This is a genomic window from Mesorhizobium sp., assembly GCF_017306585.1.
Taxonomy (GTDB): Bacteria; Pseudomonadota; Alphaproteobacteria; order Rhizobiales; family Rhizobiaceae; genus Mesorhizobium.
In genome coordinates this window covers 1-56,698 of record NZ_JAFKIC010000120.1, presented here as the reverse complement: position 1 = coordinate 56,698, position 56,698 = coordinate 1, and the positions used below count along the sequence as shown (strand labels likewise).

At 64.0% G+C, this 56,698-nt stretch carries 52 protein-coding genes (1 of these 52 cut by a window edge); 21 read left to right on the top strand and 31 right to left on the bottom strand.

Annotation, left to right across the window (positions count from 1 at the left end):
- On the top strand, positions 1-235 hold the 3' end of the coding sequence (locus J0I79_RS09915) for a helix-turn-helix domain-containing protein (protein WP_292856974.1). It extends 731 nt beyond the left edge of the window; only the last 235 of its 966 coding nucleotides appear in the window; its start codon lies beyond the left edge, outside the window; its stop codon occupies positions 233-235.
- A 20-nt stretch (positions 236-255) separates the two neighbouring features.
- Here the strand turns inward: J0I79_RS09915 and cueR are convergent, their stop codons facing one another.
- Complete coding sequence (gene cueR, locus J0I79_RS09910; protein WP_292856972.1) at positions 256-660, bottom strand: Cu(I)-responsive transcriptional regulator; 405 nt, start codon at positions 658-660, stop codon at positions 256-258.
- 227 nt (positions 661-887) lie between these two features.
- Between cueR and J0I79_RS09905 the strand changes: the two genes are divergently transcribed.
- Positions 888-1,505 (top strand): L,D-transpeptidase, encoded by a 618-nt coding sequence (locus tag J0I79_RS09905; RefSeq protein ID WP_292856970.1) that lies wholly within the window; start codon positions 888-890, stop codon positions 1,503-1,505.
- A 153-nt stretch (positions 1,506-1,658) separates the two neighbouring features.
- Here the strand turns inward: J0I79_RS09905 and J0I79_RS09900 are convergent, their stop codons facing one another.
- The 11 genes from J0I79_RS09900 to J0I79_RS09850 form a co-directional block, all read right to left on the bottom strand.
- A complete protein-coding gene (locus J0I79_RS09900) occupies positions 1,659-2,228 on the bottom strand; it encodes a NifU family protein (protein ID WP_292856968.1) in 570 nt (189 codons plus the stop codon).
- Between the two features lie 145 nt (positions 2,229-2,373).
- A complete protein-coding gene (locus J0I79_RS09895) occupies positions 2,374-2,865 on the bottom strand; it encodes a universal stress protein (protein WP_292856966.1) in 492 nt (163 codons plus the stop codon).
- Between the two features lie 99 nt (positions 2,866-2,964).
- Positions 2,965-4,032, bottom strand: a complete 1,068-nt coding sequence (gene trpS / locus J0I79_RS09890) for a tryptophan--tRNA ligase (RefSeq protein WP_292856964.1) — start codon at positions 4,030-4,032, stop codon at positions 2,965-2,967.
- A gap of 149 nt (positions 4,033-4,181) precedes the next feature.
- On the bottom strand, positions 4,182-5,486 hold the full coding sequence (locus tag J0I79_RS09885) for a glycosyltransferase family A protein (RefSeq protein WP_292856962.1): 1,305 nt from the start codon (positions 5,484-5,486) through the stop codon (positions 4,182-4,184).
- A gap of 2 nt (positions 5,487-5,488) precedes the next feature.
- Positions 5,489-6,019, bottom strand: coding sequence for a dTDP-4-dehydrorhamnose 3,5-epimerase family protein (locus tag J0I79_RS09880; RefSeq protein ID WP_292856960.1), 531 nt, complete (start codon positions 6,017-6,019; stop codon positions 5,489-5,491).
- Between the two features lie 136 nt (positions 6,020-6,155).
- The gene (gene murJ, locus J0I79_RS09875) at positions 6,156-7,784 is read right to left on the bottom strand and encodes a murein biosynthesis integral membrane protein MurJ (protein WP_292856958.1); all 1,629 of its coding nucleotides are present in this window, start codon (positions 7,782-7,784) and stop codon (positions 6,156-6,158) included.
- Between the two features lie 40 nt (positions 7,785-7,824).
- Positions 7,825-10,626: a [protein-PII] uridylyltransferase gene (locus J0I79_RS09870; RefSeq protein WP_292856956.1), complete on the bottom strand. Its 2,802-nt coding sequence runs from the start codon at positions 10,624-10,626 to the stop codon at positions 7,825-7,827.
- A gap of 90 nt (positions 10,627-10,716) precedes the next feature.
- The gene (locus J0I79_RS09865) at positions 10,717-11,616 is read right to left on the bottom strand and encodes a glycosyltransferase family 25 protein (RefSeq protein ID WP_292856954.1); all 900 of its coding nucleotides are present in this window, start codon (positions 11,614-11,616) and stop codon (positions 10,717-10,719) included.
- Positions 11,617-11,955: 339 nt separating this feature from the next.
- The gene (locus tag J0I79_RS09860) at positions 11,956-12,783 is read right to left on the bottom strand and encodes a glycosyltransferase family 25 protein (protein WP_292856952.1); all 828 of its coding nucleotides are present in this window, start codon (positions 12,781-12,783) and stop codon (positions 11,956-11,958) included.
- 52 nt (positions 12,784-12,835) lie between these two features.
- Positions 12,836-13,639, bottom strand: coding sequence for a glycosyltransferase family 25 protein (locus J0I79_RS09855; RefSeq protein WP_292856950.1), 804 nt, complete (start codon positions 13,637-13,639; stop codon positions 12,836-12,838).
- A 349-nt stretch (positions 13,640-13,988) separates the two neighbouring features.
- Complete coding sequence (locus J0I79_RS09850; protein WP_292856948.1) at positions 13,989-14,801, bottom strand: glycosyltransferase family 25 protein; 813 nt, start codon at positions 14,799-14,801, stop codon at positions 13,989-13,991.
- Positions 14,802-15,003: 202 nt separating this feature from the next.
- Here J0I79_RS09850 and J0I79_RS09845 point away from each other — a divergent pair, with 202 nt between their 5' ends.
- The 3 genes from J0I79_RS09845 (at position 15,004) to J0I79_RS09835 (ending at position 18,877) form a co-directional block, all read left to right on the top strand.
- Positions 15,004-17,511: a heavy metal translocating P-type ATPase gene (locus J0I79_RS09845; RefSeq protein WP_292856946.1), complete on the top strand. Its 2,508-nt coding sequence runs from the start codon at positions 15,004-15,006 to the stop codon at positions 17,509-17,511.
- 43 nt (positions 17,512-17,554) lie between these two features.
- The gene (locus J0I79_RS09840) at positions 17,555-17,944 is read left to right on the top strand and encodes a DUF305 domain-containing protein (protein ID WP_292856944.1); all 390 of its coding nucleotides are present in this window, start codon (positions 17,555-17,557) and stop codon (positions 17,942-17,944) included.
- 87 nt (positions 17,945-18,031) lie between these two features.
- Positions 18,032-18,877, top strand: a complete 846-nt coding sequence (locus J0I79_RS09835; protein ID WP_292856942.1) for an aldo/keto reductase — start codon at positions 18,032-18,034, stop codon at positions 18,875-18,877.
- 16 nt (positions 18,878-18,893) lie between these two features.
- On the opposite strand, the gene J0I79_RS09830 is transcribed toward J0I79_RS09835, so the two are convergent.
- The 3 genes from J0I79_RS09830 to mutS all read right to left on the bottom strand — a co-directional run bounded on the left by J0I79_RS09830 (position 18,894) and on the right by mutS (position 22,746).
- Entirely contained in the window at positions 18,894-19,493 is a 600-nt protein-coding gene (locus J0I79_RS09830) for a hypothetical protein (protein ID WP_292856940.1), read from the bottom strand.
- Positions 19,494-19,506: 13 nt separating this feature from the next.
- The gene (locus tag J0I79_RS09825) at positions 19,507-19,809 is read right to left on the bottom strand and encodes a hypothetical protein (RefSeq protein WP_292856938.1); all 303 of its coding nucleotides are present in this window, start codon (positions 19,807-19,809) and stop codon (positions 19,507-19,509) included.
- A gap of 204 nt (positions 19,810-20,013) precedes the next feature.
- Positions 20,014-22,746 (bottom strand): DNA mismatch repair protein MutS, encoded by a 2,733-nt coding sequence (mutS, locus tag J0I79_RS09820; protein ID WP_366014133.1) that lies wholly within the window; start codon positions 22,744-22,746, stop codon positions 20,014-20,016.
- A gap of 254 nt (positions 22,747-23,000) precedes the next feature.
- Between mutS and J0I79_RS09815 the strand changes: the two genes are divergently transcribed.
- Entirely contained in the window at positions 23,001-25,280 is a 2,280-nt protein-coding gene (locus J0I79_RS09815) for an NADP-dependent malic enzyme (RefSeq protein ID WP_292856936.1), read from the top strand.
- 19 nt (positions 25,281-25,299) lie between these two features.
- Here J0I79_RS09815 and J0I79_RS09810 read toward each other — a convergent pair whose 3' ends face one another.
- Positions 25,300-26,205 carry a LysR substrate-binding domain-containing protein gene (locus J0I79_RS09810; RefSeq protein ID WP_292856934.1) on the bottom strand — a complete coding sequence of 302 codons (906 nt, stop codon included), beginning with the start codon at positions 26,203-26,205 and terminating at the stop codon, positions 25,300-25,302.
- Positions 26,206-26,327: 122 nt separating this feature from the next.
- Between J0I79_RS09810 and J0I79_RS09805 the strand changes: the two genes are divergently transcribed.
- Both J0I79_RS09805 and speB read left to right on the top strand, forming a co-directional pair.
- The gene (locus J0I79_RS09805; protein WP_292856931.1) at positions 26,328-27,428 is read left to right on the top strand and encodes an extracellular solute-binding protein; all 1,101 of its coding nucleotides are present in this window, start codon (positions 26,328-26,330) and stop codon (positions 27,426-27,428) included.
- 41 nt (positions 27,429-27,469) lie between these two features.
- Positions 27,470-28,429: an agmatinase gene (gene speB, locus J0I79_RS09800; protein ID WP_292856929.1), complete on the top strand. Its 960-nt coding sequence runs from the start codon at positions 27,470-27,472 to the stop codon at positions 28,427-28,429.
- 18 nt (positions 28,430-28,447) lie between these two features.
- Here the strand turns inward: speB and J0I79_RS09795 are convergent, their stop codons facing one another.
- Both J0I79_RS09795 and J0I79_RS09790 read right to left on the bottom strand, forming a co-directional pair.
- Positions 28,448-29,158 (bottom strand): MbcA/ParS/Xre antitoxin family protein, encoded by a 711-nt coding sequence (locus tag J0I79_RS09795; protein ID WP_292856927.1) that lies wholly within the window; start codon positions 29,156-29,158, stop codon positions 28,448-28,450.
- A gap of 440 nt (positions 29,159-29,598) precedes the next feature.
- Positions 29,599-30,591, bottom strand: coding sequence for an adenosine kinase (locus tag J0I79_RS09790; RefSeq protein ID WP_292856925.1), 993 nt, complete (start codon positions 30,589-30,591; stop codon positions 29,599-29,601).
- Positions 30,592-30,860: 269 nt separating this feature from the next.
- Here J0I79_RS09790 and J0I79_RS09785 point away from each other — a divergent pair, with 269 nt between their 5' ends.
- Together J0I79_RS09785 and J0I79_RS09780 are read left to right on the top strand one after the other, a co-directional pair.
- Positions 30,861-31,763 (top strand): EamA family transporter, encoded by a 903-nt coding sequence (locus J0I79_RS09785; protein ID WP_292856922.1) that lies wholly within the window; start codon positions 30,861-30,863, stop codon positions 31,761-31,763.
- 87 nt (positions 31,764-31,850) lie between these two features.
- Positions 31,851-32,555, top strand: coding sequence for a sulfate transporter family protein (locus J0I79_RS09780; RefSeq protein WP_292856920.1), 705 nt, complete (start codon positions 31,851-31,853; stop codon positions 32,553-32,555).
- On the opposite strand, the gene J0I79_RS09775 is transcribed toward J0I79_RS09780, so the two are convergent.
- The 6 genes from J0I79_RS09775 to J0I79_RS09750 form a co-directional block, all read right to left on the bottom strand.
- Complete coding sequence (locus J0I79_RS09775; protein ID WP_292856918.1) at positions 32,547-33,545, bottom strand: proline racemase family protein; 999 nt, start codon at positions 33,543-33,545, stop codon at positions 32,547-32,549. The genes J0I79_RS09780 and J0I79_RS09775 overlap by 9 nt on opposite strands.
- Positions 33,542-34,336 carry an oxaloacetate decarboxylase gene (locus J0I79_RS09770; protein WP_292856916.1) on the bottom strand — a complete coding sequence of 265 codons (795 nt, stop codon included), beginning with the start codon at positions 34,334-34,336 and terminating at the stop codon, positions 33,542-33,544. Before J0I79_RS09770 ends, J0I79_RS09775 begins: the two co-directional genes overlap by 4 nt.
- Positions 34,337-34,409: 73 nt before the next feature.
- Entirely contained in the window at positions 34,410-35,261 is an 852-nt protein-coding gene (locus tag J0I79_RS09765; protein WP_292856914.1) for a hypothetical protein, read from the bottom strand.
- A gap of 186 nt (positions 35,262-35,447) precedes the next feature.
- The gene (locus J0I79_RS09760) at positions 35,448-36,110 is read right to left on the bottom strand and encodes an HAD family phosphatase (RefSeq protein ID WP_292856912.1); all 663 of its coding nucleotides are present in this window, start codon (positions 36,108-36,110) and stop codon (positions 35,448-35,450) included.
- Positions 36,107-36,592, bottom strand: coding sequence for a dUTP diphosphatase (gene dut / locus J0I79_RS09755; protein WP_292856910.1), 486 nt, complete (start codon positions 36,590-36,592; stop codon positions 36,107-36,109). The genes J0I79_RS09760 and dut overlap by 4 nt, the downstream gene beginning before the upstream one ends.
- A gap of 105 nt (positions 36,593-36,697) precedes the next feature.
- Entirely contained in the window at positions 36,698-37,168 is a 471-nt protein-coding gene (locus J0I79_RS09750) for an Lrp/AsnC family transcriptional regulator (protein ID WP_292856908.1), read from the bottom strand.
- 113 nt (positions 37,169-37,281) lie between these two features.
- Between J0I79_RS09750 and J0I79_RS09745 the strand changes: the two genes are divergently transcribed.
- The 3 genes from J0I79_RS09745 (at position 37,282) to J0I79_RS09735 (ending at position 40,047) form a co-directional block, all read left to right on the top strand.
- Complete coding sequence (locus J0I79_RS09745) at positions 37,282-37,530, top strand: DUF6356 family protein (protein WP_292856906.1); 249 nt, start codon at positions 37,282-37,284, stop codon at positions 37,528-37,530.
- Positions 37,531-37,545: 15 nt separating this feature from the next.
- A complete protein-coding gene (locus tag J0I79_RS09740) occupies positions 37,546-38,346 on the top strand; it encodes a class II glutamine amidotransferase (protein ID WP_292856904.1) in 801 nt (266 codons plus the stop codon).
- A gap of 327 nt (positions 38,347-38,673) precedes the next feature.
- Positions 38,674-40,047: an amidase gene (locus tag J0I79_RS09735; protein ID WP_292856902.1), complete on the top strand. Its 1,374-nt coding sequence runs from the start codon at positions 38,674-38,676 to the stop codon at positions 40,045-40,047.
- On the opposite strand, the gene J0I79_RS09730 is transcribed toward J0I79_RS09735, so the two are convergent.
- The gene (locus tag J0I79_RS09730) at positions 40,041-41,114 is read right to left on the bottom strand and encodes an FAD-binding oxidoreductase (protein ID WP_292856900.1); all 1,074 of its coding nucleotides are present in this window, start codon (positions 41,112-41,114) and stop codon (positions 40,041-40,043) included. The genes J0I79_RS09735 and J0I79_RS09730 overlap by 7 nt on opposite strands.
- Positions 41,115-41,243: 129 nt before the next feature.
- Between J0I79_RS09730 and J0I79_RS09725 the strand changes: the two genes are divergently transcribed.
- The 3 genes from J0I79_RS09725 (at position 41,244) to J0I79_RS09715 (ending at position 44,446) form a co-directional block, all read left to right on the top strand.
- Complete coding sequence (locus J0I79_RS09725) at positions 41,244-41,840, top strand: TetR/AcrR family transcriptional regulator (protein ID WP_292856898.1); 597 nt, start codon at positions 41,244-41,246, stop codon at positions 41,838-41,840.
- Complete coding sequence (locus J0I79_RS09720) at positions 41,837-42,754, top strand: haloalkane dehalogenase (protein ID WP_292856896.1); 918 nt, start codon at positions 41,837-41,839, stop codon at positions 42,752-42,754. Before J0I79_RS09725 ends, J0I79_RS09720 begins: the two co-directional genes overlap by 4 nt.
- Before the next feature lie 99 nt (positions 42,755-42,853).
- A complete protein-coding gene (locus tag J0I79_RS09715) occupies positions 42,854-44,446 on the top strand; it encodes a peptide chain release factor 3 (RefSeq protein WP_292856894.1) in 1,593 nt (530 codons plus the stop codon).
- 79 nt (positions 44,447-44,525) lie between these two features.
- Here the strand turns inward: J0I79_RS09715 and J0I79_RS09710 are convergent, their stop codons facing one another.
- From J0I79_RS09710 to J0I79_RS09700, 3 genes are all read right to left on the bottom strand, one after another.
- Positions 44,526-44,996 (bottom strand): VOC family protein, encoded by a 471-nt coding sequence (locus tag J0I79_RS09710; protein WP_292856892.1) that lies wholly within the window; start codon positions 44,994-44,996, stop codon positions 44,526-44,528.
- A 30-nt stretch (positions 44,997-45,026) separates the two neighbouring features.
- Positions 45,027-45,554 (bottom strand): SRPBCC family protein, encoded by a 528-nt coding sequence (locus J0I79_RS09705; RefSeq protein WP_292856890.1) that lies wholly within the window; start codon positions 45,552-45,554, stop codon positions 45,027-45,029.
- 114 nt (positions 45,555-45,668) lie between these two features.
- Positions 45,669-46,013 (bottom strand): metalloregulator ArsR/SmtB family transcription factor, encoded by a 345-nt coding sequence (locus J0I79_RS09700; protein ID WP_292856888.1) that lies wholly within the window; start codon positions 46,011-46,013, stop codon positions 45,669-45,671.
- A 196-nt stretch (positions 46,014-46,209) separates the two neighbouring features.
- On the opposite strand from J0I79_RS09700, the gene ilvD reads away from it, so the two are divergent.
- Complete coding sequence (gene ilvD / locus J0I79_RS09695; protein WP_292856886.1) at positions 46,210-48,054, top strand: dihydroxy-acid dehydratase; 1,845 nt, start codon at positions 46,210-46,212, stop codon at positions 48,052-48,054.
- 95 nt (positions 48,055-48,149) lie between these two features.
- Here ilvD and J0I79_RS09690 read toward each other — a convergent pair whose 3' ends face one another.
- Positions 48,150-49,904, bottom strand: a complete 1,755-nt coding sequence (locus J0I79_RS09690; RefSeq protein ID WP_292856988.1) for an ABC transporter ATP-binding protein — start codon at positions 49,902-49,904, stop codon at positions 48,150-48,152.
- Between the two features lie 205 nt (positions 49,905-50,109).
- Here J0I79_RS09690 and J0I79_RS09685 point away from each other — a divergent pair, with 205 nt between their 5' ends.
- The 3 genes from J0I79_RS09685 (at position 50,110) to J0I79_RS09675 (ending at position 52,805) form a co-directional block, all read left to right on the top strand.
- Positions 50,110-51,402, top strand: coding sequence for an amidohydrolase family protein (locus tag J0I79_RS09685; RefSeq protein ID WP_292856884.1), 1,293 nt, complete (start codon positions 50,110-50,112; stop codon positions 51,400-51,402).
- An 88-nt stretch (positions 51,403-51,490) separates the two neighbouring features.
- Positions 51,491-51,751, top strand: coding sequence for a hypothetical protein (locus J0I79_RS09680; RefSeq protein WP_292856882.1), 261 nt, complete (start codon positions 51,491-51,493; stop codon positions 51,749-51,751).
- A 130-nt stretch (positions 51,752-51,881) separates the two neighbouring features.
- Positions 51,882-52,805 (top strand): DMT family transporter, encoded by a 924-nt coding sequence (locus J0I79_RS09675; protein ID WP_292856880.1) that lies wholly within the window; start codon positions 51,882-51,884, stop codon positions 52,803-52,805.
- Between the two features lie 12 nt (positions 52,806-52,817).
- Here J0I79_RS09675 and J0I79_RS09670 read toward each other — a convergent pair whose 3' ends face one another.
- Positions 52,818-53,720, bottom strand: a complete 903-nt coding sequence (locus J0I79_RS09670) for a phosphotransferase family protein (RefSeq protein ID WP_292856878.1) — start codon at positions 53,718-53,720, stop codon at positions 52,818-52,820.
- A gap of 99 nt (positions 53,721-53,819) precedes the next feature.
- Between J0I79_RS09670 and J0I79_RS09665 the strand changes: the two genes are divergently transcribed.
- Positions 53,820-54,452: a class I SAM-dependent methyltransferase gene (locus tag J0I79_RS09665; protein WP_292856876.1), complete on the top strand. Its 633-nt coding sequence runs from the start codon at positions 53,820-53,822 to the stop codon at positions 54,450-54,452.
- A gap of 1 nt (position 54,453) precedes the next feature.
- On the opposite strand, the gene J0I79_RS09660 is transcribed toward J0I79_RS09665, so the two are convergent.
- On the bottom strand, positions 54,454-56,698 hold a 2,245-nt coding region (locus J0I79_RS09660), incomplete at its 5' end, for an FAD-dependent oxidoreductase (RefSeq protein WP_292856874.1).

The following is a 56,698-nucleotide window of genomic DNA, read 5'->3' as shown; positions in this document are numbered from 1 at the left end:
TGGCTTGTCGCGCCGCTACCTGAACACGCTTCTTCTCGAAAGCGGCCGCACCTTTGCCGAGCGCGTCCTGGAACTCCGGCTGCTCAAGGCATGCGCCATGCTGTCGGACATCCGCAACGATGCGACGAAGATAAGCGACATCGCGCTGGCCGCGGGGTTCAACGACGTGTCCTATTTCAATCGCCGTTTCCGGGCGCGTTTCGGCGAATCGCCCACGCAACATCGCGGCGGATAGTATCGGATGCCGGCCCAGTCTCAGGCGGATGCCTGGTCCGCGGTTCCCGCCATATCATCCAGAATCGGGCAGTCCGGTCGTTCGTCGCCGTGACACGCATGGATCAGCTTCTGCAGCGTCGCACGCATCGATTGCAGTTCGCGCACCTTCTCCTCGATCGCCGTGACATGCGAGGCGGCGATGGCGCGCACGTCGTGGCTGGCGCGGCCGCGATCCCTGTAGAGCGCCATCAGCTGGCGGCAATCCTCGATGGAAAAGCCGAGGTTGCGCGCACGGCGCAGAAAGGCCAGCCGGTGGATGTCGTCGCCGGAGTAATCGCGGTAGCCGTTGGCGGCGCGCGCGGGCGCGATCAGGCCGATCTCTTCGTAGTAACGGATGGTTTTGGCCGGCAGGCCGGACCGATTGGCTGCATCACCAACATTCATGGCTGTTCCTCGATTCCAGGTAACCGTTTGATGTCGCACCCATTGAATTTCCTTCACAATCCGGTGAAGGCTGTTGCCGAAATGCCATAGTGTTACGCTTACCAGCTTCTAAGCCTGCGCATATAGGCATCGTGTGCTTGGCAAGCAAAGCAAATGCCAGCATGAATGATGGCGACAAAGCGGCCGACTCGTGCCGCACTGGTTTTAGGCGGGGCACGGATCACCTCATGCGCATGAAGTCGCTCGCAGTCATTGCCGCACTGGCGCTGTCCACTGCACTCGCCGGTTGCAGCACCATCGGTGGGCAGATCTTCTCCAACGACTATGGCGCGGTGACCGATGCCGGTTACCAACTGCCGCGCATCCCGATCGAAAAGGTGCCGAGGCAGTATCACCGTCAGGAAGTCAATTACGACACCAAGGAAAAGCCGGGCACCATCATCGTCGACACGCAGAACAAGTTCCTCTACTTCGTCGAGGGCGATGGACGCGCCATCCGCTACGGCATCGGCGTCGGCCGCGAGGGCTTCGAGTGGCACGGCACCGCCCATATCGCGCTGAAGCGCGAATGGCCGACCTGGACGCCGCCCCGTGAAATGATCAAGCGCCAGCCCGAACTGGCCAAGTTCGCCAACGGCATGGAGCCGGGCCTGAAGAACCCGCTCGGCGCGCGCGCCATGTACCTGTTCAACAAGGGCGGCGACATGGGCTACCGCCTGCACGGCAGCCCGGAATGGAATTCGATCGGCAAGGCGATGTCGTCGGGCTGTATCCGTCTGATGAACCAGGACATCATCGATCTCTATGATCGCGCCTCGGTCGGCGCCAAGGTCATCGTGATGTAAGGATCATGCCCGTCGCACGGCGACGGGAAGGCAAGTTTCGTACGCGGACCGTCTAGGCAACAACGGACGTCCCAAACAAAAAACCGGGCAATTCGGCCCGGTTTTTTGTTTTTTGCGGATAGGCTCGTCGGCAGCCGGCGAGCGGTGCGAAAATCAGGCGACCTGTTCGACCTGCTGCACCTCGGGCACGAAATGCCGCAGCAGGTTCTGGATGCCGTGCTTCAGCGTCGCCGTCGAGGACGGGCAACCGGCGCAGGCGCCCTTCATATGCAGGAACACGGTGCCGTTCTCGAAGCCGCGGAAGGTGATGTCGCCGCCATCCTGGGCCACCGCCGGACGCACGCGCGTGTCGAGCAGTTCCTTGATGGTGACGACGAGTTCCTCATCGGCCTTGTCGTAGAATTCGCCGGTCTCGCTGGTTTCTGCGGCCGGGCCGGTCCTCGCCATAACAGGCGCGCCCGACATGAAGTGCTCCATGATGGCGCCCAGGATCGCCGGCTTCAGGTGCTGCCAGTCGGGGCCGTCCTTGGTCACGGTGATGAAGTCATAGCCGAAAAAGACGCCGGTGACGCCCGGTATCTCGAACAGCCGGCCGGCCAGCGGCGAGGCGGCCGCGGCGCTTTCGGCATCGCGGAAATCGGCGGTGCCTTCCAGCAGCACTTCCTTGCCGGGCAGGAATTTCAGCGTCGCCGGATTGGGCGTCGATTCGGTCTGGATGAACATGGCCGTCTCCATGCCCTGTTCGGGCAGCTAGTTTGGAATAGTTCTAAATAGGCTCTATCGGCTGGACATTCAAGCGAAACGCGTCGCCCGAACGGCTGGCTGGCGGAATGTTTTTGCTGGCTGGGGAATCAATCCCGGGCGGGCGTCAGGCGAGGCTCTCGATCTCTTCGTCCGACAGATTCTGCGGCACGACGGTGACCGGAATGGGGAAGGCGGCGCCCTTGCCGGCGACCGCGCCGACCAGCGGCCCCGGTCCCTCCTTGCCGGCGCCGGCGGCGAGCACCAGGATGGCGATATCCTGGTCTTCCTCGATCAGCTTGTGGATCTCTTCGGTCGGCTTGCCCTCGCGCACCACCATTTCCGGTTCGATGCCAAGCTTCTGGCGCACCTTGTTGGCGTAACTGTCCAGTGCGGCGCGCGCCGTTGCGGTCGCCTCCTCGCGCATGATCTTCTCGACGCCGAGCCAGTGCTGGAAATCGTCGGGAGTGATGATGTAGAGCAGCACCAGCGTGCCGCTGGTGCTCTGCGCCCGCTTCGAGGCATAGGCAACGGCGCGCTCGCACTCCGGCGTATCGTCGATGATCGTCAGGAATTTGCGGCGATGACCGGCTTCGCGGCTGAGGCGTTTGGAGACCATGTCTATCTACTCGGTGTCATTTCGGCCGCAATCTGCCACCACGGCGGACCGGCGGCAAGCCGCCGGCCCTTGGGCCAACATGGAGAAGTGTTCCGAGGGTCAGCCCTGCAGCAGCCCGATGATGTCGCGCACTGACTTCATCGTGGTTTCGGCAAGCACGCCGGCGCGTTCGCCGCCATCCCTGAGCACGGCGTCGACATAGGCGCGGTCGCCCTCGATGCGGCGCATTTCGCCGGCGATGGGCGCCAGCTTTTCCACAGCAAGGTCGGCCAGCGCCGGCTTGAACACGGAAAACTGCTGGCCGCCGAACTCTTTCAGCACGTCGGCCTTCGACATTTCGGCCAGACCCGCATAGATGCCGACCAGGTTTTCCGCTTCCGGCCGGCTCTCCAGCCCGTCGACCTCGCCCGGCAAGGCTTCCGGATCGGTCTTGGCCTTGCGGATCTTCTTCGAGATGGTGTCGGCATCGTCCGTCAGGTTGATGCGCGACAGGTCGGAGGGGTCGGATTTCGACATCTTCTTCGACCCGTCGCGCAGGCTCATGATGCGCGCCGCCGGGCCGCCGATCACCGGTTCGGTGATCGGGAAAAAGCCGTTCACGGTCTCCTCGCCGACCTGCATCTCGACGCCGACGCCCAGGGCGGCGATACGGTCGGAGAAGTCGTTGTTGAACTTCTGCGCGATGTCGCGGGTCAGCTCCAGATGCTGCTTCTGGTCCTCGCCCACCGGCACGTGGGTGGCGCGGTAGAGCAGGATGTCGGCGGCCATCAGCGAGGGATAGGCGAGCAGGCCGAGCGAGGCGTTCTCGCGGTCCTTGCCGGCCTTGTCCTTGAACTGCGTCATCTTGTTCATCCAGCCGATGCGCGCGACGCAATTGAAGATCCAGGCGAGTTCGGCGTGTTGCATCACCCGCGACTGGTTGAAGACGATGTGCTTCGTCGGATCGATGCCCGAGGCCAGGAACGCCGCGGTGATCGAGCGTGTCTGATCGGCAAGGTCCTGATGGACGAGCTGGGCGGTCAGCGAATGCAGGTCGACGACGCAGTAGATGCAGTCGGACGTGTCCTGGAGGGCGACGAATTTCTTGATGGCGCCGAGATAGTTGCCGAGATGCAGATTGCCGGTCGGCTGGACGCCGGAGAAGACGAGAGGCTTGAAGGCGGTCATGATGTCCTCATGGCTGGTGGAGGGCCGTATAAGCGTGATTCCGAAAAGTTGCAGACTTTTCGGAGCCAATCACGCGGCTGGAAACCACGCGCGGCGAAAGTCTTTCGACGGCGGCTTATGGACGAAGGCGCGCAAACCGGCAAGAGGTGTCAGCGAACCGGGCGAAGTCTGGCGACGAGCCGCGCGAGCTTGGCCACAATGCCTTGATAGCCCAGCGGCATCAGCTCCATGGTCGCCACGCCGATACCGGTGCGTTGTTCGGCCGGCCTCTGCAGCCGGTTGGGATGAAGCTCCAGGATGGTGTGGTCGTCGTCCCGCAATGTCGTCTCGAACGCCGCTTGCGCGCTCCAGAGATGACCTTTCCGGCGCAGCCTGGACATAGTTGCCATGATGGGCTGGCCGTTCGCGGACAGTTTCAATCCGGTCAGGGCTTCGCGGCAGGGGTGCCAGATTTCCAGACGAATTTGGGCGATGCCGGCATATTTAAAGGGTACGAGCAGCCTGGGGCGCGGATTGCAGCCTATCCAGCGCATCCTGCCGGCTCTGGTTTTCAGGGGACCCCAGTCGAGCGCCTTGGGCGAATCGTCCTGCCTGATCACCACGCGCCGCGTCAGACTGCGCAGTTCCGGGCGTACGAGCCCTCTGTTCTTTGCATTCTGGGTTGCAAGCTGGCCATTTTCATAGCGCTTAAAATCCGGATGACGGACGATCATGAACGTGTCGGCCGCCCTGGCCTTGGCCAGCTCCGAGGTCAGATAATCCTCGTATCCGGTGCGCTCGATGCGTCGGATCATCCGCTGCTGCTCGTCCGAGCTGTGGCTCATGTAACTCAGGTAGCGGTGACCGGCGGCGAATTTGTGCACGGTGATCCGCTGTGTCGAGACGAAATTCATCCCTGACTTTGCCGCGCGCAACAGTAAGTCCGCGTCGACGGGCGGCGCGATCTGCCTTGGATCGCGCCACATGCCGATACGGTTGGTAACATCGCGCCGATGACCGAAACTCGAGGGCGGGAAGAAGTGGGTGAAAGCCGCTGCCTTGTCGCTGAAGATGCCGGTCACCTGCCGGAAATTGCTTGCCCTGGGGCCGTGAAAGATCGCGCCGCTTACGGCGAAATCCACCTGCGAATCCTGCTGGAGAAGGCCTGCAAGCGCCTGAAGATGGTCCGGCGCCCAGATGTCGTCATGCCCGATATAGGCAATGGCGGGCCCGCGCGACAGTTCGATGCCGGCATTGTTGGGAAAGGACTGGCTGCCGCCTCGCTCCGGCAGGTTCAGCCAGCGGATTTGCGGCGATGCGAGCGCTCCCACGATCTCGGCCGTATCGTCGGTGCAGCAATCGCCGATCACCAGCAGTTCGAAGTCCTGGCAGCTCTGCCGCAGCACCGACTGTATCGACGGGAGGATATGCCTGCCGCGATTGTATGTGGCCATGATGACGGAGAACAGCGGCATGCTCAGCCGAATCGATAAGGAATGCCCGGGTGGTCGAAGCGGACGCGCGACTTGTCCGGATTCTCGGGGTCGTACACGTTGGTCGGCATGTTGACGAATGTCGCCGCGGTCTTGCCCCGGTTCTGGACGCCATGAACCACGAATGGTGGAATGGTCAGCAGTATCTTGTTGGCGGCGCCGACGTCGAGAATGTCGAGCTTGCGGTATGTCGGGCTATCCTCGCGCAGATCGTAGAGGACAACCCTGATATCGCCGTTGGTATAGGCCAGCCGGTCGAATTGCCGCTTGTGATAGACCCAGGCCCTGATCGACCCTGGCTCGGCCGACACGAGATAGACATGCGGCGGCGCAGCCACAGGCTCCCGCAGCGCCGACATCAGAACGGTCAGGTCGCCACGCTTGTCGGCGTGTGTGGCCAGACGTTGCATCCGCACCCCGGCAATCAGGTTCTGCGCCGGGACATCCTCCAGTAGCGGAACGTCATCCCGCCATGGCTCGTCGTCGACGAAATCCGCAAGCGATAAATCCGCCATCCCAATTCCCCCTTTGGCCCCGGAGCTGGAGCCGATACCCAAGACGCATTATGCGCCATTCTCTTGGTTTAACGCGACATCAAATGGAAGAGTGTTTCACTTTTCCTCGATCCGCCGGCCGTCCACTTGTCCGGGTCTATCCGTTCAGAGTGCCCGGACCTGGCCCATCAGGCGAGCCTGGCTGCACCGGAGGCGCCTTGGCGTTACCCCGCTTCACATTGCGCCGGATCATGCCGAAATCGGCGCCGCCGGTCGCGAAGGCGGTGACGAAATAGAGCAGCGCGCCGCCGGCCACCAGCGCCAGCAGCGTCGTTGCCTTGACGAAAAGCGGCGAGCCGGGGCCGAGCCTGATGGCCAGCCAGTGCTCGGCGAAATACAGCGCCACGCCCATCACCGCCGCCGACAGGATCAGGCGCGGAATCCGTTTCAGCAGCGGCACGTCGCGGCCCCAATGGCCGCGCCGGATCAGCACGGCAAGCAGCATCAGCGCGTTGACCCAGCCGGCAACGGCCGAGGCGACGGCAATGCCAGGCGCTCCCATGGAGGGAAACAGCGTCAGCGCGGTGATCACATTCACCGCCACCGAAATGGCGGCGAAGATCATCGGCGTGCGCGTATCCTCGCGGGCGAAATAGCCCGGGGTGAAGGCCTTGATCAGCACGAAGGCGGGCAGGCCGAGGCCGAAAATCGCCAGGATCGCCGCCACTGTCGGGGTCGAATGGTTGGCCGCGAAAGCGCCGCGCTCATAGACCAGACGCACGATCGGCTCAGACATCACCCACAGCGCCACCGCCGCCGGCAGGGTCATGAACAGAGTGAATTCGACAGAGCGGTTCTGCAGATTCGCCGCCTCGATCAAATTGCCCGACTTCAGCGCCCGCGACAGTTCCGGCAACAGCACGATCGCCACCGCGACGCCGACCACGCCGAGCGGCAGCTGGTAGACACGGTCGGCATAGGCAAGCGAGGACACCGCGCTGTTCTGCGCCGAGGCGATCGCCGTGCCGATCAGCTGGTTGATCTGGGTGATGCCGCCGGTGATCGCCGCCGGCAACGCCAGGATCAGCAGGCGCTTGACGTTAGGTGTCATGTGCGGGCGGCGGAAGCCGATCGAAATGCCCGCATTGCGCACCGCCACCCAGACAATGGCAAGCTGCACGATGCCAGCCGCCAGCACCCCCCAGGACAGGGCGAAGCCGACATCATGCGCGTCGAGGCCATGATACCAGGCGTAGCCGAGCACGCTGATCAGGATGATGTTGAGAAAGGCGGGTGCGATCGCGGCGGCGAAATAGCGGCGCAGCGAATTCAGCATGCCCGCCATCATGGCGGCGAGCGACATGCAGATGAGATACGGGAACATGATCGTCGCGAGCTGGACGGTCGTCTCGAACTTGCCTGGCGTCTCTGCGAAGCCCGGCGCCACCAGGTAGCGCACGATCAGCGGCATCGCCAGTTCCATGGCGATCGTCAACACCAGCAGCGCGGAGAACAGCACGCCGAACACTTCCTCCGAAAAGCGCTTGGCGCCGTCGGTGCCGTGCGTCTCGATCTCCTTGGCGAACAACGGCACAAAGGCGGCGTTGAAGGCGCCCTCGGCGAACAGCCGGCGGAAGGTGTTGGGAAACTGGAAGGCGGCGTTGAAGGCGTCGGCGACAGGCCCGGTGCCGAGCGCCGCGGCCATCAGCATCTCGCGGCCGAAGCCGAGCGCGCGGCTCATCAGCGTGCCGGAAGCGACGGTGGCGAATTTTTTGACGAGGCTCATGCGTTCGACGACTGCCTGTGGGATAGGGGAATGGTCTCGCTCACTCGGCGGCCGCCTTGGCCTTGCCGCCGCGTTCGTGCGCGGCGCCTTCGAGTGTCGCTATCAGGCGGTTGCGGATAGCGGCGATACGGGCCGGGCTGTCGATCTTCTGGCCGGTCAGATCGGTGACGTAGAAGGTGTCGATGACCTTTTCGCCAAAGGTGGTGATGTGCGCCGAGGCAATGTCGAGCGACAGGTCGGACAGCGTGCCGGTGATCTCGGACAGCAGGCCCGGGCGGTCCAGCCCCTCCACCTCGATGACGGAAAACCGGTTCGACAGCGTGTTGCGGATTTCGGCGCGCGGCGGAATCTTGAAGACCTTGGAGCCACGCTTGGGCTTGGTCCGCTTCTCGATCATCTCGGGCAGCCAGCTCTTGCCCGACAGCACATCCTCGATCAGCCGGCCCACCCGCTCGGCGCGCCGCCTTTCGTCCTCGTCGCGGTCGAATTCCCGTGAGATCAGGATCGTGTCCAGCGCCCGGCCGTCGGACGTGGTGAAGATCTGCGCATCGACGATGTTGCCGCCGGCCGCCGCACAGGCACCCGCGATCACCGACAGGAGGCGGGGATGGTCCTGCGCCAGCACGGTGATTTCGGTCACGGCCTCGAACTGGTGCGTCTTGACCATGGTGGCGAGCTTCTTGCCGGCCGCGTCCGCCTCATGGACGAATCCGGCGTGGCGAAGCTGGTCCGGCAGGTCGACGGTCAGCAGGTAATTCTCATAGTGCAGCCCGACATAGCGTTTGCGCTGCTTGTCGGGCCAGTCGGCGAGCGCCTCGGCCAGATGTTCGCGCGCGGCGGCCGTGCGCTCCGCGCGCGAGACCTCCGAGAAGCCGCCGGTGAGGAGCAGTTCGGTTTCGTAGTAGAGCGTGCGCAGCAACTGGCCCTTCCAGCCGTTCCAGACGCCCGGACCGACGCCCCTGATGTCGCACACCGTGAGGATCAGCAGCAGCTTCAGCCGCTCGACCGACTGCACGATCGAGGCGAAATCCTCGATGGTCTTGCGGTCGTTGAGGTCGCGCGTCTGCGCCGTCATCGACATGACCAGATGGTTCTCGACCAGCCAGGCTACCGTTTCGGTGTCGGCTGCCGAGAGCCCCATATGCGGGCAGATACGCCGCGCGATCCTGGCGCCGGCCTCGGAATGGTCTTCCGGCCGGCCCTTGGCGATGTCGTGCAGAAGCACGGCGACATAGAGCGCCTCGCGGCTCTTCTTCAGGCCCGGCATCAACGAGTGCGACAGCGGATGGATCTTCTCGCCGTCGCCGCGCTCGATCTCGGCCAGCACGCCGATGCAGCGGATCAGGTGCTCGTCCACCGTATAGTGGTGGTACATCGAGAACTGCATCATGGCGACGATCTTGCCGAAATCGGGGATCAGCCTGCCGAGCAGCCCGGCCTCGTTCATGCGACGCAGATTGAGCTCGGCGTTGCGGTCCGAGGTCAGGATGTCGAGGAACAGCCGGTTGGCCTCCTCGTCGCGCCGCAGCGATTTGTTGACCAGGCCGAGCGACCGCGTCAGCAGCTTCAGTGCGTCGGGATGGAATTCCAGCCCGTGCTTGTCGGCGAACCAGAACAGCCGGAGCAGATTGACCGGGTCGCGCTCGAAAACGCCGTCATCGGCGATGTTGATGCGGTGGTTGTCGACGATGAAGTCGGACGTGCCGGCGAGCTTGCGCTTGCGCCGCTGGAAGGTGAGGAAGATGCGGTTGAAGCCCGGCACGTGCTTGGCCTGCTCCTCCTCGAGCGCGGCGCAGAAGATGCGTGTGAGGTCGCCGACATCCTTGGCGACCAGGAAGTAGTGCTTCATGAAGCGCTCGACCGCCGACAGGCCTGGATGGCTGGTATAACCCAGCCGTTCGGTGATCTCGCGCTGGATATCGAAATGCAGCCGCTCCTCGGCCTTGCCGGTCAGGAAATGCATATGGCAGCGCACCGCCCAGAGGAAATCCTCGGCCTTCTGGAATTCGCGGTATTCGGCCTCGGTGAAGACGCCTTTTTCCACCAGCTCCTCGCCGGTGCGTACGCGGTAGAAATATTTGCCGATCCAGAACAGCGTCTGGAGGTCGCGCAGGCCGCCCTTGCCGTCCTTGACATTGGGCTCGACCAGATAGCGGCTTTCACCGGCCTTGGCGTGCCGCTCGTCGCGTTCGGCGAGCTTGGCCTGGACATATTCCGGCCCTGTCGTGCGCACCACCTCGTGGTCGAAGCGCAGCATCAATTCGTCATAGAGCTTGCTCTCGCCCCACAGGAAGCGAGCCTCGAGGATCGAGGTGCGGATGGTGATGTCGGTGCGCGACAACCTGAGGCACTCATCGATGTTGCGGGTGGCGTGGCCGACCTTCAGCCCCATGTCCCACAGCATGTAGAGCATGTACTCGACGATCTGTTCGCCCCAGGGCGTCTGCTTGTAGGGCAGCAGGAACAACAGATCGATATCGGATCCCGGCGCCAGCGTGCCGCGACCATAGCCGCCGACGGCAACGACCGCCATGCGTTCCGCCGCCGAGGGGTTCTTCACCCTGTAGACATGCGTCGCGGCGAAATCATAGAGCGCCCGGATCAGTTCATCCATGAGATGCGACAGCCGTTCGGCGCAGGCATTGCCGCCACCGTCCTGCCTCAGCATGGCTTCGGCGATCTTGCGGCCTTCGGCGAGCCGGGCCTTGAGAAGCTGCAGCACGCCGGCGCGGGCGGCCGGTCCGGAACCGTCGCCCGCCGTTGCGACCGTCAGCGCGCTCATCTGGCGGCGCAAGGCTTCGCCGTCGATCAGTTCATCAAGCTTCAGGGAGATTCGTGCCATCAGTGCCGGTTGGCCTCGCCTTTTCGGCGGCGTCTATAGCTTGTTTTTTCGGCTGTGGGTATGGGGCGGCGAAAGCCCGCTTTGGGCTGGCTAGTCCTTGGCATCGGGTCGATCGAAGGGAATGGCCATCTTTTGCCGCTGCAGGCAGAAATAGGCAACGCGCTGAACGACCCGCGCGAATTCTGCCTTGACGCGCCCTGCGGCCGTCTTTCTGGGTTTTTGCACGACCTCGACAGCGGCCCATTGGGCGTCCCGGGGCTGCTTGAGCAGGCTTGGCAATCCGAACGCCTTGTCGCCAAGCAAATGATCCTGGATGCAGAGCGCTGGAACCATCTGATAGACCGTCTTGCGGGGCGGCGGCTGGTAGATCGGGTTGAACACGAGATCGTCCACCGCGACGCTGATCTCCCTGGTCGCGTCGATGAGGTTGCGCGCCGCCCGTTTCGAAACGATGTACCCTCCGGTTCCGACGTGTTCTGCGTAGAGCCGGAACAAGGAAAAATGCGCCCCGGCAGGGATGCGTTTTCGTCCGACTAACGGATTCCAGAAGAAGGTTTCCAGCTTGATGATATCGGCATCGGCCGGGATCCAGTCGGCATTGCCGATCAATGCGCTGGCCTTGCTGGAAAAGACAATATCGTCTTCGAAAATGGCACCAAAGGGAGCGTCGCCCTGCGCTATGATTGTCCAGCAGGCCCTGTGGCTGAGCAGGCAGGCGATCTCGCCTGAGGTAAGGCGCAGCCGTTTTTCATACCGGACATGCTGAGGCAGATGATCGAGTTCGGGCCGATCCTGGGCGTCGATCGCCTGAACCCGTTCGAAGGCGACGCCGATGAGCGCGAACTGCGCCGTAACATGGGCGAGCCGTTCGGCAGACCGATCGAGATTGATAACCAGGCACCTCATGTTCGACCGGGTCAGGGAATTGAGTTTACCGCGAAGCCTTGAGAAGAACACCCCGGCCATGCCGCCGCCATCCTGCCGCGGCATGGCGACGGATATCTTGCGGCCTTCGGCGAGGCGGGCCTTGAGAAGCCGCTGCGAGCCGGCGCGGGCGGCCGCCCGGAGCCGTCGCTTGCGGTTACAGTGTCAGCGCGCCCATATCGGGGGCGCAACGCTTCGCCGTCGATCAGTTCAACGAGCTTCAGGGAGACTTTCGCCATAGGTCCCGGTCGGCGCTGCCTTCTGGGCAACGTCTATAGCGCGTTTTCGCGGCGCTGGGTATGGGGCCTGCCGGCGTCGAGAATGGTGCCGAAAAGTGCTGAGCGGCTTTCTCGGACAAAGGGTTTTCGTTTGCTCTATCTCTTTGATTGAGAGCGGACTCAGGTTTCAGGTCGACTCGACTTGAAATCGGCCGGCTCCAGCCGATGGTTCAACCCGATCGAGGGGGACTATGATCTGTCGCCGTAGCCTGCAGAAGTCGGCGGCCCACCTCATGGTACGCCGAGCTTCCCTTGCGATCCTGACAATTGCAGGGCTCCTGTATTTGGTCATAAGCCCGCTCGCCATCCGCGCCGCGTCCCGCTCCCGGTCAAGCAGGCTCGGCAGCCTTTCGCCGACGAACTGGTCCTGCGCGCACAAGGCAGGCATCAGCTGGTAGGTCGCTCTTCCCGCGGAAAAGACAGGATTGAATATGAGGTCATCGACGGCGATGTTGAGGCCTTCTGTCGCCGCGAGGAAATCGCACGCCATTCGCCGCGAAAGGAGATAGCCGCCAGCCCCAGGATGGCCCTTGTGCAGCCTTGTCGTGGAAAAGCCATGCCCGGCGGAGGCTTTTCTTCTTTGCACCACGGTTCTGGAAAAGAAGGTCTCCAGCTTCACGACGTCGGCGTCGGCGGGCACCCACTCCATGTCGGCAAGCAACACTCCAGCCCTGGCGGAGAAGACCATGTCGTCCTCGAATACGGCGCCGTATGGCGCGTCGCCCCGCGCGATGATCTTCCAGCACTCACGATGGCTATGCAGGCAGGCGATCTCGCTTCCCGAAAGCGGCCGGTTGGCGTGGATGGCGTGTTGCGGTTGTAGGACCAGATCCGGATGGTCCATGGCATCGACCCCCGCAACCCGCTCAAACCCGATGCCGATCCGGGTGAACTCGGCCGTCATATGTTGAAGCCGCTCGGGAGACCGATCGAGATTGATAAGCAGGTACTTCATTTCTCAAGACATATTCAGTGTGGTGGACTGGTTTGTCCGTCAGGCCGTCCAGTTAGCCTTCAGCCTCGATCGCGCCAAGCGGGACGACAATTTGCCGTCGGAACCTGCAGAAATCCGCAACCCAGCGCGCTGTCCGCGAGGTCTCCCTGCCGATCCTCGCCATGGCCGGTTTCCTGCGTTTGACCGCAAGTCCGCTTGCAAGCCAAGCGGCATCCCGTTCCGGCGCAAGCAGGCTGGGCAGCCTCGCGCCTATGAACTGTTCCTGCGCGCAAAGGGCGGGAACAAGCTGGTATATCGTTTTGCTGGTCGACGTCTCGAACGCCGGATCAAAAATGAGATTGTCCACCGCTACGTTGATCTCTGTGGTCGCCAGCAGGAGCTCGCGGGCTGTCTGTCTGGATAGCAAATATCCTCCGGCCCCTATATGATTCTTGCGGAGCCGGAACATCGAAAAGCCGTGGCCGATGGGAAACCGCTCGCGCTGGATCACAGTGGTATGGAAGAACGTCTCCAGCTTGACGATGTCGGCATCGGCCGGAACCCAACTCGTATCGGCGAGCAACGCTCCGGCTTTCGCGGAAAACACGATGTCGTCCTCGAAGACGGCGCCATGAGGGGCCTCGCCCTGGGCAATGATGGTCCAGCAGGCGCGATGGCTGTGCAGGCAGGCGATCTCACTGCCCGATAAAGGCTGTACGGCGTACCTTGGATGCTGGCGTTGCTGCGTGAGTCCTGGATGTTGCCTTGCATCGACCGCCACGACCCGCTCGAAAGGGATGCCGATGCGGGCAAACTCGGCGGTCATGTGGGCGAGCCGGTCCGGAGAGCGATCGAGATTGATAACCAGGCATTTCATTTTGGCACGAAAGTCTTTACTCGCGGATATATAGAAGCCGCTAACGCAGGTTTTGGTATGTTTTTGGTGGCCGTCTCTGGGTGGGTCTTGCAGAAATCAGGATTGAAGAATTAAAACGGTCTATAGATTAGATATTACTTGAATATTACACGGTGCGATAGACGAAAAATTTGTATACAGAGTTCCTCTTTCGCCCCGGGTGGATCGAGGCCCGTCAAGCGTGACGACAGGCACTTCATAGCCGATGCATTTCCCACCGGGAGCGGGGTGTTCTCTACCATGTCGGACAACCGGGGTTGCGAACTATTTCTGGGAGAACTTTAGCTGCCATGACATGGGCAAGCCGGGGTCAGTCCCTCGGCGCCGGCGGATCGAGAGGGATGATCGCCCGTCGGCGAAATTTGCAGAAATCGGCGACCCATTCCAGGATTCGCCCGGTCTCGGTCCTGAGCCTTTCACCCACCGGCCGGCGGCGTTTCGTCGCCAGTCCGCTGGAAGCCCATTTGGTCTCACGCTCCTGGTCGAGCAGACTTGGCAATCCCGCTGCCATGGAGTCGACGAACTGACCCTGTGCGCACAGGGCGGGGGCAAGCTGGTATATCGTTCTGCTGGAGAGGTTCGAGAACGCCGGATTGAAGACCAGATCATCGGCTGTGAAATTCATCTTCTCTGTAGCGTCGAGAAGATCGCGAGCGGCTTGTCTGGAGATGATGTAGCCTCCGGTTCCCGGATGGAACTTGAAGAGCCTGAACGTGGAGAAACCATGACCGGCTGGAATCCCTGTCCGATGAATCGTGGTCTTCCTGAAGTACGTTTCCAGTTTGACGATGTCGGCGTCGGCAGGAATCCAGCCGCTGCCGGAAAGCAAGTGGCCGGCATTCGCCGAGAAGACCACGTCGTCCTCGAAGACAGCGCCGTGGGGGGCGTCGCCCCGGCTGATGATCGACCAGCAGGCGCGATGACTGTGCAAACAGGCGATTTCGCTGCTCGACAACTGACGCGCTCCGTACATCGGGTGCTGAGGCTGCTGTTCGAGTTCGGGATGGCTGTACCCATCGACAGCCACGACGCGCTCGAAGGCGGTGCCGATGCGGTTGAACTCGGCCGTCATATGGACAAGCCGATCAGGGGACCGATCGAGATTTATGACCAGGCACTTCATTGTCGACCGGAATCTAACGGGGTGAATGTAAGGCGGCGAATGACATCGGCAGCCCGGCTTTTAACACCGCCCGCACGCTTGTGCAGGGGGACTGGGGCGATTTTCGCAGTGCTTGAAACAGGAAAAGCAAAACAGCCCTTGACCTTCCAGTTACTGGAAGCACTACCTCGGAGCCGAAGCAGTCACATTAAGGCATTTTGAAATGGCGCATTCAGACCACGACCACCACTCCCATGGCGCGCATGGCAGCTGTTGTGCGCCGAAAGGCGCGACGGCGGAGGCGGTCTCGCGCGACCCTGTCTGCGGCATGACCGTTGATCCGGCCGCGGGCAAGCCGACATCGGAGCATGGCGGCGCGCTCTATCACTTCTGTAGCGAGCGCTGCCGCTCGAAGTTCCAGGCCGAGCCGGAGAACTATCTGACGGCCACCGATCCTGTTTGCGGCATGAGCGTCGACCGCGCCACGGCCAAGCACTTTGTCCGCCATGAAGGCCAGGGCTTCTATTTCTGCTCCGCCGGCTGCAAGGCGAAGTTCGAGGCCGCACCGCAGAACTATCTTGGCGACAGGCCGGAGCCGGCGCCGATGCCCAAGGGCACGCAATACACCTGCCCGATGCATCCCGAGGTGATCAGGGACAAGCCCGGCTCGTGCCCGATCTGCGGCATGGCGCTGGAGCCGATGGGCGTGCCGTCTGGCGACGAGGGGCCAAATCCCGAACTGGTCGATTTCACCAGGCGGTTCTGGGTGAGTGCCGTCCTGTCTGTGCCGCTGCTGGTCATTGCCATGGCGCCGATGGTCGGCCTGAGCTTTGAAACGCTGATCAGCAACCGGGCCAAAACCTGGCTGGAACTCGTTCTGGCGAGCCCGGTGGTGTTGTGGGCCGCCCTGCCGTTCTTCCATCGCGGCTGGAGCTCGATCCTGAATCGCAGTCCCAACATGTGGACGCTGATCTCGCTGGGTGTCGGCGCGGCCTATCTCTACAGCATTGTCGCGACGCTGTTTCCCGACATCTTCCCGCACCAGTTCCGCGTCCATGGCGGCGGGGTGCCGGTCTATTTCGAGGCCGCAGCCGTCATTGTCGCCCTGGTTTTCCTTGGCCAGGTGCTGGAGTTGCGCGCCCGCGAAAAGACCGGATCGGCGATCCGCGCCTTGCTTGATCTCGCGCCGAAGACCGCGCGCCGCATCGCGCAGGACGGCAGTGAAAGCGACGTGCCGCTCGACAGCGTCAAGGCCGGCGAACGCCTGCGCATCCGGCCGGGCGAAGCCGTGCCTGTCGACGGCATCGTGCTGGAGGGGCGTTCCTCAATCGACGAATCGATGATCACGGGCGAGCCGCTTCCGGTCGAGAAAGCCGAGGGCGATGCGCTCACCGGCGGCACGCTCAACAAGAACGGCTCGCTGATCATGCGCGCCGAGCGCGTTGGCGCCGAGACCACACTGTCGCGCATCGTCGAGCTCGTCGCCAAGGCACAGCGCTCGCGTGCCCCGATCCAAGGTCTGGCCGACCGTGTTTCCTTCTACTTTGTCCCCGCCGTCGTGCTTGTCGCCATCGCGGCTTTCTTCGCTTGGGCGGCCTTCGGTCCCGAGCCCAGCCTGATCTTCGCCATCGTCTCGGCGGTATCGGTGCTGATCATTGCCTGCCCCTGTGCGCTCGGCCTCGCCACGCCGATGTCGATCATGACCGCCACCGGGCGCGGCGCGCATGCCGGCGTGCTGATCAAGGAGGCGGCCGCGCTCGAACGCTTCGCTTCCGTCGACACGCTGATCATCGACAAGACCGGCACATTGACCGAGGGCCGGCCGAAACTGACCGATGTTATCGCCGCCAGCGGCTTTTCCGAAGGCGAATTGCTGGCGCTAGCGGCGGGCCTGGAGAAGGGCTCGGAGCACCCGCTGGCCGAGGCAATCGTCGAAGGCGCTGTTCAGCGCGGCATGGCCGTCGCCGAAGCTGTCGGCTTCGAGGCGGTCACCGGCAAGGGCGTCTCCGGCACGGTCTCGGGCAACAAGGTCGCGCTCGGCAATGCTGCGATGATGCACGATCTCGGCGTCGACATTTCCCCGATTCTCGCGAACGCGCAGGCGCTGCAGGGTGATGGCAAGACGGCAATGTTCGTCGCTGTCGGCGGCAGGCTGGCCGGCATCCTCGCGGTCGCCGATCCGGTCAAGGCGACCACCGCCGAGGCGATCAAGGCGCTGCATGGCGGCGGCTTGAGGATCATCATGGCGACCGGCGACAATGAGCGCACGGCCCGGGCGATTGCCGGGAAGCTCGGCATTGACGAGGTTCGCGCCGGCCTGCTGCCGGAACAGAAGGCGGCTCTGGTCGAAGAATTGCGCGGCAAGGGCAAGGGCGTCGCCATGGCCGGCGACGGCGTCAACGACGCGCCGGCCCTGGCCGCCGCCGATGTCGGCATCGCCATGGGCACCGGGGCCGATGTGGCGGTCGAAAGCGCGGGCATCACGCTGGTCAAGGGCGATCTCAACGGCATCGTGCGGGCACGCACGCTGGCCCGGGCGACCATCCGCAATATCAGGCAGAACCTGTTCTTCGCCTTCCTCTACAACGTGCTTGGCGTGCCGGTCGCGGCCGGCGTCCTCTATCCGCTCACCGGCACGCTTCTGTCGCCGATGCTGGCAGCAGCGGCCATGAGCCTGTCCTCGGTCTCGGTCATAGCAAACGCATTGCGGCTGCGGACGTTGAAACTCTGATCCAAACCCCCAAATACGAAACCCAGACAACAGGAGATCATGAATGACCTTGGCTAAGAAACTCGTGCTTTTGCTGATGGCGGCCGGAATGCTGCTCGCCGTCTTCCTCGAAAGCGTTCCGGCGCAGAGCGAGGAGATGAAACACGACATGGCCGGCATGGCGACGGATGCCACCAGCCCTTCGACCGAAGGCTACAAGGCAGCGATGGACAAGATGCATGGCGACATGATGATCGACTATACCGGCAATGCCGATGTCGATTTCGTGCGCGGTATGATTCCGCACCACCAGGGCGCCATCGACATGGCCAAGGTCGAGCTCGCCAACGGCAAGGATCCCGAAATCCGCAAGCTCGCCGAAGGCGTCATCGCCGCGCAGGAAGCCGAGATCAAGCAGATGCAGGATTGGCTCGCCGCCCATCCGGCGAAATAGCCTCGCATCGCAAAGCGGCCGCGGCGAGAACGCCTCTGGATTTCCCGCCCGGCCTGTGATGCGATCCTGCTCCAACGGGAGCCAGCCATGCCATCGATCATGAGAACCACCACGCTGCCCTGCGGCGAAACCATACCGGTTCTCGGCCAGGGCACGTGGAAGATGGGCGAGGATTCGCGCCGCCGCGTCCAGGAGGTCAACGCGCTCAGGCTTGGTCTCGATCTCGGCATGACGCTGATCGATACCGCCGAAATGTATGCCAGCGGCGGTGCCGAGGAGGTCGTGGCCGAGGCTATTGCCGGCCGTCGCGCCGAAGTCTTCCTGGTCTCGAAAGTGCTGCCGTCGAACGCTTCGCGCGCGGGCGTGCAACGCGCCTGCGAAAGCAGTCTCAAGCGCCTCGCGACCGACTGCATCGATCTCTATCTCCTGCATTGGCCGGGCAGCGTGCCCCTGGGTGAGACGGTCGATGCCTTCGAGGCCTTGAAGAAGGCCGGCAAGATCCGCCACTGGGGCGTCAGCAATTTCGACACCGACGACATGGAGGAACTGGTTGGTCTGCCTGAGGGCGCCAATGTCCAGACCAACCAGGTGCTCTACAATCTCGTGCGGCGCGGGCTCGAATTCGATCTGGCGCCCTGGAGCCGGAAGCGTGGCATTCCGCTGATGGCCTATTCGCCGGTGGAACAGGGCGCGCTGGCGAATAATGGCAGGCTTGAAGCCATAGCTGCCCGACACGATGCGACCGCGGCACAGATCGCCCTGGCCTGGGTGATGCGGCAGGAGGGCGTCATCGCCATCCCCAAGGCCAGCAGCCAGGAGCATGTGCGCGAGAATTTTGCCGCGCTCGACATCGGACTTACCGGCGAAGACATCGCCGATCTCGACCGTGCCTTCCCGCCGCCCACCCGCAAGCGTGGGCTGGAGATGATCTGAACGGGCCTCGGGCTCGTCAGAAATGGACCAGGGCCAGGGCGATGTTCTTCAAGGTCGGATAGATCACGGTGAGCGCACCGATCGCCAGCAGCAGGGCAACCGCCATGCGATAGATCGGGCGCCGGTACTGCCGCAGATTGAGGTCGGCGTGATAGAGGCTTTTGGCGCTGTCGTCCCAGGAATCGCCCGATTTCAGCTTCTTGGCCATATCGATCTGCTGGCGCAGGAACATCATCGCTCCCTCGGGCGGATTGAGATATACGGCGCCTTGCATCGACTGAAGCAGGTTGGTCGCAAGCAACAGCCGGGACTGGAAGAAATTCCAGTCGGCAAGGCCGCCCATGCGGCCGACGATCTCGTCGATTTCGCCGGCTCTCCGGAACTCGATCGGCGCCAGAAGAGCGAAAGACAGGTAACCGGCCAGGAAGACGAAGCCGCCCCAGAAGACGAAGCGGGCCGAATCCATGTCCATGCCGGCTTCCTCGAGCTTTGGCGCGGCGTTGGCGAGCACGAAGGCGGCAAGCGAAAGGGCCGTCAACGCTTTCGACAGGAATGAATTGCGTACTCGCCCGAGCGAGGTCCAGGAAATCCAGCCATTGATCGTCTGCCAGTCCATGACGACAGGCTCGCTAAGCTGCTCTTGGGATCTGCCGGCCCGTCGCCGCGGCCAGCGTCTCGATGACCTCGGACAGGCTTTGTTGCCGCCATTCGGCGCTGAAACGCTCATCGCCCCGTTCGATCACCAGCCGTTCTAGCCAGTTCCGGTCGTCGGCGGTTTCATCCGGCGCGAAGCCGCGAATAGCCAGCGCCATGCGCGCGAGCACCGCGCCCTTCACGCCGACGACCCGGCCGGACAGGCTCGAAATCCTGTCCTGATTGCGAAACAGGTTGATCATGGCCGTGGAGAATTCGTCCTGGTCGCAGCCCGCCATGCAGGGACCGTAGGGGTCGACGAAAACCGCGTATCCCGATCCCGGGCAGTCGATGCTGCAATCGGGATGCCCCGGACTTGAAATGGTTGCCATGGCAATCCCCCGCAGGACGTTGCACCGCAGGGCAGGAGCTTAGACCAGATGCGCATCCAGGCAAAGCCGGGAGTAACGGCAACCACGGGCTGTTCGGCAGCCGGGCACGGCCTAGCTTTTGCCGGCCATTCCCTTCAGTCGGTAAAGCGCCTCCAGCGCTTCCCTTGGCGTCATTTCGTCGGGATTGATCTCGCCGAGCGCCGCGCCCAGCGCGTCGCTCTTCACCGGCTTTGGCGCTTCGCGCTTCACGGCGACCGAAAACAGTGGCAGGTCGTCGACCAGCCGGTTGGTCTTGCCGGAAACCTCGCCTTCCTCCAGCTGGTGCAGCACCGCCTTGGCCCGGTCGACCACCGCTTCCGGCAGGCCGGCGAGCCGCGCCACCTGGACGCCGTAGGAACGGTCGGCCGCGCCCTTGCCGACCTCGTGCAGGAAGACGACGTCGCCTTCCCATTCCTTGACCCGCATGGTGACGTTGTGAAGCCGCGCCAGCTTGCCGGCGAGCGAGGTCATCTCGTGGAAATGCGTGGCGAAGATCGCCCGGCAGCGGTTCTTCTCGTGCAGATATTCCACCGCCGCCCAGGCGATCGACAGGCCGTCGAAGGTGGCGGTGCCGCGGCCGATCTCGTCGAGGATGACGAGTGCCCGCTCGCCAGCCTGGTTGAGGATCGCCGCCGTCTCGACCATCTCGACCATGAAGGTCGAGCGGCCGCGCGCCAGGTCGTCGGAGGCGCCGACGCGCGAGAACAGGCGATCGACCACACCGATATGGGCTGATGCCGCCGGCACGAAGGAACCGGTCTGGGCCAGAATGGCGATCAGCGCGTTCTGGCGCAGGAATGTCGACTTACCGCCCATGTTGGGGCCGGTCAGCAGCCAGATCGCGCCGTTCCTGGCGCCGCCTTCCGGCGACAGGTCGCAATCATTGGCGACGAACGGCCCTTCGCCCGAACGGCGCAGCGCCTGCTCCACGACAGGATGCCTGCCGCCCGATATCTCGAAGGCCAGGCTGGCATCCACGACAGGCCGGCACCAGGCCTCGCTCTCCGAAAGCAGCGCAAGTGCCGCCGACACGTCGATTACGGCCAGCGCGTCGGCGCCGGCGCGGATCGCCCCGGCCTCGCCGACCGCTTCCGCCGTCAGCGTGTCGAAGGCCGCCAGTTCGATGCTGAGCGCCCGGTCTGCCGCATTGGCGATCTTGGTCTCCAGTCCGGCAAGCTCCGTCGTGGTGAACCGCATGGCGTTAGCCATGGTCTGGCGGTGGATGAAGCGCGCCTTGGCGCCGTCGCTGCCGGTCATGACAGCGTGATGGTTGGCGGTCACCTCGATATAGTAGCCGAGCACGTTGTTGTGCCGGATCTTCAGCGAGCGGATGCCGGTCTCCTCGATCAGCGAGCGCTCCAGCCCGGCGATCACCTTGCGCGATTCGTCGCGCAGCGCCCGCATCTCGTCGAGTTCCGGATGGTAACCGCCACGCACGAAGCCGCCGTCGCGTTTCAGCAGCGGCAGTTCCTCGCCCAGCGCCTGCGCCAGGTGTCCGGCAAGTGCCTCGGGCAAAGCCTTGATGGCGGCCAACGCAGCCGTAAGCTCCTGGGGCAGGGTGGCCACGGCAAAGATATCGGCGATCGCGCCCGCCGCCTCGAAGCCGGCGCGCAGCGCGCCGAGATCGCGCGGGCCGCCGCGATTGAGCGCCAGCCTGGACAGCGCGCGCGGCATGTCGGCGACGCTCTTCAGGCTTGTGCGCACCGCCTGGCAGAGCCGGGTTTCCGAGCGGAAGAACGACACCGAGTCCAGGCGTGCGCAGATCGCGGCCGGGTCGGTCAGCGGCGCCATCAGGCGGTCGGCGAGCAGCCTTGCGCCGCCGCCGGTCACCGTGCGGTCGATCGCCTTGAACAGAGAGCCTTCGCGGCTGCCGGACAGCGTGCGCAGCAGTTCCAGATTACCGCGCGTCGCCGGATCGATGAACAGCGTCGAGCCCTGCTCCTCGCGCTCGGGGCGTGACAAAGGCGGCCGCTCGGCCTTCTGCGTCTTCTCGACATAGGCGATGGCGCCTGAGATCGCCGACAGTTCGGCGCGCGAAAAAGTGCCGAAACTGTCGGGGGTCGCGACATCGAAGAAGCGCGCGATGCGTCCCGTGGCCGAGGCCGAATCGAACAGGCTCGGCGGCTGCGGGTTGGCGACGCGGCCAAGCACGTCGAACACAGGCTTCAACTCGGGATCGTAAAACACAGGTTCGGCCAGGATCAGCTCGCGCGGATCGACGCGGAAGATGTCGGCGAGCAGCCGGTCGGCGGTAGTCTCGGCGACGCGGAAAGCGCCGGTGGAGATGTCGATCCAGGCCAGAGCAAAGGCGTGCTCGCTGCCGCCCTTCACCCGCCCCAGCGCCATCAGAAAGCTCGATTCCGAGGGCGCCAGCAATTTGTCCTCGGTGATGGTGCCGGGCGTGACCAGCCGCACCACGTCACGGCGCACCACCGATTTCGAGCCGCGTTTCTTGGCCTCGGCCGGATCCTCGATCTGCTCGCAGACGGCAACGCGGAACCCCTGGCCGATCAGCTTCTGCAGATAATCATCCGCCGCATGCACCGGCACGCCGCACATGGGAATGTCGTGGCCCTGATGCTTGCCGCGCTTGGTCAGCACGATGCCCAGCGCCCGGCTCGCTTTCTCTGCGTCGTCGAAGAACAGTTCGTAGAAATCGCCCATGCGGTAGAACAGCAGCGAATCCGGGTTCGCCGCCTTGATCTCGATGAACTGCTCCATCATCGGCGTCACACCCGCCGTGCCGGGCTGCGGCGGCGTGATCACCTCGGGGGCGTCGGGTTCGCTGGGGCTGTGCATGTTCATGGCGCGGCACGCTAGCAGATGTGGCGGCCGGGTTTAATGCCGGCGCCTCGAAAAGCAGGGGACGACGGCCTGCAAGTGGCACCCAAGATTCGGCAGCGTGACTGCGCGCAGCGACCTTCGACACGCCCCGTTCGCGTTGAAGCAGCTTTGCCGAGCTTGGCGGTTTACAGCGCGCCGCGCGTAGTCTTAATTCGAAGCCTGCAAGGCACCCGCTCCCAAGGAGGTGCCGCAATGGCGAGGAAATCAAAAGCATCATGGCAAGAAAAACCGAAAACAGCGGTCCGTCGGTCAGCGCGCAGGAAGCGCTCGAATTCCACGCCATGGGCCGCCCCGGCAAGCTCGAGATCGTCGCCACCAAGCCGATGACGACGCAGCGCGATTTGAGCCTCGCCTATTCGCCTGGCGTCGCCGTTCCCGTGCGCGCCATCGCTGAGGACCCAAGCCGCGCCTTCGACTACACGACGCGCGGCAATATGGTCGCCGTCATTTCCAACGGCACCGCCATCCTCGGCCTCGGCAATCTCGGCGCGCTGGCGTCGAAGCCGGTCATGGAAGGCAAGTCGGTGCTGTTCAAGCGCTTCGCCGATGTCGATTCCATCGACCTGGAAGTCGACACGGAGGACGCCGACGAGTTCATCAATTGCGTGCGCTTCCTCGGCCCCTCGTTCGGCGGCATCAATCTGGAGGACATCAAGGCGCCGGAATGCTTCATCATCGAGCAGCGCCTGCGCGAATTGATGGACATCCCCGTCTTCCACGACGACCAGCACGGCACTGCCATCATCTCCGCCGCCGGCCTGATCAACGCGCTGGAGATCACCGGCCGCGACATGAAGACCACCAAGCTGGTCTGCAACGGCGCCGGCGCGGCCGGCATCGCCTGCATCGAGCTGATGAAGGCGATGGGCTTCGCGCCGGAAAACATCATCCTGTGCGATACGAAGGGCGTGGTCTTCCAGGGCCGCACCGAAGGCATGAACCAGTGGAAGTCGGCGCATGCGGTGAAAACCGACACGCGTTCGCTGGCCGAGGCGCTCGATGGCGCCGATGTCTTCCTCGGCCTGTCGGCCAAGGGCGCGCTGACGACGGCCATGGTGCAGTCCATGGCCAAGAACCCGATCATCTTCGCTATGGCCAATCCCGATCCGGAGATCACGCCTGAGGAAGTGGCCGAGATCCGCACCGACGCCATCATGGCGACGGGCCGGTCGGACTATCCGAACCAGGTCAACAACGTGCTCGGTTTTCCCTACATCTTCCGCGGCGCGCTGGATGTCAGGGCCACCACCATCAATGACGACATGAAGATCGCAGCTGCCCGCGCGCTCGCCGAACTGGCGCGCCAGGACGTGCCTGACGACGTCGCCGCCGCCTATCAGGGCAACCGGCCGAAATTCGGTCCCAACTACATCATCCCGGTGCCGTTCGATCCGCGCCTGATCTCGGCCATTCCACTCGCCGTGGCCAAGGCGGCGATGGAGTCGGGCGTCGCGCGCAAGCCGATCCTCGACCTCGACCGCTACGCGCAGGAACTGTCCGCCCGCCGCGACCCGATCGCCTCGACGCTGCAGCGCATCTATGACCGCGTGCGCCGCCAGCCCAAGCGCATCGTCTTCGCCGAGGGCGAGGAGGAGCAGGTGATGCGCGCCGCCGTCTCCTATGTGAACCAGAAGCTCGGCACGGCGATCCTGCTCGGCCGCGACGACGTCATCAAGGAAAATGCCAAGCACGCCGGCATCGATCTGAACAAGCAGGGCATCGAGATCATCAATGCCCGCCTGTCGCGCCGCAACGGCATCTACACCGACTATCTCTACGAGCGCATGCAGCGCAAAGGCTTCCTGTTCCGCGACTGCCAGCGCCTGATCAACAACGACCGCAACCACTTCGCCGCCTGCATGGTGGCGCTGGGCGACGCCGACGGCATCGTCACCGGCGTGACCCGCAACTATTCGACCGCGCTCGACGACATCAGGCGCGTCATCGACGCCAAGCCCGGCCACCGCGTCATCGGCGTTTCGATCGTGCTGGCGCGCGGCAAGACGGTGCTCGTCGCCGACACCGCCGTGCACGACATGCCCAACGCCGAGCAGATCGCCGACATCGCCGAGGAAGCGGCAGGCTTTGCCCGCCGCATGGGCTACGAGCCGAGGCTCGCCATGCTTGCCTATTCCACCTTCGGCCACCCGCAGGGCGAGCGTTCCGAGCGCGTCCAGGAAGCGGTGCGCATCCTCGACAAGCGGCGTGTCGATTTCGAGTATGACGGCGAAATGGCCGCCGATGTCGCGCTCAACGCCCGCGCCATGGCGCAATACCCGTTCATAAGGCTGACCGGCCCGGCCAATGTGCTGATCATGCCGGCCTTCCACTCGGCCTCGATCTCGACCAAGATGCTGCAGGAACTCGGCGGCTCGACAGTCATCGGCCCGCTGCTGGTCGGGCTGAACAAGCCGGTGCAGATCGTGTCGCTGAATGCGAAGGATAGCGACATCGTGAATATGGCGGCGATCGCGGCCTATTCGGCTGGGACTTGAGGGGGAGTCGCGCGAGGCCTCAGGCCAGCCCCATCACCCGCTTGTGCTCGTCGATCTCCGCGAGCAGCCATTTGCGAAACAGCCTGATGCTTGCCGTGCTTCGGCTGCCCGACCTCTGTTGTAGGCAATAGCTTTGCGCGATTGCGTGACGCCCTCTGAACGGCGCCACCAATCGGCCGCTGGCCAGCAGGTCCTGCGCCATGATGTTGTCGATCAGCGCCACGCCGCCGCCGTTGACGGCCTCGCGCACCGCCAGCGCCGGGTCGTGGAAAATCGGGCCGGATCTGGCGTCGAGCCCGGTCAGCCCTTCCTTCTCGAACCATTCCTCCCACCAGGCGGTGGTGTTTTCGTGCAGCAGCCGGCACCTTGCCAGATCGGCCGGTCTTTTCGGCGCCTGCGGCCCCTCCAGAAGCGACGGCGCGCAGACAGGAAACACCGCCAGCGCAACGAGCTGCACCAGTGACGGATCGGTGTCGGCCGTGAACAGCACGCGCAGGTCCGCGCTCGGATTGCCGCCCCGGTTTTCATCGTCATGGATCGCCACATCGAGCTCGCAGTCGGGATGCTCGGCGCGGAATTGCGGCAGGCGATCGGCGAGCCACAGGTTCATGAAGGTGGCGTTGATCGACAGCGAGGCGCGTCTGGCGGCTTCCGGCCGGCCATGGCTATCCATTTCCTCCGTGGCATTTTCGATCGACCTGAAAGCGGTGGAAAGCCTGCGGGCATAGTGGGTGGCTTTCGGCGTCAGTGTCACCTGCCGGATGCCGCGCTCGAATAGGTCGGTGCCCAGCGCCTGTTCCAGCGAGCGGATGTGCCGGCTTACGGCCGAGGGCGTCAGCCGCAACTCATCGGCGGCGCTCTTGAAGCTGCGCAGCCGCGCCGCCGCTTCGAAAGCCCGGATCGCGTTGAGGGACGGAAGCTTCATGGGGCGGATGACATGGCAACAGATGAGTTTTTGTCAAGTATGGATCGATAAAACGCCGTTTGTCGATGGTGGCCGCGTCGGGCAGTCTTGCCGCCATCCCGACCCGCAAAGAGGTGTTTGCCATGCGCCGTCTTGCCTTGCTTGCCGCTTCGATGCTTGGCCTTTCGGCGCTATGCGGCGGTGCGTCCGCCGCCGAGGACAAGACGGTCAACATCTACTTCTGGTACGACTATGTGCCGGCCGAGACCATCGCCGAGTTCGAGAAACAAACCGGCATCAAGATCGTCTACGACACGTTCGATTCTGTCGACATGCTGACGACCAAGGCGCTGACCGGAGGCTCCGGCTACGACCTGATCATGCCGGGCGCCTCGCTCGTCGGACAGTACGCCAAGGCGGGCGCCATCCAGAAGCTCGGCAAGGCCGCCATTCCCAATGCCGCCGGCCTGAACCCGGATATCATGGCCTTCCTGGCCAGGCAGGATCCTGGCAATGCCTATTCGATCCCCTATGCCTACGGCACCACTGGCATCATGTACAATCCGGCCACGATCGCGCAACGCATGAAGGATGCGCCGGTCGACAGCCTCGACATGATCTTCAAGCCGGAGGTCGCCGCCAGATTCAAGGACTGCGGCATCGCCATGGTCGATTCACCCGAGGGCGTGATGTCGGTGGCGCTCAACTATCTCGGCTTCGATCCGTTCTCGACCAACGAGGCCGAATTGCGCAAGGCCGGCGCCTTGCTTGCCGCCATCAAACCCTACATCAGGCATTTCAAGTCGGGCTCGATCATGACCGAACTGGCGTCGGGCGATCTTTGCCTGGCGCTCGGCTGGAGCGGCGATGCGATCGGCGCCAACGCCAGGGCGGCCGACTCCAGGAACGGCATCGAAGTGCGCTATGCCGTGCCGAGGGAAGGCACCGAAATCTTCTTTGACGTCATGACCATTCCTGTCGATGCGCCGCATCCGGAGAATGCCCATGCGCTGATCAATTTCCTGCTGTCGCCCCAGGTCAGCGCGCGTTTTACCAATGCCACGCTTTATCCCAATGCCGTCCAGGCCGCGACGCCGCTGGTCGACAAGGCCGTGAGCGACAACCCCAACATCTATTTCTCCAAGGACATACTGAAGCGGCTCTTCGCCGCCCAGCCGCGCGATCCGAAGTCGCTGCGCACAGTCACTCGTCTATGGACGAGTTTCGTTACCGGAACCGATTGAACCCTCTTCCGCGACCAGCCCTCCAGAACGGACATCAGCAAATGTTGCAATCCCCGCCACGCGCCCGCGAAACCGACAATGCCGTCTTCGGCAAGAACATCCACGGCGGCTCGCATGAGCCGGTTTACAGCGGCGTCCTGTCCTTCATGCGCCGCAGGCTGAGCCGCGATCTCACCGGCGTCGATGCCGCGATATGGGGCATCCCCTTCGACGCGGCGGTCTCCAATCGTCCGGGCGCCCGCTTCGGGCCGCAAGGCGTGCGGCGCGCTTCCGCCATTCTCGAGGGCGACCCGCAATATCCGTTCCAGGTCGACCCGTTCGAGAAGCTGGCGGTGATCGACTATGGCGATTGCGGGCTCGATTTCGGCCGGCATGACGATACGCCACGGCAAATCGAGGCGCAGGCGAGCGAAGTGGTGGATGCCGGCGTCACGCTGCTCTCCATCGGCGGCGATCACTATGTGACATGGCCCTTGCTGCGTGCGCATGCCAGGAAATACGGCCCGATGGCGCTTGTCCAGTTCGACGCCCATCAGGACACCTGGTTCGACGAGGAGCAGCGCATCGACCACGGCTCCTTCGTCGCCCGCGCCGTGCGCGAAGGCATCATCAGGCCGGACCGCTCGATCCAGGTCGGCATCAGGACCCATGCGCCGGAAACCTGCGGACTTGAGATTCTTTACGGAGAAGATGTCGCCGAGCTTGGCGTCGCCGGCACTGTCGAGCGCATCAAGGCTCGCGTCGGCGATGCCAAGGCCTACCTGACTTTCGATATCGATTGCCTCGATCCGGCTTACGCTCCCGGCACCGGCACGCCGGTCGCGGGTGGCCTCTCTTCGCGTGAGGCCCTGATGATCCTGCGCCGGATCGGTTCGCTCGACATTGTCGGCGCTGACGTCGTCGAGGTGGCGCCTGCCTATGATCACGCCGATATCACTTCGATCGCGGGCGCGACGGTGCTGCAGCACTATCTTGGCCTTTTGGCGGAGCGGAAAGGCTGAAGGGCCTCTCTGCCGGATTCAACCCGCCGCAGCGCCTCGCGCCGCCTCGACGACCTCTTCGACCTGATCGGCTCGCAGCAGGTCGATCGGAATGCGGCCGTCAAGCTGAATGGCGGGGCGCGTCAGCCAGAGCCAGGCAAGCCTTGGATTGCCGATCTGGGCCTGCACTTCGGAGAGACCAGCCACCGGCCTGCCGTCGACGAACTGCGCCAGCGGGAAGACGTGCTTGCGGCCGCCCTTGCGCAAGGCGACGACGTCGTTTCGCCTTTGCCAGCGATGCAGCGTCGAGCGCGCGATGTGGAGGTTTTCCTCCAGATAGGTGGAGCCGGCGACGCGGCCGGCCCAATCCTCGATCAGCATCGATTCGAGATCGTCGGATTGCGGCAGCGGGGGCGGGGTTTCGGCGTTGGCAATCGGCACCGAAGGCAGGCTGTCGGCGCCGGCGACGCCGGCCTCGCTGCGGCGCGCGGCTTCCGCCGCCAGCGCGCGCACGAATTTCGCGGCGAGGCCGGGAAGATCGGCATGGATGGCGTCGATGGCGCGCTGGTGTTTGGGAGACAGCAAGGTGACTGCCGACGCTATGGAGCCGGCTATCTTGCCGACGGAAACCATTGTGGGCTTGTTGATGGCCTCGTCATAGTGGGCAAGCGCGCGTTCGACTTTTTCCGCCACCATCTCGGCGAAATCGTCCTGCGTGATGCCGGTCGTCTCAATCTGAAATTTGGTCATGCATCTGTCTCTGGACCGCGCGCTCTCCTCCCTCAGCGGCGGCCATTTGTTGAACGGCTACGACTGAAAGCGGAAAGCGCAACGGAAACAGATGCAGCAACCAGACAGGCAGCTGTCCTGCATTCTTCCACACCCCGATAAGCGCCCCGAAATGTCAGTCACGGAGCGCTCTCATTTTCGTGTAGGAGCGATATGTGACAACCGCGCGACGGTAAAGTCGCCGATCTCCCCCCTTGTGGGGGAGATGCCCGGCAGGGCAGAGGGGGGCGCGAAGGATCGCTACCGTCGCGATGTTTGTGCTGACCGACGCGGCCCGCCCGGCGCCGGCGAAAGCATACTGTCCATTGGCATGGAAGACTTGGAGACGCCGGCGGGACAGCGCCCCCCTCTGGCCTGCCGGCCATCTCCCCCACATGGGGGGAGATCGGCAGATTTTCCCCCTACAGCAAGCCGGCCAGTTCCGCCTCCTTGCGCAGATTCTGCCTTGGTCTTGGGCCGATCTGCTGGATGACAAGTCCGGCCGCCAGTGAGCCGAGGTCGCCGCAGGTCTGCAGGTCGCGGCCCTGCGTGTAGCCGTGCAGGAAGCCGGCGGCATAGAGATCGCCGGCGCCGGTCGTGTCGACCAGTTCCTTGATCGCGGTCGCCTTGATGACCACGGTCTCGTCGCCGCGCACGATGACCGAGCCTTTTTCCGACCGCGTCACCGCGGCTATCCTGCAGTCCTTGCGAATCTGCGCCAGCGCTTCTTCGAACGAGGACGTCTGGTACAGCGACTTGATCTCGTGGCTGTTGGCAAAGACGATGTCGACGGTGCCCGAGCGCATCAGGTCGAGGAACTCGTCGCGGTAGCGGTCGACGCAGAACGAATCCGACAGCGTCATCGACACTTCGCGGCCGGCCGCGTGCGCCAGCCTCGCCGTCTGCCGGATCGCCTCCTTGGCGCGCGGCGGATCCCACAGATAGCCCTCGAAATAGGTGACCTTGGCGCCCGACGCCTTGTCGGCCTCGACATCTTCCGGCCCAAGCTCGACGCAGGCGCCGAGATAGGTGTTCATCGAACGCTCGCCGTCGGGAGTGACGAAGATCATCGAGCGCGCCGTCGGCGGTTCGCCCTGGAGCGGCCTGGTGTCGAAGGCGACACCCTGCGCATGAATGTCGTGCGCGTAGATTTCGCCCAGCGCATCGTTGGAAACCTTGCCGAAGAAGGCGGCGCGTCCGCCGAAGGAGGCCACGCCCGCCGCCGTGTTGCCGGCGCTGCCGCCAGAGGCTTCGATCGCCGGCCCCATGCGGCTGTAGAGCAGTTCGGCGCGCTGGGCGTCGATGAGGTTCATCGCGCCCTTGATGATGCCGTTGGTTTGGAGAAAGTCCTCTTCGCACTGGGCGATGATGTCGACAATGGCATTGCCGATACAAAGCACGTCATAATCCGGCATCAATGTCTCCACCAAAAAACCTAGAGCAATTCCAGGAAAAGTGCTTAGCGGTTTCCCCACAGGAATTGCGTACAAAGAGAGAGCCGGCTTCTTGCCACGCCGGCCGGGCGCGGGTCTAGCGATTCGCGACGGCTTTGCCTAGAGCGCGGCCCGCAGTTTGGCCGATGGCGCCAAAACCAGGCGCTACGACAATTCGACCGTGGCCGAAACATTTCATCGCGCGCTTGCCTAGAACAGGCCCTTCAAACCGGCCCGAAGGCAACCAGTCGATGACGGCAAGAAGCGACACCACCACGGACCTGGCCCTGCTCGGCCTGCTGGCTGTGCTGTGGGGCGCCTCCTATACCTTCATCAAGATCGGTGTCGAAACCATTCCGCCGGTCACCTTCATTGCGGCGCGCACCCTGATCGCAGGCGGTCTTCTTCTCGCCGTCCTCCGCTGGCGCGGGCTCGCTATGCCGCGCGATGCGGCCACATGGCGCCGCTTCGCTTTCCAGGCCTGCCTCAACAGCGTCGTGCCGTTCACGCTGATCGCGGCTGCCGAACGGTCGGTCGACGCCGGCCTCGCCACCATTCTCAACTCGACCTCGCCGATCTTCACCTTCCTGCTCACCGCGCTCATCACCCGCCATGAGCCGGTGACGACGCGCAAGCTCGTCGGCGTCGGCGCCGGCATTATCGGCATCTGCCTGATCATCGGCACCGAGGCGCTGGGCGGCCTCGGCCATGAGCTCTGGGCCCAGCTCGCCATTGTCGTCGCAACGGTATCCTATGCCGGCGCCGCGATCTTCGGCCGTGGGTTCAAGGGTCTCGACCCGATGCTGCCGGCGGCCGGGTCCATGCTGTGCGGCGCCGTCATCCTGGTGCCCCTGAGCCTCGTGATCGACCAGCCCTGGACGCTCACGCCATCGATGGCGTCGATCCTCGCCTTGCTCGGCCTGTCGGTGTTTTCGACCGCGCTCGCCTTTGTCATCTATTTCCGCCTCATCCACACGCTGGGTTCGGTCGGCACGACATCGCAGGCCTATCTGCGCGTGCCGATCGGCGTCGGCATCGGCGCGGTGTTCCTCGGCGAAAGCCTAGGCCCAACGGCATGGCTGGGCATGGCCTTCGTCGTCGCCGGCGTTGCGGCTATGACCATTCCGGTCCGCAAGCCTGTCCTCGCGCGGTAGGCGCCTGCGGCGCTTGTGCTGGCGGCCCGCGCTGCCTATCTCGGGTTTGCCCGCCAATTCGGCCGACCTGACCCGGGGTGACACACAGTGATATTAGATGCCGCCCGCACTGCGGCCCTCGAGCTGCTTACGCCGCCCTTCCGTGCCGTGTTCATCAAGACGCTCGGCCTGACGCTCCTGGCGCTCGTCGCCTTGTGGCTGGGCCTCACCAGCCTCGTCGAATGGCTGGCGCTGCCGTGGCTGCAGGCGTTGCTGCCGGGCATTCCCGCTTGGGCCGGCTGGCTCGGCGGCATCGTGGCGGCCATCGCGCTCGCCTTCGGCATGGCCCTGCTCGTCGCGCCAGTCACCGCCGTGATCGCCGGCCTGTTCCTCGACGACGTCGCCGAGGTGGTCGAGCGCACCGACTATCCCCGTGACCCGGTCGGGCGCGCCCTGCCGGCGCTGCGCTCGCTGGTGCTGGCCATAAGATTTTTCGGCGTCGTCATCCTGGGCAATATCGTGGCGCTCCTGCTTCTGCTGGTTCCAGGCATCAACATCGCCGCCTTCTTCGTCGTCAACGGCTACCTGCTCGGGCGCGAATTCTTCGAATTCGCCGCCATGCGCTTTCGCCCGGAGGAAGAGGCCAAGGCCTTGCGCCGGCAACATGCGGGAACGGTGTTCCTCGCCGGGCTGGTCATTGCCGCCTTTCTCGCCGTGCCGCTGCTCAACCTTCTGACGCCGCTTTTCGCCGCCGCCATGATGGTGCATCTGCACAAGGCCGTTTCGGCGCGCGCGGTTGTCCGGTCAGCGTAGAAGAAAGCCGCGTCCAAGCTCGTCATCGGCCTCGACGGTGAATTCCGCGCGACCGGAATAATAGGCGCGGCCGCCGACGCGCGCGATGACGGCCTCGTGCGGGCCGGCCTTCGCCGTCCGCGCCACCGCGCCGGAAAAGCGCGATCCGGCGATGCTCTCGAAAGTCCGCGTCTGGCCGATCGCGATCTGGCCCTTGGCAAACATCGCCGCCAGCCGCGCGGTGACGCCGGAGCCGGTCGGCGAACGGTCGACCTCCGCCTCGGCGAAAACGCAGACATTCTTGGTCAGGTCTCCCGAGAACGCATCGCGGCCGTCGGTCAGAATGGTGCCGTAGAGGAAGGCGAGGTCATCGTGATCGGGATGCGACAGCGGGAATTCGGTCTTCAGCCGGTTCGTCAGCGCGGTTGCGGCATCGACGAAATCGCGCACGCGGTCGCGGCCGAATTCCAGCCCGAACTGATGGCAGTCGGCCAGCGCGTAGAAGGCGCCGCCATAGGCGACGTCGAAACCGATGGCGCCGTAGCCCTCCAGTTCAATGTGCTGGTCAGCGGAAAACAGGAAGGCCGGCACGCTTTCGAACGATACGGCGCCCGCCTTGCCGTCCCTGACCTCCACGGAGGCGACGACAAGCCCGCACGGCGCCTCGATGTTGACTGTGGTGATCGGCTCCTGCTTGGCCACCAGTCCTTCATCGATGGCGTAGCGGCCGAGCGCGATGATGGCGTGGCCGCACATGGTGGAATAGCCCTCATTGTGCATGAACAGCACCGCCAGATCGGCACCGGGCAGGTCCGGCTCGACCAGCAGCGCGCCATACATGTCGTAATGGCCGCGAGGCTCGAAGATCAGCAACTTGCGCAGATGATCGAGATGGTCGCGCACATAGGCGCGCTTCTCCAGGATGGTCCCCTTCGGGATGGCCGGATAGCCTGATGTGACGATCCTGAGCGGTTCGCCGCCCGTATGCATGTCGACGACGGTCAGCGTCATTTGCCGTAGAGCGCCTGCAGTTTGCCGAACGGCATGGCGGCGCGGGTGAAGCCGAACGTGCCATCCTGCTGGATCTCGCGCGCTGCGGTTTCCAGCATGCCATAGGCGAAATTGGTCAGCCATGGGCCGAGCGAAATGCGCTTCACGCCGGCCATGGAGAGGTCCGCTATGGTGAAGCCGGGTCGCGCCATGACATTGACCGGCTTGCCGACCGCCGAACAGAGCGTGCGCACCATCTCGACATCGCCGATGCCCGGCGCATAGAGCACGTCGGCGCCGGCCTTCTCGAAGGCCTGCAGCCGCTTGATTGTGTCGTCGAGGTCGGACCTGCCCCACAGGAAATTCTCGGCCCGGGCCGTGAAGATGAAATCGCGTTTCAGCGCCCGCGCCGCTTCTGCCGCCGCCGCCACGCGTTCGACCGCATGCGAGAAATCATAGATCGGCTTGTCCGGATCGCCGGTGTGGTCCTCGATCGAGCAGCCGGCAAGCCCGGCCGCTTCGGCCGCGAAGATCGTTTCGGCGGCCTGCTCGGCGCTGTCGCCCTTGCCTTTTTCGAGATCGGCCGAGACCGGCAGTTCGGTTGCCGCCGTCACATCGCGGCAGTGATGGATCATCTGCTCGAAGCTCACCGCGCCGTCCGGCAGGCCACGCGAAAAGGCAAAGCCGGCGCTGGTCGTTGCCAGCGCCTTGAACCCGAAGGAGGCCAGCAGCTTGGTCGTGCCCGGATCCCAGGGATTGGGCATGACGAAGGTCGAGGCATGCAGGTCGCGAAAAATCTTGCCCTTGTCCATGAGTGCTCCCCATCATGAATTTTGGGCGGATGCTACAGCGCTGTTCCCGGCCGGGCAAACGAATGCGGTTGGCTCAGAACCGTTTGGCGTTTTCTGCTGACAATTTCTCGAAGGCGTCGGAATCCGCGACATATCGCGCCGCCGTCTTGTCCCAGTGGTATGTCACGGAGATGTCGCTTGTGGCCGCTTGTGGCGGTTCTTCGCCGCAATCCTCTCCGGTCGGTACGGTCGTGTCGGTTATATCGGCCTTGATAGCCCTGTATGGCTGGCCGTCTTCGAGGGACTGGAAGGCCAGGTTCTGCGAGCGTTTGTAGGAGCAGACATTCTCGTCGAACGTGTCGATTATGTCGATCAGCTCGAAACGGTCATTGCGCACCAGAACGACCGGGGTAGACATATAACCCTGGCTCGAATTGAAATGGGTGCTCGAGATCATCAGAGCGTCATTGTCGGCGCCGAGCGACAATTTGCCGGGCTGGCGGAAGAAGGTGAAGCGGTCCGTCGCCACATTGACGGCATCGAGCAGCCTCGGCTTGCCCGTGAGATCGTAAAGCGCCAGCACGGCGTAGCCCTCCGCGCTGTCGGGTGATTGGCCGAGGTCGAACAGCATGGCCAGCCGGTCCTTGCCGCCGGCCTTCATGGCGAACACGGCGACGCTGAAGATGCTCGATGATTCCGGGGGCGAACTGTCACTTTCGGGACCGGCAATGTGCCGCATCTCGATGGGTGAGGAACCGACATGGTAGTCGTCCTTCGCCGTGAGATCCGGAATGACCATCCTGACGAGATCGGCATAGGTGGTGTCGGCGTGGCCGGCGATCGCTGCCTTGAGTTCAACGGTGGCAGCGTCCTGGGCGACAGCCTGGCTCCAGGGCAATGGCAGCAGCAGGCAGATGAAGACGAGACGATACCAAAATCCTGACATGCCGATTGTCGCCCCCGACCGCAAGCAGTGACTAGCGTAATTCCAGGAAAAGTGCGTAGCGGTTTTCCGTCCGGAATTGCGTAAAAACAACAACTTAGAGCGGGTCAGCGATTCTATCAAACGCTGAACCGCTCTAGGCTAGCACAGCCTCCGGAGCCGCGCAGCCCATCCGTCGGATAGGCGACGTCAGTGGATCGGCACCAGCCCCGCAAGTTCGCGCATGTCGTCGAACAGGACGCCGCCGGCCTGGATCAGGCCATCGCGGTCGGAGTACGGGTCGCCATGGTAGGAAAACACCCGCATGCCGGCGGCAATGCCGGCCTGTGTGCCGGCGACGCTGTCCTCGATGACGATGCAGTCGGCGGGTGCAAAGCCCATTGTCGTGGCCGCGTGGAGGAACAGGTCCGGGAACGGCTTGCCGCGCGACACCATGGTGGCGCTGAACAGTGCATGTTCGAACAGCGGCAACAGGCCGGTCTGGCCGAGCGTGATGTGCATCTTCGACACCCTCGCCGAGGTGGCGACGCAATAGGCGATGCCGGCCGCGCGCACCGCCTCGATGAACTCCCTGACATAGGGGATTGCCTCGACGCCATGCGAGAACAGGTCCGGCAGGCCGGCATTCCAGCGATCGACGAAATCGGCGCCGAGCCTGACCTCGGTCTGCCCCTCGATCTCCTTCTGCACCGAGACCATGCTGCGGCCGGAGAAATGCTTGCGGCAATATTCGAAGGTCGTGGGATAGCCGGCAGCGCTCAGCCATTCGGCGAGGCGCCGGTTGGCGAGATTTTCGGTGTCGACGAGAATCCCGTCGCAGTCGAAGATGACAAGCTTGGGTATCTTGTTCACGCTGTGCCGGTCGATCCGAATCCGCCCGCCCCGCGCGCCGTACCGCCGGCCAGCGAACGCTCTTCCACCGTTGCTTGCGTCACGGAAGCGAATACGATCTGGGCGATGCGCATGCCGCGCGTCACGGCGAAATCCTCGTCGCCGAGATTGACCAGCAGCACCTTCACCTCGCCGCGATAGTCGCTGTCGACCGTGCCCGGTGAATTGAGCACGGTCAGGCCATGCTTGAAGGCGAGGCCGGAGCGTGGCCGCACCTGGCCTTCCATGCCCTCGGGAATTTCCAGGATCAGACCGGTCGGCACCAGAGCGCGCTTCCCCGGCAGGATCAGCAGCGGACGGTCGTCGGGCACCGCCGCGCGCAAATCCATGCCGGCGGCGCCGGCGCTTTCATAGGCGGGGAGCGGAAGGCCTTCAGCATGCGGCAACCTGACGAAGCCGACAGTCGGACCGATGACGGAGGGAGTTTGGAGAGCTGCGCGCATAAAAGTGATCCTATCGGCGCGATTGCCGATTCGGTCAATTCGCCTGCAGACGTATCAACGGCTTTCTTTAGGGCACCACTATGGCCAGTCTGCCGGATCGCGCCGTTAACGCACTTCCATCGGAACCACCGTCGTCTCCTTGATCTCCTCCATGACGAAGGAGGCCGAGACGTCCGACAGCGCCACCCTGGCGATCAGCCGCTGGTAGAGCCGGTCATAGGCCTTCACGTCGGCGACGCGGGCGCGCAGGACATAGTCGAGATCGCCCGACATACGGTAGACGCCGATGATTTCGGGAAAGCCGGTCACCGCGGCGCGGAACTTCCGCAGCCAGTCCGGATCATGGTTGGATGTGCGGATCAGGATGAACACTGACAGGCCAAGGCCGAGCTTCTCGGCATCGACCAGCGCCACCCGTCCGGTAATGACGCCTTCCTCTTCCAGCCGCTTGACGCGCCGCCAGCAGGCATTGCGCGACAAAGCCACCCGCTCCGACAGCTGGTCGACCGACAAGGTGCCGTCGCGTTGCAATTCTCCCAGCAATTTTCGGTCGATTTCGTCGATTTCGAAAGCCATATTGGGATGCTTGTCCCACCAGTATGTCAAATACAAGGACATTTTGAGACCGATGAACCGGCGAGGCATGCCAGGATACTCATATCGGAACTCAAGCGCGGAAGGGGACCTTCATGTCGGTCGCTCGGATTTTCACATCGCACCCGGCCAAGGTCGGCGAGACCTATTTCGGCCATATGGCCTTCGCCGCCTGGTTCTCCTCGCGCCTCATGATGGCGGCGGGCGCCGCGCTCGTTCACGCTTTCTTGCCATTTCTCTTCGAGACTACAGCCAGCCGAATCGTCCGTGAGCTTTACGAGCGGACGCACAACAGAGGCTCGCACGCCGCCAAGGAGCCAGTGGCTCTGATGGATCGTGCCTAGAGGACGATAGAAGCCATGTGCCGGTGGGCGGCCTATCTCGGTGAAGCGGTCTTTCTGGAAGACATCCTCACGGCACCCTGTCACTCGCTGATCGCCCAAAGCCATTGCGCGCAGGAAGCGAAGTCGCCGACCAATGGCGATGGCTTCGGCCTCGCCTGGTATGGCGACCGCCCCGAGCCCGGCCTCTACCGCGACATCCTGCCGGCCTGGTCGGATCCCAATCTGAAAAGCCTGTGCCGGCAGATCAAATCCGGCCTGTTCCTCGCCCATGTCAGGGCTTCGACCGGCGGCGCCACCAGCCGCATGAACTGCCACCCCTTCATCTCCGGCCGCTGGTCGTTCATGCACAATGGCCAGATCGGCGGCTTCGAGAAAATCCGCCGCGCGCTGGAGAACTCGCTGTCCGATCCAGTCTTCGACCAGCGCGAAGGCACCACGGATTCCGAACTCTTCTTTCTTCTTATGATCGACGAGGGGTTGGCCGCTGATCCGCAAGGTGCCGTGTCGCGCGCCACCAGCCGCGTGCTCGAGGCCTCGCGCCGCGCCGGCCTCGAACCGGCGCTCAAACTCACCGCCGCTTTCTCCGACGGCCAGGCGCTGTACGCGGTGCGCTATGCCACCGATGCCCACGCGCCGACGCTCTACACGTCCGCCCTGCGCAAGGGCGGCGGCCGCTGCATCGTTTCCGAGCCATTCGACCGCGAGGGCGGCGATTGGCAGGCGGTACCGCCGTCGAGCTTTGTCACCATGACCCGGGATGGCGTCGCCATCCGGCCGTTTGCTCCGGCGGCAGCCAAGCTGGCGCTGGTGGGGTAGTTCTAGTCAACCGGCTACGTCGCGTCACTTCGCGCCCCCTGTCCTGCCGGACATCTCCCCCGTGAGGGGGAGATTGGCAGTTTCGGCGCCCGCACAGTCCTGCAACGTTGGAGATTGGCGAAAGCCGTGGCGACATCCAATCTCCCCCCTTGTGGGGGAGATGTCCGGCAGGACAGAGGGGGCGCCGTAGAGCGCTGGCCTGGATCAATATCGGCGGCGCAATTTCGATCAAGCGCTATTCAATGCCGAGTGCTCAATTCCACTTGAAGCCGCACTGCTGTCCGCCATCTCCACCAGGGCAAGCGTGGCCAAGCTGGAGCGCTGATCATGGACTTCGCCTTCTCCTCGGCAATCGAACTCGCCGCCGCGATCGCCGCGCGTAAAATCTCCGCTGTCGAAGTTCTCGACGCCCATCTGGCGCAGATCGACAGTCACAACGCGGCAATCAACGCCGTCATCTCGCTCGACCGCGAAGGCGCGTACGAACGCGCAAAAAAGGCGGATGCGGCGCTCGCGCGCGGCGAAGCGCCCGGACCGCTGCATGGCGTGCCCTTTACGCTGAAGGACACGCACGAGACATCGGACATGAGGACCACGGTCGGCTTCCCGCCTTTCGCCGATTATGTGGCGAAGGAAGACAGTCCGGTTGTCGCCAGGCTCAAGGCGGCCGGCGGCGTGCTGATGGCCAGGACCAATGTCGCTGCCATGCTGTCGGACTGGCAGTCGAGCAACCCGCTGTTCGGCCGCACCGCCAATCCGTGGAAGCTCGAGCGCACCGCCGGCGGCTCCAGCGGCGGCGCCGCGGCGGCAGTCGCGGCCGGGATGACGCCGTTCGACATCGGCACCGATATGCAGGGTTCGATCCGGCTGCCCGCCGCCTTCTGCGGCGTCCATGGGCTGAAGCCGACGGAGCACCGCATCTCGCTGGCCGGCGCTTTTCCGAATCCCGGCAATGCAGCCGGCAGTGTAAGGCTGATGTCGTGCCTCGGGCCGTTGGCGCGCGGCGTGGATGATCTGGCTTTGATCTACCGGATCGTCGCTGGCCCGGACGGCCGCGACACCGATCTCGCGCCGGTCCCGGTCGAGCCCATTCCCGCTCTCGACCTCAAGACGCTGCGCATCGCTTTCGCGCCGTCCTTCCCGGGCTTCCCGATGGCCGGCGAAATCAGCGTCGCGGTCGAGAATTTGGCGAGGCAGCTGCAATCCGCCGGCGCCATCGTCGAGGAAGCAAAGCTGCCCAGCCTCGATCTGCACGATGATCTCAAGCAAGGCGGCGCGCTGATCGGCATGATGATGGAGGCGGCGCAGCCGGAACCGCCGAAGCAGCCGTCATCGGTCTCGCGCTGGTTCGAGGCGCTGGCGCGCCGCGACAAATCCATCCTCGCCTGGGACGGTTTTTTCGACGGTTATGACGCGCTGCTCTGTCCCGTCGCAATGACCACGGCCTTTGCGCATTGCGAGCCTGGCACGCCCATCGACGTCGACGGCAGGGAGCAAAGCTACTGGATGCTGCCGGCCTATGGCGCCATCTTCAACTACAGCGGCCATCCGGCGCTTTCGATGCCATGCGGACAGGACCGCGACGGTCTGCCGATCGGCCTGCAACTGGTTGGCAAACGCTGGTCGGAATCGCGGCTGCTCGGCGTGGCCAAGGCGATCGAATCGTTGACCGGCGGTTTTCGTCGTCCGCCCGGTTATTGAGCGAAGCGCGACAAGCCGTAAGGCGCGAGCAGCGGATCGCGCTCGCCGTCGAGAATTTCGCGCGCTGCGAACAGGCCGACGGCCGGGGCAAGCGTGATGCCGGAATGCATGACCGCGATATAGAGCCCATCCGTGCCTTCGGCGCGGCTGATGATCGGAAAACCATCGATCGGCGTCGGCCGGAAGCCCACCGTATGGAAATCCAGCTCCAGCCCGTCGCTATCGCGCAGGCTGGTTTTCAGGGCCGCAAACAGGTCTCGTGCGGTGGCTTCGGCATCCAGGCCGGGTTCGGCGCCGCCGAAATCCGAGCCGGCGATGATACGGCCCTCGGCCGTCTGTCGCATGTGCAGCCGCTCGGCCAGCACCAGGCCGTTGAGCAGTCTTCTGTATGGCCGCGAATGGACGATCAGGCCGGGCGGGGTCTCGATCGGCAACGTGATGCCGGCCGTGGCGGCGATATCGGGCGAGCCCACGCCAGCCGCGATCACGACGTCGTCGGCCGCGACCAGCCCATGCGAAGTGTCGACGCCCGTAACCCTGCCGTCTGTCCGGGCAAGCGCCGTGACGGTGCTGGACAGGATGCGTGCGCCGTGGCGCTCGGCGTCGGCCAACAGGGCTTTCGTGGCCGCGACCGGTTCGGTCACACCTTCCTCGGCGACATGCAACGCGAAATCCGGAAGCTCCGCGACATTGGGCTCGATGCGCCCCGCCCTGGCACGGTCGACGCGTTCGATGCCGTAGCCCCAGGATGAATGCTGTGTGGCGTAGGTTTTCATGTCGGCCGCCGACAGATCCCAGCACAGGCCGCCGCACCAGCTGAGCGGCAGGCCCGGCAAATCCCTGGCCAACCGCGTCCATTCGGCCATCGCACGGGTGCGCAGCCGGAAATAGGGCTCCGGATTGCCCCAGCTCGCATTGATCCAGGCAAAGGAATTCGGCGTCGCGATGCCGCCGGGCGCGCTGTCGGCGATGACGGTCACCCGTGCTCCGGACCTCGTCAGATGCCAGGCGATCGAAGCGCCGATGATACCGGCGCCGATGACGATGACTTCCTTCGCCGCGGCCATGTTCGCTCCTTGCGGTTCTGATCCCAGGGGAGGGCTCACTCCAGTGCCATCCGGTCGCCCGTTTGCCAACAGAGCGGCCATCAAAATTATCGGCCTTGACATAAATACGTACGTACGTATTATTTGACCATGGCTAGACAATCACTCCGCGAAAAACTCCTCGACGCCGGTTTCCGGACCCTCTGGGACTCAGGCTACGCCGCCGCCGGCGTGCGCGACATCGTTGCCGCGGCCGATGCTCGGCCGGGCTCGTTCACCAACCATTTCGCCTCGAAGGAGGCGTTCGCCGGCGAGGTGCTGGACCGCTACTTCGCCTATGTCAGCGGACTGGTCGAACAGGCGCTGGCGCAGGACGGCACCCCGCCGGTTGGCAGGCTGCGCCGCTATCTCGATGTCATCACGTCGAAGCTCGAAGCCCATGACTGGGCGCGCGGCTGCATGATCGGCAATCTCAGCCTGGAAACGGCTGTTCACAGCGAGCCGCTTCGCTTGCAACTCGTGGCCATCTTCGAACGCTGGCGTCAGCCCTTCGCGGCCTGCATCGCCGAAGGCCAGGCGGCGGGGAACATCACGCGGGCCTTCGATGCCGAGGATCTCGCCGACTTCCTGCTGTCCTCATGGCAGGGCGCCATGCTGCGCATGAAGGTCGAACGCAGCCCCGTGCCGCTCGAGCGGTTCAAGAACATCATCTTCGCCACAGTCTTCGCCAGGGAGCCGAACCCATGACCTCGAAAGCCGACACGTCTCATTCACCGAAACGCTTTGAGATTCCCGTGCTCGATTCCACCATGTCCTATGTCGAGGCCGGAACCGCAGGCCCAACCGTGCTGTTCCTGCACGGCAATCCGACGTCGTCGCATATCTGGCGCAACATCATCCCGCATGTCGCGCCTCATGGCCGCTGCATCGCGCCCGACCTCATCGGCTATGGCCAGTCCGGCAAGCCCGATATCGACTATCGCTTCTTCGATCAGGTCCGCTATCTCGATGCCTTCCTCGACGCGCTCGACATCGGAGAGGTCGTGCTGGTCGCGCAGGATTGGGGCACGGCGCTGGCCTTCCATCTCGCGGCGCGGCGGCCAAGGCGTATCCTCGGCCTCGCTTTCATGGAATTCATCCGGCCGTTCGAGCGCTGGGAGGATTTCCACCAGCGGCCGCAGGCCCGCGACCTGTTCAAGGCGCTGCGCACCCCCGATATCGGTGAAAAACTCGTCCTGGAAGACAATGTCTTCGTCGAGAAGGTGCTGCCTGCCTCGGTGCTGCGGACCATGAGCAATGAAGAAATGGCGGTCTATCGGGCGCCGTTCCAGACGCCGCAATCCCGCAAGCCGGTGCTGCGCCTGCCCCGGGAGTTGCCGATCGAGGGCAAGCCCGCCGACGTCGCCGCCATCAGCCGGCACGACCATCGTGCGCTGCGGCTGTCCACCTATCCAAAACTGCTCTTCGCGGGTGACCCCGGCGCGCTGATCTCGCCTGAGGCGGCCAAGGAATTCGCGTCCGGGCTGACGAACTGCCGCTTCATCAATCTCGGGCCGGGCGCGCACTATCTCCAGGAAGATCATGCCGACGCGATAGGCGCCGCCATCGCCGATTGGCTTCCGGGGATCGCCGAGGCAAGCCGCATGAGCGAACTGGCCTGAAGCGGCCACCGGTCTCCGGCGGCATCAGCGCCGCCGGACCGGTCGACAGCCCGGCCTTGCGCTGCTAGAAGCCCGGCCTGTCATACGGATATCCCAGGAATGCCCGACACAATACCAGAGGAAGTGGCGCGCCGCCGCACCTTCGCGATCATCGCCCACCCGGACGCCGGCAAGACCACGCTGACCGAAAAGCTGCTGCTGTTCGGCGGCGCCATTCAGCTCGCCGGCGAGGTCAAGGCCAAGAAGGATCGCATCCAGACACGGTCCGACTGGATGAAGATCGAGCGCGAACGCGGCATTTCGGTCGTCACCTCGGTGATGACCTTCGAGTATGAGGACACGGTCTTCAACCTGCTCGATACGCCCGGCCACGAGGATTTCGCCGACGACACCTATCGCACGCTGTCGGCGGTCGATAGCGCCGTCATGGTCATCGACGCCGCCAAGGGCATCGAGCCGCGCACGCTGAAGCTGTTCGAGGTCTGCCGCCTGCGCGACATTCCGATCATCACCTTCGTCAACAAGATGGACCGCGAGAGCCGCGACCCGTTCGAGATCCTCGACGAGATCGAGCAGAAGCTGGCGTTGGATACGGCACCCATCAGCTGGCCGATCGGCCGCGGCAAGACGTTCTCCGGCACCTATCATCTGGCGCTCAACGCCGTGCGCAGGGGCGACGACGAAAAGGAACGCACGCCCGTCAACGGTCCCGATTCCAACCGCGTCGCCGGCCTGTTGCCGGACAATGAGCGCGAGGCTTTCATCGAGGAACTGGAACTGGCGCGGGAAGCCTGCCGGCCACTCGACATCGAAGCCTTCCGGGAAGGTCATCTGACGCCGGTCTATTTCGGCTCGGCGCTGCGCAATTATGGCGTTCGCGACCTGATCGAGGCGCTCGGCGCCTTCGGCCCGCCGCCGCGCGCGCAGGAGGCCGACAGCCGCAAGGTCGAGGCGACGGAGGAGAAGATGACCTCCTTCGTCTTCAAGATCCAGGCCAATATGGACCCCAACCACCGCGACCGCATTGCCTTCGTGCGCGTGTGCTCGGGCAAGCTTGAGCGCGGCATGAAGGCCAAGCTGGTTCGCACTGGCAAGCCGATGAGCCTGTCGGCGCCGCAATTCTTCTTCGCCCGCACCCGCGTCACCGCCGACGAAGCTTTTGCCGGCGATGTCGTCGGCATCCCCAATCACGGTACGCTGCGCATCGGCGATACGCTGACCGAGGGCGAGGAAATCCTGTTTCGCGGCGTGCCGAACTTCGCTCCCGAAATCCTGCGCCGTGTCCGTCTCGGCGACGCCATGAAGGCCAAGAAACTCAAGGAAGCGCTGCACCAGATGGCGGAGGAGGGCGTCGTGCAGCTGTTTTCGCCCGAGGACGGCTCACCCGCAATCGTCGGCGTCGTCGGCGCGCTGCAGCTCGACGTTCTGAAGGAACGGCTTAACATCGAATACACGCTGCCGGTGGATTTCGAGATGTCGCGCTTTTCGGTGTGCCGCTGGATTTCGGCCGACGACAAGGCCGAGCTTCATCGCTTTGTCGAAGCGCATCGCGGCGATATCGCCCGCGACCTCGACAACGATCCGGTGTTCCTCGCCCAGCATGCCTTTTCGCTGAACTACGAGGCAGAGCGCTGGAAGGCGATCCGCTTCGCCACCATCAAGGACTACCAAGTCCGCGACAAGGCGGCTTGAACTCTTCCTTCTCCCCGTTTCACAGGGAGAAGGTGCCCGAAGGGCGGATGAGGGGCAGCGCTGGCGTTGAGGGGCTCGCTTACCCCTTCGCAGCCGCTTCGAGCTTGGCGATATCAATCTTGCCCATCTGCATCATCGCTCCCATGACGCGGCCGGCCTTGGCCTTGTCCGGGTCCTGAAGCAGGCGCGGCAACTGCTCCGGCACGACCTGCCAGGAGACGCCGAACTTGTCCTTCAGCCAGCCGCAAGGGCCGGGTTCGCCGCCGCCCTCGGTCAGCTTCGTCCAGAAATGATCGACCTCGGCCTGCGTCTTGCAATCGATCGAGAGCGAGATCGCCTCGCTGAACTTGTATTGCGGGCCGCCATTGAGCGCCTGGAACTGCACGCCGTCGAGCTCGAACGACGCGACCAGCACCTTGCCCTCGTCGGCGTGGCCCTTGGGCCAGCGCGTGACGCTCAGCACCTTCGAATTCTTGAAGATGGAGAGGTAGTGGTTCATGGCGTCTTCGGCCTGGCCGTCGAACCACAGGAAGGTGGTGATCTTTTGCATGGTCTTCTCCTCGGGTTGCTTTGCGGGAAATCAGGCGGCGCCCTTCGAGGCGCCCTGGAGTGAAATCAGGTAGGCGTCGAGCTGGGCATAGCTTTCGGCCATGCCTCTGGTCATGCCGGTGCCGAGCGCGCCGTCACGCGCCGCCTGGGAGGCATAAAGCACTGTCTGCGTCAGCAGGGTCTTGCCGGTCTGTTCGGTGAAGACGACCGTTCCAACCGTCTCGCCGCCGGTCCAGTCCTCGTCGAACAGTTCGGTGGCGACGATCCGGCTTGGGTGCACGATTTCGCGATAGGCGCCGCTCATGCCCATGGTGCGCCCGTCGCGATGCCGCCAGACATAGCGCGTCGCGCCGCCGACCCTGAGGTCGATCTCGCAGACCGCCAGCCGCCAGCCGTCCGGGCCATGCAGCCAGCCCTTGAGCAGTTCAGGCACGGTCCAGCAGTCGAAGACCATCGGGCGCGGCGCGTCGAACAGCCTGACGATCTGGACCTCGCGATCGGAGGGCGTGGTAACGGTCAGCGTCGCGACCGTCGAACCGGGCAGGCGTGTGGTGCTCAAGGTGGTTTCTCCTCAATCGCGGGTATTTACCCAAGGACGTTCGGTTGGTTGGCTACCCGACACGGGTCCCGCTTTTTTAAAAGCCCGAGCCCGTTCGGATACGCCCGGCCTCAGCTATTGTTCCGATTGGCCCGTGGGCTTCTGGGCCTGCAAAGCGCCGAGCAAGGCGTCGAGGCGCTGGAAATTGCCTTCCCAGATCTTGCGGTAACGCTCCAGCCATTCATTGGCCTCCGCCAGGGGCTTGGCTTCGAGCCGGCACGGCCGGCGTTGCGCATCGCGGCCGCGCGAGATCAGCCCGGCGTTTTCGAGCACCTTGAGATGCTTCGAAATCGAAGGCTGGCTCATCGCGAAGGGCTCGGCGAGTTCCATCACCGAAGCCTCGCCCTGGATGAGGCGGGCCAGGATCGCGCGGCGGGTGGGGTCTGCAAGCGCGGCAAAAGTGGCGTCCAACTGGTTCATGGATATTCCATAGCTAAAAGGGTATATACCCAAATGGCTATATATGGATCAGCCCGCGCCGTCAACTGGCCGCCAGTAATGCTGGCGCATTGCAAAATTCTGGCCAGACCGGATCATGGCGTCTATAACGCCTGCGGTCCGAATTCAGCGCCGCCACGCTCCGCATCGAGCGCAGCCAGCCAGCTAAGGAAAAATCATGCCTGCCTATCGCTCCCGCACCACCACTCATGGCCGCAACATGGCCGGCGCCCGTGGCCTCTGGCGCGCCACCGGCATGAAGGACAGCGATTTCGGCAAGCCGATCATCGCCGTGGTCAACTCCTTCACCCAGTTCGTGCCGGGCCATGTCCATCTGAAGGATCTGGGCCAGCTCGTCGCGCGCGAGATCGAGAAGGCGGGCGGCGTCGCCAAGGAGTTCAACACCATCGCCGTCGATGACGGCATCGCCATGGGCCATGACGGAATGCTCTATTCGCTGCCGTCGCGCGAGCTGATCGCCGATTCCGTCGAGTACATGGTCAATGCGCATTGCGCCGACGCCATGGTCTGCATCTCCAATTGCGACAAGATCACGCCCGGCATGCTGATGGCCTCCTTGCGGCTCAACATTCCGACCGTCTTCGTCTCCGGCGGCCCGATGGAAGCCGGCAAGGTGGTGCTGGCCGGCAAGACGCAGGCGCTCGACCTGGTCGACGCCATGGTCGCGGCGGCCGACGACAGGATTTCCGACGAGGACGTCAAGGTCATCGAACGCTCGGCCTGTCCGACCTGCGGCTCGTGCTCGGGCATGTTCACCGCCAACTCGATGAACTGCCTGACCGAGGCGCTTGGCCTGTCGCTGCCGGGCAACGGTTCGACGCTGGCGACCCATGCCGACCGCAAGCGCCTGTTTGTCGAGGCCGGCCATCTCGTCGTCGATCTGGCCCAGCGCTATTACGAACAGGACGATGAGAGCGCCTTGCCGCGCAGCATCGCCTCGAAGGGCGCGTTCGAGAACGCCATGACGCTCGACATAGCCATGGGCGGCTCGACCAACACCGTGCTGCACATCCTGGCCGCCGCGCATGAAGGCGAGGTCGACTTCACCATGGAGGATATCGACCGGCTCTCGCGGCGGGTTCCGGTGCTCTGCAAGGTGGCGCCAGCCAAGTCCGACGTTCACATGGAAGACGTCCACCGTGCCGGCGGCATCATGGCCATCCTCGGCCAGCTCGACGAAGCCGGCCTCATCAATCGTGACCTGCCGACCGTGCACACCTCAAGCCTCGGCGAGGCGCTCGACCATTGGGATATTTCCCGCACCTCCAGCCAGAACGTCCGCGACTTCTTCCTCGCCGCCCCCGGCGGCGTGCCGACGCAGGTCGCCTTCAGCCAGGACCGCCGCTGGGACGAGCTCGACACGGACCGCGAGAAGGGCGTCATCCGCTCGGCCAAGACGCCGTTCTCGAAAGACGGCGGCCTCGCCGTGCTGAAGGGCAACCTGGCGCTCGACGGCTGCATCGTGAAGACCGCGGGCGTCGATGAATCGATCCTGAAATTCACCGGGCCGGCGCGCGTGTTCGAGAGCCAGGACGCTTCGGTCAAGGCGATCCTCGCCAACGAGATCAAGGCCGGCGATGTCGTCGTCATCCGCTACGAGGGACCGCGCGGCGGCCCCGGCATGCAGGAAATGCTCTACCCGACCAGCTATCTGAAGTCGAAGGGCCTGGGCAAGGCCTGCGCGCTGGTCACCGATGGCCGCTTCTCCGGCGGCACATCAGGCCTGTCGATCGGCCACGTCTCCCCGGAAGCCGCCGAAGGCGGCACGATCGGGCTGGTCAGGGAAGGCGACACCATCGAGATCGACATCCCCAACCGCACCATCCGTCTCGCCATCAGCGACGCCGAACTTGAGGCGCGCCGGGCGCAGATGCTGGCCAGTGGCGCCCAGGCCTGGAAGCCGCAGGAAAAGCGCAAGCGCAAGGTGACGACGGCGCTGCGCGCCTACGCCGCCTTCGCCACCAGCGCCGACAAGGGCGCGGTGAGGCACGTGCCGGAGTAAGGTTCAAGTTCCTTCTCCCCGTCCCTATACGGGGAGAAGGTGCCGGCAGGCGGATGAGGGGCAGCGCTTACGCTTCAGAAGCGAGCGCAGCACCATCACGGCATCAACTGATATTCATAGAGCTTCTGGTAAAGCCCGCCCTGGTTGAGCAGGGCCCGATGCGGCCCGCTCTCCACCACCTTGCCGCCCTCCAGCACCACGATGGTGTCGGCCTGGTGCACGGTCGAGAGCCGGTGCGCGATGACGATCGTGGTGCGTCCTTCGGTCAGCTGTTGCAGCGCATCGCGAAACAGCGCTTCAGATTCGGCGTCGAGCGCGCTGGTCGCCTCGTCCAGCAGCAGGATCTCGGCGTTGCGTAGCATGGCGCGCGCGATCGAGATGCGCTGGCGCTGGCCCCCCGACAAAAGGCCGCCATTCTCGCCGACATCGGTCTCATAGCCGTTCGCTTGCGCCATGATGAAGTCGTGCGCGTTGGCTGCCTTGGCGGCGGCAATCACCTCTTGGTCGGTCGCGCCATCACGCCCGAGCCGGATGTTGTGCATGATCGTGCCAGCAAACAGGAACGTCTCCTGGCTGACATAGGCGATCTTTTCCCTGAGCGAAGCGAGCGTCGCATGGGAAATGTCCTGGCCGTCGAGCAGCACCTTGCCGCTCTTGGGGTCGTACATGCGCATGATCAGATTGAGGATCGTCGACTTGCCGCCACCTGACGGCCCGACCAGCGCCGTCATCTTGCCCGGTGCCATTGTCAGATCGAAACGGTCGAGCACCGGCGGGCCATTCTGATAGGCGAAGCTGACAGCGTCGAAGCGGATCTCGCCCGGACCGGCCCGAAGCGGCTTTGCATCCGGCTTCTCCGCCAGCGTCAGCGGCTCGTCGGCGAGCTGGAACATCATGCGCACGCCGACTATACCGCTCTCCAGCGCAATGCGCACGCGCGCCAGACGCTTTGCCGGCTCGTAGGCCAGCAGCAGCGCCGCGATGAAGGCCATGATGTTGCCAGGCGTCTGGCCGCCCTGCAGAACCAGCAAGCCGCTGACCATGACGGCGCCAGCGATCGCCAGCCCGGCCAGCGTCTCCATGACAGGACTGGTGATCGCTTCCAGCGCGGCGATGTTGTTGGCCCGGTCCTCGACATCCGCCACCGCCTTGTACATGCGTTTGCGCATCGCGCCTTCGAGGTTGAAGGATTTGACGACACGCACGCCGATCGCGGTTTCCTGCATCACCTGCACGATCTGGCCGACCGAGCGGAACTCCATGGCGGCGAACTTGCGCACGCGCTTCAGGATGCGGTTGACACCGTAGATGGCCAGCGGGCCGACGACGAAGCAGATCAGAGACAGCGCCGGCTGCTGCCAGACCATGATCGCAATGAGGGCTACCAGCGTAACCAGGTCGCGCACATAGGAGGTGACGATGAGGTCGAGCACCGTGCGCGCCGCCTGGGCATTGTTGGTCATGCGGGTGATCAGGTCGGACGACGAGGTCGAATGATAGAACTCGATGCCCTGCGCCAGGATGCGGTCATAGATCTTGCGCTGCCGGTCGGCGATGATGGCATTGCCGACCCGGCTCATGAAATAGGCCTGGATGAAATTGGCGAAGCCCTTGAGGATAAAAATCCCGGCGACCGCCAGGGCGATCATGTTGACGCGATCGATCCGCTTGTCGATGACGAATTCATTGGTGATTTCGCGCAGGATCCAGGCGCTGGCGGCCGTCGTCCCGGCCACCACCAGCATCGACAGGATGGCCGCGCCATAGCCGAACTTATGCTGCCCGAAGGACTCCTTGACCAGCCTCACGATAAGGCGCTGGTTCTCCATCGAGCGTTCGTCACGTTTCAGGAACGTCAAGTTCAAGTTCACTCGGGACTTCCCTGGTTTGCGAATGTGGCCTCGAGTGCGAAGCCGATCGCTGCGTGGACGAATTGCGGCTTATAGAGTGAGTTACGGCCAGAGGGAACCTTTCGCGGGCTCGTAAAGAAACGGCTGCGGCAAGCTGTCTTTTGCGCCACCATGGGTGGGTGATTCTGGAAATGGGATGCGACAGATGGATTTCGACCTCATCGTTCGTGGCGGCACGCTGGCTGACGGCAGGATTGCCGACATCGGTATCAGCGGCGAGATGATCGCGGCTATCGAGCCCAGGCTGGAGGCGGCCGCCCGAACCGAGGTCGACGCCCATGGCAATCTGGTGTCATCGCCCTTCGTCGATCCGCATTTCCACATGGATGCGACGCTCTCCTACGGCATTCCGCGCATCAACGCGTCCGGCACGCTGCTGGAGGGCATTTCGCTGTGGGGCGAGCTGAAACCGCTTTTGACGCATGAGGCCGTGCGCGACCGTGCGCTCGCCTATTGCGACTGGGCGGTGTCGATGGGCCTGCTCGCCATCCGCACCCATGTCGATGTCTGCGACGACAGGCTGCTTGCGGTCGAAGCGCTGCTCGACGTGAAGAAGACGGTGGCGCCCTATATCGATCTGCAGCTTGTCGCCTTCCCGCAAGACGGCTTCTACCGCTCGCCGACGGCGCGCCAGAACACCATCCGCGCGCTCGACATGGGCGTCGACATCGTCGGCGGCATTCCGCATTTCGAGCGCACCATGGCCGACGGCACCCGCTCGGTGACCGAACTCTGCGAGATCGCGGCGCAACGCGGCTTGATGGTCGACCTGCATTGCGACGAGACCGACGACCCGCTGTCGCGCCATATCGAGCAACTCGCCTACGAAACGCAGCGGCTCGGCCTGCAGGGCAGGGTGGCCGGTTCGCACCTCACCTCGATGCATTCGATGGACAACTACTACGTCTCGAAGCTCTTGCCGCTGATCGCCGAAGCCGGTGTTTCGGCCATTCCCAATCCCCTGATCAACATCATGCTGCAGGGCCGCCACGACACCTTCCCCAAGCGCCGCGGCCTGACCCGGGTCAAGGAGATGCTGGCGCTGGGCATCCGTGTCGGCTGGGGCCAGGATTGCGTGCTCGATCCCTGGTATTCGCTGGGCACCGCCGACATGCTCGACGTCGCCTTCATGGGCCTGCATGTCGCCCAGATGTCGAGCCCGGCCGACATGGCGCGCTGCTTCGACATGGTCACCAGCGTCAATGCCGCGATCATGGGGCTCGATCATCTCGGCCTTGCCGTCGGCAAGCGCGCCAGCCTCGTCATTCTCGATGCCGGCAATCCGATCGAAGCCCTGCGCCTGCGCGCCGAGCGCATCTGCGTCATCGCCAGGGGCAAGGTTGTCGCCGAGCGGACGAGGCAGGATACGAGGCTGTCCATCGCCGGCAGGCCATCCCAGGTGAACCGCCGCCACCGCGCGCCTGAACAGGCCCAATAGGACACCCCGCCTGCATCAAGTTGGCCGCTTCGTGTTGCCCGCGAATAAGTTTACAATCAGCCTCCACTTTAATCCGAGGAGGTGTTTCATGTGGCGCAAAGCGGTGATGGTGACGGTGCTGGCGGCGACCTGCGTCGGCTGCACGGCGATGTCGGCGCAGGATCGACGCGCCGCTGACGAGGCAAAGTGCCGGTCCTACGGCTTCCTCAAGAAGAATGATGCGTTCGCCGAATGCCTGCAGCGCATCGATCTCGATCGTCGTGCCGAGCTGAGGAGCACATCGGCCTTCGACCCCTGGGACCGACCGGTGATCTACAGGCCGATCATCGTGAGGCCGCAACCGAAGTAACAAACGGCCAGAACCAGCCGATTTCTGGCGCTGGCCTTGCCGTTTTCGGGCCATTTTCGGGATTTTTCCTCGTCAAAGCCGCTGCTTCCGTCTACGAGGCGGCTCAGGCAAGGAAGGAATCGGGATTGGCATGATGCAACCCGTGGCGCGGAACTTCACGATCCGGAACGTTCTTCTGGCCGGCATCCTGCTGATGCTGGCCGGCGACTTCATGTTCGCGCTCAACGATGCGATGGGCAAATGGCTGGTCGCCAGTTTTTCCGTCGGCCAGGTGGTGCTGATCCGCTCCATCGGCGCCTTCTTCGTGCTCGGCCCGATGATTGCGAACCAGGGCACCGCCAAGCTGTTTCGCATGGAGCGGCCCGAGCTTCAGATATTGCGTGTGGTCATGACCACGCTCGACACCGCGTTCTTCTATGCCGCTGTCGTCTACCTGCCGCTTGCCGATGTCATGAGCTTCTACATGGCCGGACCGATCTATGTCGCGGCGCTCTCGCATCTCCTGCTTGGCGAAAAGGTCGGCTGGCGCCGCTGGGTGGCGATCATGATCGGTTTCTGCGGCGTGGTGATCATGCTGAAGCCATCCTCATCGGCATTCTCCTTATCGTCGGGTTACGCGCTCGCCGGCAGCCTTGCCTTCGCCTTTGCCATCATCCTCAATCGGCGCTTGCGCGGAACCAGCGACACCAACCTGGTGACATGGCAAACGATCGGCACGCTGCTGGTCGGCGGCGCACTGACCATCGGCGCCTGGACCACGCCGTCGGCACTCGATTTCGGCGCCATGCTGCTACTCGGTATAGTTTCGTGCTGCGCCCATCTGATGATCACGCGCGCGCTGAAGCTTGCCCCTGCCTCGACGCTGGCGCCGCTGCACTACACGCTGCTTCTGTGGGGCGTGGTGTTCGGCCTCGTCTTCTTCGGCGACGTTCCGAGCCCGCGCATCCTGATCGGCTCCGGCATCATCGTGCTCGCCGGCCTGTTCATCTTCCACCGCCAGAAGGTGGTCGAGACCGTGGTGCCGCCGGAAAACGTCCCCAAGGGCGTGAACTAGGGCTCAGATTTTCTAACCTCTACGCACCGCCGCCAGATGCCGGGAAAATTCCGGCGTCTCCATCAGCGCCTTGCAACGCATGAAGCGGCCATCGGCATAGGCGCGGAAGTCGTCCGCGGGATTGTTGTTGGCGAGCTGGATCAGCCCCCACAATGTCCATAACAGGTCGCACATCGCCTTGTAGATGACGATGCGCCCGCGCTCGGCGGGCCTGGCCTCGCCGCCGAAATAGGCGCGCATTATCTCCTCGTCCTGCTCTGGCCCGAACTTGCCTTCGACGCTGAGGTCGCCGAGGTCCCAGAGCGGGTCGTTCATCCCCGAATATTCCCAATCCACGATCCACATGCGTTCGCCCGTGTCGAGGAAGTTTTCGCACAGCGGATCGCAGTGGCAGGCAACGAGCGGCAGCGGATGCGCGGCAAGGGCCGAGCGTACGGAACCGGCCTCGCGCACCACGTCGTGATAGCCGGCGGGCAGCGCAACCTCCTTGGTCGACAGCACCTTGAGGTAGTCGTCGATCATCGAGAACAGCTCGAAGCGGAAGGGAAACATCGCGCCGGATTGATGCAGCTTGCGGAAGGCTTCGCCGGCACGCGCCGGACTGCCCGGCCTGTCGCGGAATTTCTCCGGCGACATCGTCTCGGCGCCCTCGATATAGCGTGTCACCATCAGGCCGCTGGCGGCATCGGCATGCAGCACCTGCGGGCTGACGCCGGCTGTCGCGGCTTCGCGCGCCGCCACCGCTTCATTGGCGCGGTTGATGTATTCCTCCGTGCCCTTGCCTGGAATGCGCAGGCAGAAGTCGCCGGCCCGGAAGACGAGGTTGGTAAGGCCGCCGAGCCGGTCCAGCGGCCCTGTGTAGCCGGCCAGCATCGGGATGGCGGCCAGTCTTGCCCGCGCCTCGTCTATCGTCATGCCCCCGTGCCCCCACGCCGTTATTTCTTTGGCGCAACGGTTCCACAATTTTCCCTGTTTGGCTATCATCGCGGCAGGACAACGGAATTTGGTGGGCACGTGGCGGACAGCAAACATCAGGGCGCGCTCGGCGAGGTCTACGCGGCCAAGCGGCCGGAAGAAGTGGCAGCACTTTATGATCGCTGGTCCCAGACCTACGACGCCGACATGTCGGCGGCCGGCTATCGCCATCCGACCATCTGCCTTGCCCTGCTGGCCCGCCATCTGCCGCGCGGCGCGGCCCCGCTGCTCGATGCCGGCGCGGGCACCGGGCTCATAGGCGAGTGGCTGAACATTGCCGGCTATCCCGAGGTCGAGGCCCTCGACATCTCGCAAGGCATGCTGGATCAGGCCAAGCGCAAGGGCGTCTATTCGGCGCTGCACTGCCTGGCGCTCGGCGGCGAACTGCCTTTTGCCGACGGTGCCTATGCCGGCATCATCTCGGCCGGGGTGTTCACCTCAGGCCATGTCGGCGCCGAGGGATTGGACGAACTGATCCGCATCTGCCGGCCCGGCGGGGTGATCGTGCTCACGGTCAAGAACACGCTCTGGGATCACGGCTTTGCCGCCCGCATCGCCGAACTCGAGGCACAGGGCCGGATCGCCCGCCTCGAGGAAACGCGTCCTTACGTATCGATGCCCGGTGAAGCCGACACCGTGCCCAGCCGTGGCCTCGTGCTGCGTGTGAACTGACCTACGCTTTGACCCTGGCCCCTGCCGGATCATACATCGGCTCAAAGTGGATCTTCGCCGGCGTCCGCTCCATGGCAACGACCAGTTCGTAGTTGCCCGTGGCGAGAAAATCGTCGCTCACCCCCTCGGCGTTGCGCACATAGCCGTAGCCGATGTTTTTCCCCAAGGTGTAGCCATAGCCGCCGCTGGTCAGATAGCCGACCGGCTCGCCATTGCGCAGAATGGTCTCGCGGCCGACGAGAACGATCTCGGGATCGTCGACCGTGAAGCCGGCAAAGCGCTTTTTCAACGCTGCCCCGCCGGCCTGTTCCAGCGCGCGCCGTCCGACGAAATCGGTGTTCTTCCGGAGTTTGACCGCCCAGCCGAGCCCCGCCTCCTGCGGCGTGTCGTTGGGCGTAATGTCCGAACCCCAGGCGCGGTAGCCTTTCTCCAGCCGCAGCGATTCCAGCGCCCGGTAGCCGACCGGGCGGATCTCGTGCTGCCTGCCGGCGGTCATCAGGGCGTCGAAGACTTCGCCTGTCGCGGCGATCGGCACATGCAGTTCCCAGCCGAGCTCGCCGACATAGGTGACGCGCAGCGCCCGCACCGTATGGCCTGATATGGTTATCTCCCTGACATGGCCGAACGGGAAGCCCGCGTTCGAAACGTCGGCATCGGTCACATCAGAAAGCACGTCGCGTGCGCGCGGACCCATCAGCGACAGCGTGCCGAAATCCTCGGTGACGTCGGCCAGCCGGGCATCGAGCCCTTCGCCGATATGGTCGCTGATCCATGAGGCGTCATGGGTGCGGAAACCCGTGCCGGTGACGATGTAGAATTTTTCCTCGGCCAGCCGCGCCACCGTCAGATCGGCCTCGATGCCGCCGCGCGTGTTGAGCAGTTGCGTGTAGGTCAGCCTGCCGGCCGGCTTGCCGACATCGTTGGCGCAGATCCAGTCCAATGCCTTCGCCGCATCCGGGCCGGTCAGTTCGTATTTGGCGAAGGACGACTGATCGAAGATGCCGACCTTCTCGCGCACGTGCCGGTGTTCTTCGCCGACGGAAGCGAACCAGTTCTGCCGGCCCATCGAATAGATGTCCTTCGGCTCGATGTCAGGCGGCGCGAACCAGTTCGGCCGCTCCCAGCCGAGTTTCGACCCGAACACCGCGCGATGGTCTTTCAGCCTGTCGTAGAGTGGCGAGACGATGCGCGGCCGGCCGCTTGCATACTCCTCATGCGGGAAGCCGATCGTGTAGTGCTTGCCATAGGCTTCCAGCGTGCGCTCGCACACCCATTGCCGGTCGCGGTGCAGGCCGGAAAAGCGCCTGATGTCGACCACCCAGAGATCGAGCGGCGCCTCGCCGTCGACCACCCATTGCGCCAGCACCCAGCCGGCGCCGCCGCCCGAGGCGATGCCGAAGGCGTTGAAGCCGGCGCCGACGAACATGTTGGGGCATTCCGGCGCCACGCCGAGGATGAAATTGCCGTCCGGCGTAAAGCTCTCCGGCCCGTTGATCATCTGCTTGACACCGACGGTTTCGAGCGCCGGCACGCGCGCGATCGCCTGGCTCATATGCTGCTCGAAATGGTCGTAGTCGTCGTCGAACAGCCGGAACTCCCAGTCGTTGGGCACGTCGCCGGTGGTCCAGGCCTGCGGATTGGGCTCATAGCCGCCCATCACCAGGCCTCCGACCTCCTCCTTGAAATAGGTGCGCCGGTCGGGGTCGCGCAGCGTCGGCGCGTCCGTCGCCAGTCCGTCGATCTTCTCGGTAATGATGTACTGGTGCTTGACCGGCTGCAGCGGCACGTTGATGCCGGCCATCGCGCCCACCTGCCGCGCCCATTGTCCCGCGCAGTTCACCACCTTGTCGCAGGCGATGTCGCCCTGACTGGTCTTCACTTTCGTGATGCGGCCGTCCTTCATCTCGAAGCCGGTAACGCGCACATCCTCGTAAAGCCTGACGCCATGCATGCGCGCGCCCTTGGCCAGCGATTGCGTGATGTCGGAGGGGCTCGCCTGGCCGTCGGTCGGCAGCCAGGAGGCGCCGACGAGATCGCCGGTTTCCATCAGCGGCCACATCGCCTTCACCTCGGCCGGCGACAAGAGATGCATGTCCATGCCGAAGCTTTTCGCCGTCGTCGCCAGCCTCTTATATTCGGTCCAGCGGTCGTCATTGGTGGCAAGCCGCAGGCAGCCGGTCATCTTCCAGCCCGTGGCGAGCCCGGTCTCGGCCTCCAGCCCCTTGTAGAGGTCGACGGAGTATTTG

Excerpts from the sequence above, each read along its gene's own strand:
- cueR (WP_292856972.1), bottom strand. The coding sequence starts at position 660 with ATGAATGTTGGTGATGCAGCCAATCGGTCCGGCCTGCCGGCCAAAACC.
- J0I79_RS09905 (WP_292856970.1), top strand. The coding sequence starts at position 888 with ATGCGCATGAAGTCGCTCGCAGTCATTGCCGCACTGGCGCTGTCCACT.
- J0I79_RS09900 (WP_292856968.1), bottom strand. The coding sequence starts at position 2,228 with ATGTTCATCCAGACCGAATCGACGCCCAATCCGGCGACGCTGAAATTC.
- J0I79_RS09895 (WP_292856966.1), bottom strand. The coding sequence starts at position 2,865 with ATGGTCTCCAAACGCCTCAGCCGCGAAGCCGGTCATCGCCGCAAATTC.
- trpS (WP_292856964.1), bottom strand. The coding sequence starts at position 4,032 with ATGACCGCCTTCAAGCCTCTCGTCTTCTCCGGCGTCCAGCCGACCGGC.
- J0I79_RS09885 (WP_292856962.1), bottom strand. The coding sequence starts at position 5,486 with ATGCCGCTGTTCTCCGTCATCATGGCCACATACAATCGCGGCAGGCAT.
- J0I79_RS09880 (WP_292856960.1), bottom strand. The coding sequence starts at position 6,019 with ATGGCGGATTTATCGCTTGCGGATTTCGTCGACGACGAGCCATGGCGG.
- murJ (WP_292856958.1), bottom strand. The coding sequence starts at position 7,784 with ATGAGCCTCGTCAAAAAATTCGCCACCGTCGCTTCCGGCACGCTGATG.
- J0I79_RS09870 (WP_292856956.1), bottom strand. The coding sequence starts at position 10,626 with ATGGCACGAATCTCCCTGAAGCTTGATGAACTGATCGACGGCGAAGCC.
- J0I79_RS09865 (WP_292856954.1), bottom strand. The coding sequence starts at position 11,616 with ATGCCGCGGCAGGATGGCGGCGGCATGGCCGGGGTGTTCTTCTCAAGG.
- J0I79_RS09860 (WP_292856952.1), bottom strand. The coding sequence starts at position 12,783 with ATGAAGTACCTGCTTATCAATCTCGATCGGTCTCCCGAGCGGCTTCAA.
- J0I79_RS09855 (WP_292856950.1), bottom strand. The coding sequence starts at position 13,639 with ATGAAATGCCTGGTTATCAATCTCGATCGCTCTCCGGACCGGCTCGCC.
- J0I79_RS09850 (WP_292856948.1), bottom strand. The coding sequence starts at position 14,801 with ATGAAGTGCCTGGTCATAAATCTCGATCGGTCCCCTGATCGGCTTGTC.
- J0I79_RS09845 (WP_292856946.1), top strand. The coding sequence starts at position 15,004 with ATGGCGCATTCAGACCACGACCACCACTCCCATGGCGCGCATGGCAGC.
- J0I79_RS09840 (WP_292856944.1), top strand. The coding sequence starts at position 17,555 with ATGACCTTGGCTAAGAAACTCGTGCTTTTGCTGATGGCGGCCGGAATG.
- J0I79_RS09835 (WP_292856942.1), top strand. The coding sequence starts at position 18,032 with ATGCCATCGATCATGAGAACCACCACGCTGCCCTGCGGCGAAACCATA.
- J0I79_RS09830 (WP_292856940.1), bottom strand. The coding sequence starts at position 19,493 with ATGGACTGGCAGACGATCAATGGCTGGATTTCCTGGACCTCGCTCGGG.
- J0I79_RS09825 (WP_292856938.1), bottom strand. The coding sequence starts at position 19,809 with ATGGCGGGCTGCGACCAGGACGAATTCTCCACGGCCATGATCAACCTG.
- mutS (WP_366014133.1), bottom strand. The coding sequence starts at position 22,746 with ATGAACATGCACAGCCCCAGCGAACCCGACGCCCCCGAGGTGATCACG.
- J0I79_RS09815 (WP_292856936.1), top strand. The coding sequence starts at position 23,001 with ATGGCAAGAAAAACCGAAAACAGCGGTCCGTCGGTCAGCGCGCAGGAA.
- J0I79_RS09810 (WP_292856934.1), bottom strand. The coding sequence starts at position 26,205 with ATGAAGCTTCCGTCCCTCAACGCGATCCGGGCTTTCGAAGCGGCGGCG.
- J0I79_RS09805 (WP_292856931.1), top strand. The coding sequence starts at position 26,328 with ATGCGCCGTCTTGCCTTGCTTGCCGCTTCGATGCTTGGCCTTTCGGCG.
- speB (WP_292856929.1), top strand. The coding sequence starts at position 27,470 with ATGTTGCAATCCCCGCCACGCGCCCGCGAAACCGACAATGCCGTCTTC.
- J0I79_RS09795 (WP_292856927.1), bottom strand. The coding sequence starts at position 29,158 with ATGACCAAATTTCAGATTGAGACGACCGGCATCACGCAGGACGATTTC.
- J0I79_RS09790 (WP_292856925.1), bottom strand. The coding sequence starts at position 30,591 with ATGCCGGATTATGACGTGCTTTGTATCGGCAATGCCATTGTCGACATC.
- J0I79_RS09785 (WP_292856922.1), top strand. The coding sequence starts at position 30,861 with ATGACGGCAAGAAGCGACACCACCACGGACCTGGCCCTGCTCGGCCTG.
- J0I79_RS09775 (WP_292856918.1), bottom strand. The coding sequence starts at position 33,545 with ATGACGCTGACCGTCGTCGACATGCATACGGGCGGCGAACCGCTCAGG.
- J0I79_RS09770 (WP_292856916.1), bottom strand. The coding sequence starts at position 34,336 with ATGGACAAGGGCAAGATTTTTCGCGACCTGCATGCCTCGACCTTCGTC.
- J0I79_RS09765 (WP_292856914.1), bottom strand. The coding sequence starts at position 35,261 with ATGTCAGGATTTTGGTATCGTCTCGTCTTCATCTGCCTGCTGCTGCCA.
- dut (WP_292856910.1), bottom strand. The coding sequence starts at position 36,592 with ATGCGCGCAGCTCTCCAAACTCCCTCCGTCATCGGTCCGACTGTCGGC.
- J0I79_RS09750 (WP_292856908.1), bottom strand. The coding sequence starts at position 37,168 with ATGGCTTTCGAAATCGACGAAATCGACCGAAAATTGCTGGGAGAATTG.
- J0I79_RS09745 (WP_292856906.1), top strand. The coding sequence starts at position 37,282 with ATGTCGGTCGCTCGGATTTTCACATCGCACCCGGCCAAGGTCGGCGAG.
- J0I79_RS09740 (WP_292856904.1), top strand. The coding sequence starts at position 37,546 with ATGTGCCGGTGGGCGGCCTATCTCGGTGAAGCGGTCTTTCTGGAAGAC.
- J0I79_RS09735 (WP_292856902.1), top strand. The coding sequence starts at position 38,674 with ATGGACTTCGCCTTCTCCTCGGCAATCGAACTCGCCGCCGCGATCGCC.
- J0I79_RS09730 (WP_292856900.1), bottom strand. The coding sequence starts at position 41,114 with ATGGCCGCGGCGAAGGAAGTCATCGTCATCGGCGCCGGTATCATCGGC.
- J0I79_RS09725 (WP_292856898.1), top strand. The coding sequence starts at position 41,244 with ATGGCTAGACAATCACTCCGCGAAAAACTCCTCGACGCCGGTTTCCGG.
- J0I79_RS09720 (WP_292856896.1), top strand. The coding sequence starts at position 41,837 with ATGACCTCGAAAGCCGACACGTCTCATTCACCGAAACGCTTTGAGATT.
- J0I79_RS09715 (WP_292856894.1), top strand. The coding sequence starts at position 42,854 with ATGCCCGACACAATACCAGAGGAAGTGGCGCGCCGCCGCACCTTCGCG.
- J0I79_RS09710 (WP_292856892.1), bottom strand. The coding sequence starts at position 44,996 with ATGCAAAAGATCACCACCTTCCTGTGGTTCGACGGCCAGGCCGAAGAC.
- J0I79_RS09700 (WP_292856888.1), bottom strand. The coding sequence starts at position 46,013 with ATGAACCAGTTGGACGCCACTTTTGCCGCGCTTGCAGACCCCACCCGC.
- ilvD (WP_292856886.1), top strand. The coding sequence starts at position 46,210 with ATGCCTGCCTATCGCTCCCGCACCACCACTCATGGCCGCAACATGGCC.
- J0I79_RS09685 (WP_292856884.1), top strand. The coding sequence starts at position 50,110 with ATGGATTTCGACCTCATCGTTCGTGGCGGCACGCTGGCTGACGGCAGG.
- J0I79_RS09680 (WP_292856882.1), top strand. The coding sequence starts at position 51,491 with ATGTGGCGCAAAGCGGTGATGGTGACGGTGCTGGCGGCGACCTGCGTC.
- J0I79_RS09675 (WP_292856880.1), top strand. The coding sequence starts at position 51,882 with ATGATGCAACCCGTGGCGCGGAACTTCACGATCCGGAACGTTCTTCTG.
- J0I79_RS09670 (WP_292856878.1), bottom strand. The coding sequence starts at position 53,720 with ATGACGATAGACGAGGCGCGGGCAAGACTGGCCGCCATCCCGATGCTG.